The sequence below is a fragment of the Streptomyces liliifuscus genome (assembly GCF_016598615.1).
Classification (GTDB): Bacteria; Actinomycetota; Actinomycetes; order Streptomycetales; family Streptomycetaceae; genus Streptomyces; species Streptomyces liliifuscus.
The window spans coordinates 3,737,586-3,794,174 of the sequence record NZ_CP066831.1; the positions used below are offsets into that span (position 1 = coordinate 3,737,586).

Annotated in this window: 53 protein-coding genes, 1 tRNA gene and 2 pseudogenes (2 of these 56 running past the window's edge); 11 read left to right on the plus strand and 45 right to left on the minus strand. The window is 69.0% G+C overall.

Features of this window, described 5'->3' with window-relative positions; all coding sequences use genetic code 11:
* Positions 1-1,044 carry the 3' portion of a glycoside hydrolase family 18 chitinase gene (locus JEQ17_RS15670; protein WP_200395836.1) on the plus strand. 789 nt of this gene lie to the left of the window's left edge, so only the last 1,044 of its 1,833 coding nucleotides appear in the window; its start codon lies beyond the left edge, outside the window; it ends in the stop codon at positions 1,042-1,044.
* A gap of 24 nt (positions 1,045-1,068) precedes the next feature.
* Here JEQ17_RS15670 and JEQ17_RS15675 read toward each other — a convergent pair whose 3' ends face one another.
* The 25 genes from JEQ17_RS15675 to JEQ17_RS15795 form a co-directional block, all read right to left on the minus strand.
* Positions 1,069-1,515: a DUF2550 domain-containing protein gene (locus JEQ17_RS15675; RefSeq protein WP_055614422.1), complete on the minus strand. Its 447-nt coding sequence runs from the start codon at positions 1,513-1,515 to the stop codon at positions 1,069-1,071.
* A 127-nt stretch (positions 1,516-1,642) separates the two neighbouring features.
* Entirely contained in the window at positions 1,643-2,017 is a 375-nt protein-coding gene (locus JEQ17_RS15680) for a F0F1 ATP synthase subunit epsilon (protein WP_200395837.1), read from the minus strand.
* Positions 2,018-2,146: 129 nt separating this feature from the next.
* Positions 2,147-3,583 (minus strand): F0F1 ATP synthase subunit beta, encoded by a 1,437-nt coding sequence (gene atpD / locus JEQ17_RS15685; protein WP_200395838.1) that lies wholly within the window; start codon positions 3,581-3,583, stop codon positions 2,147-2,149.
* Positions 3,584-4,501, minus strand: coding sequence for a F0F1 ATP synthase subunit gamma (locus JEQ17_RS15690; RefSeq protein ID WP_200395839.1), 918 nt, complete (start codon positions 4,499-4,501; stop codon positions 3,584-3,586). It abuts the gene before it with no gap.
* A 20-nt stretch (positions 4,502-4,521) separates the two neighbouring features.
* Positions 4,522-6,114: a F0F1 ATP synthase subunit alpha gene (gene atpA, locus JEQ17_RS15695; protein ID WP_200395840.1), complete on the minus strand. Its 1,593-nt coding sequence runs from the start codon at positions 6,112-6,114 to the stop codon at positions 4,522-4,524.
* Between the two features lie 139 nt (positions 6,115-6,253).
* Complete coding sequence (locus JEQ17_RS15700) at positions 6,254-7,069, minus strand: F0F1 ATP synthase subunit delta (RefSeq protein WP_200395841.1); 816 nt, start codon at positions 7,067-7,069, stop codon at positions 6,254-6,256.
* Entirely contained in the window at positions 7,066-7,623 is a 558-nt protein-coding gene (locus JEQ17_RS15705; RefSeq protein WP_200395842.1) for a F0F1 ATP synthase subunit B, read from the minus strand. Before JEQ17_RS15705 ends, JEQ17_RS15700 begins: the two co-directional genes overlap by 4 nt.
* 40 nt (positions 7,624-7,663) lie before the next feature.
* Positions 7,664-7,897 (minus strand): ATP synthase F0 subunit C, encoded by a 234-nt coding sequence (gene atpE, locus JEQ17_RS15710; protein WP_143636214.1) that lies wholly within the window; start codon positions 7,895-7,897, stop codon positions 7,664-7,666.
* A gap of 77 nt (positions 7,898-7,974) precedes the next feature.
* Positions 7,975-8,745, minus strand: coding sequence for a F0F1 ATP synthase subunit A (gene atpB, locus JEQ17_RS15715; protein ID WP_200401506.1), 771 nt, complete (start codon positions 8,743-8,745; stop codon positions 7,975-7,977).
* A 273-nt stretch (positions 8,746-9,018) separates the two neighbouring features.
* Positions 9,019-9,456, minus strand: a complete 438-nt coding sequence (locus JEQ17_RS15720) for a hypothetical protein (RefSeq protein ID WP_200395843.1) — start codon at positions 9,454-9,456, stop codon at positions 9,019-9,021.
* A 296-nt stretch (positions 9,457-9,752) separates the two neighbouring features.
* Positions 9,753-11,186 (minus strand): MraY family glycosyltransferase, encoded by a 1,434-nt coding sequence (locus tag JEQ17_RS15725; protein WP_200395844.1) that lies wholly within the window; start codon positions 11,184-11,186, stop codon positions 9,753-9,755.
* Positions 11,187-11,312: 126 nt separating this feature from the next.
* Complete coding sequence (locus JEQ17_RS15730) at positions 11,313-12,566, minus strand: serine hydroxymethyltransferase (protein ID WP_200395845.1); 1,254 nt, start codon at positions 12,564-12,566, stop codon at positions 11,313-11,315.
* Positions 12,567-12,636: 70 nt separating this feature from the next.
* Positions 12,637-13,317 carry an arsenate reductase/protein-tyrosine-phosphatase family protein gene (locus JEQ17_RS15735; protein WP_373466174.1) on the minus strand — a complete coding sequence of 227 codons (681 nt, stop codon included), beginning with the start codon at positions 13,315-13,317 and terminating at the stop codon, positions 12,637-12,639.
* Positions 13,314-13,961, minus strand: coding sequence for an L-threonylcarbamoyladenylate synthase (locus tag JEQ17_RS15740; RefSeq protein WP_200395846.1), 648 nt, complete (start codon positions 13,959-13,961; stop codon positions 13,314-13,316). The genes JEQ17_RS15735 and JEQ17_RS15740 overlap by 4 nt, the downstream gene beginning before the upstream one ends.
* A gap of 84 nt (positions 13,962-14,045) precedes the next feature.
* Entirely contained in the window at positions 14,046-14,891 is an 846-nt protein-coding gene (gene prmC, locus JEQ17_RS15745) for a peptide chain release factor N(5)-glutamine methyltransferase (RefSeq protein ID WP_200395847.1), read from the minus strand.
* Positions 14,892-14,961: 70 nt separating this feature from the next.
* Positions 14,962-16,038, minus strand: a complete 1,077-nt coding sequence (gene prfA / locus JEQ17_RS15750) for a peptide chain release factor 1 (protein ID WP_143636225.1) — start codon at positions 16,036-16,038, stop codon at positions 14,962-14,964.
* Between the two features lie 135 nt (positions 16,039-16,173).
* Positions 16,174-16,401, minus strand: coding sequence for a 50S ribosomal protein L31 (gene rpmE, locus JEQ17_RS15755; RefSeq protein WP_055614408.1), 228 nt, complete (start codon positions 16,399-16,401; stop codon positions 16,174-16,176).
* 256 nt (positions 16,402-16,657) lie between these two features.
* Entirely contained in the window at positions 16,658-17,809 is a 1,152-nt protein-coding gene (locus JEQ17_RS15760; RefSeq protein WP_200395848.1) for an LCP family protein, read from the minus strand.
* A 367-nt stretch (positions 17,810-18,176) separates the two neighbouring features.
* Positions 18,177-20,210: a transcription termination factor Rho gene (rho, locus tag JEQ17_RS15765; protein ID WP_200395849.1), complete on the minus strand. Its 2,034-nt coding sequence runs from the start codon at positions 20,208-20,210 to the stop codon at positions 18,177-18,179.
* Between the two features lie 385 nt (positions 20,211-20,595).
* Complete coding sequence (gene thrB, locus JEQ17_RS15770) at positions 20,596-21,513, minus strand: homoserine kinase (RefSeq protein ID WP_200395850.1); 918 nt, start codon at positions 21,511-21,513, stop codon at positions 20,596-20,598.
* A gap of 398 nt (positions 21,514-21,911) precedes the next feature.
* Positions 21,912-22,970, minus strand: a complete 1,059-nt coding sequence (gene thrC, locus JEQ17_RS15775) for a threonine synthase (protein ID WP_190232153.1) — start codon at positions 22,968-22,970, stop codon at positions 21,912-21,914.
* A 6-nt stretch (positions 22,971-22,976) separates the two neighbouring features.
* Positions 22,977-24,275: a homoserine dehydrogenase gene (locus tag JEQ17_RS15780; protein WP_200401507.1), complete on the minus strand. Its 1,299-nt coding sequence runs from the start codon at positions 24,273-24,275 to the stop codon at positions 22,977-22,979.
* A gap of 160 nt (positions 24,276-24,435) precedes the next feature.
* Entirely contained in the window at positions 24,436-25,827 is a 1,392-nt protein-coding gene (gene lysA, locus JEQ17_RS15785) for a diaminopimelate decarboxylase (protein ID WP_200395851.1), read from the minus strand.
* Positions 25,828-25,862: 35 nt separating this feature from the next.
* Positions 25,863-26,912 carry an ArgS-related anticodon-binding protein NrtL gene (nrtL, locus tag JEQ17_RS15790; RefSeq protein WP_200395852.1) on the minus strand — a complete coding sequence of 350 codons (1,050 nt, stop codon included), beginning with the start codon at positions 26,910-26,912 and terminating at the stop codon, positions 25,863-25,865.
* Between the two features lie 516 nt (positions 26,913-27,428).
* Positions 27,429-27,950 carry a response regulator gene (locus JEQ17_RS15795; protein WP_234048214.1) on the minus strand — a complete coding sequence of 174 codons (522 nt, stop codon included), beginning with the start codon at positions 27,948-27,950 and terminating at the stop codon, positions 27,429-27,431.
* Positions 27,951-28,106: 156 nt separating this feature from the next.
* On the opposite strand from JEQ17_RS15795, the gene JEQ17_RS15800 reads away from it, so the two are divergent.
* A tRNA-Arg gene (locus JEQ17_RS15800) sits at positions 28,107-28,178 on the plus strand.
* A gap of 246 nt (positions 28,179-28,424) precedes the next feature.
* Here JEQ17_RS15800 and JEQ17_RS50030 read toward each other — a convergent pair.
* A pseudogene (locus JEQ17_RS50030) lies at positions 28,425-28,652 on the minus strand (tyrosine-type recombinase/integrase); the annotation flags it as partial.
* 106 nt (positions 28,653-28,758) lie between these two features.
* Here JEQ17_RS50030 and JEQ17_RS15805 point away from each other — a divergent pair.
* Positions 28,759-29,232, plus strand: coding sequence for a hypothetical protein (locus tag JEQ17_RS15805; protein ID WP_200395854.1), 474 nt, complete (start codon positions 28,759-28,761; stop codon positions 29,230-29,232).
* 22 nt (positions 29,233-29,254) lie between these two features.
* Here the strand turns inward: JEQ17_RS15805 and JEQ17_RS15810 are convergent, their stop codons facing one another.
* The 3 genes from JEQ17_RS15810 to JEQ17_RS15820 are packed head-to-tail and all read right to left on the minus strand — an operon-like array spanning position 29,255 to position 32,207.
* The gene (locus JEQ17_RS15810) at positions 29,255-30,382 is read right to left on the minus strand and encodes a hypothetical protein (RefSeq protein WP_200395855.1); all 1,128 of its coding nucleotides are present in this window, start codon (positions 30,380-30,382) and stop codon (positions 29,255-29,257) included.
* The gene (locus JEQ17_RS15815) at positions 30,379-31,575 is read right to left on the minus strand and encodes a phosphoribosyltransferase-like protein (protein ID WP_200395856.1); all 1,197 of its coding nucleotides are present in this window, start codon (positions 31,573-31,575) and stop codon (positions 30,379-30,381) included. The genes JEQ17_RS15810 and JEQ17_RS15815 overlap by 4 nt, the downstream gene beginning before the upstream one ends.
* Before the next feature lie 5 nt (positions 31,576-31,580).
* The gene (locus JEQ17_RS15820) at positions 31,581-32,207 is read right to left on the minus strand and encodes a phosphoribosylanthranilate isomerase (RefSeq protein ID WP_200395857.1); all 627 of its coding nucleotides are present in this window, start codon (positions 32,205-32,207) and stop codon (positions 31,581-31,583) included.
* A gap of 218 nt (positions 32,208-32,425) precedes the next feature.
* On the opposite strand from JEQ17_RS15820, the gene JEQ17_RS15825 reads away from it, so the two are divergent.
* Positions 32,426-32,728 carry a hypothetical protein gene (locus JEQ17_RS15825; RefSeq protein WP_200395858.1) on the plus strand — a complete coding sequence of 101 codons (303 nt, stop codon included), beginning with the start codon at positions 32,426-32,428 and terminating at the stop codon, positions 32,726-32,728.
* 196 nt (positions 32,729-32,924) lie between these two features.
* On the opposite strand, the pseudogene JEQ17_RS15830 reads toward JEQ17_RS15825, so the two are convergent.
* Positions 32,925-33,466, minus strand: a pseudogene (locus tag JEQ17_RS15830) (helix-turn-helix domain-containing protein); the annotation flags it as partial.
* A 331-nt stretch (positions 33,467-33,797) separates the two neighbouring features.
* Between JEQ17_RS15830 and JEQ17_RS15835 the strand changes: the two are divergent.
* A complete protein-coding gene (locus JEQ17_RS15835) occupies positions 33,798-34,091 on the plus strand; it encodes an SDR family NAD(P)-dependent oxidoreductase (RefSeq protein ID WP_234048215.1) in 294 nt (97 codons plus the stop codon).
* Positions 34,088-34,477 carry a hypothetical protein gene (locus tag JEQ17_RS15840; protein ID WP_200395859.1) on the plus strand — a complete coding sequence of 130 codons (390 nt, stop codon included), beginning with the start codon at positions 34,088-34,090 and terminating at the stop codon, positions 34,475-34,477. The genes JEQ17_RS15835 and JEQ17_RS15840 overlap by 4 nt, the downstream gene beginning before the upstream one ends.
* On the opposite strand, the gene JEQ17_RS15845 is transcribed toward JEQ17_RS15840, so the two are convergent.
* Positions 34,384-35,163: a DUF1963 domain-containing protein gene (locus JEQ17_RS15845; RefSeq protein WP_200395860.1), complete on the minus strand. Its 780-nt coding sequence runs from the start codon at positions 35,161-35,163 to the stop codon at positions 34,384-34,386. The two genes, JEQ17_RS15840 and JEQ17_RS15845, sit on opposite strands and share 94 nt — an antisense overlap.
* 66 nt (positions 35,164-35,229) lie before the next feature.
* Positions 35,230-35,907 carry a hypothetical protein gene (locus tag JEQ17_RS15850; RefSeq protein WP_200395861.1) on the minus strand — a complete coding sequence of 226 codons (678 nt, stop codon included), beginning with the start codon at positions 35,905-35,907 and terminating at the stop codon, positions 35,230-35,232.
* A gap of 261 nt (positions 35,908-36,168) precedes the next feature.
* On the opposite strand from JEQ17_RS15850, the gene JEQ17_RS15855 reads away from it, so the two are divergent.
* Entirely contained in the window at positions 36,169-36,915 is a 747-nt protein-coding gene (locus JEQ17_RS15855) for a DUF4142 domain-containing protein (RefSeq protein ID WP_200395862.1), read from the plus strand.
* 33 nt (positions 36,916-36,948) lie between these two features.
* Here the strand turns inward: JEQ17_RS15855 and JEQ17_RS15860 are convergent, their stop codons facing one another.
* The 6 genes from JEQ17_RS15860 to JEQ17_RS15885 all read right to left on the minus strand — a co-directional run bounded on the left by JEQ17_RS15860 (position 36,949) and on the right by JEQ17_RS15885 (position 45,053).
* Positions 36,949-37,482 (minus strand): MarR family winged helix-turn-helix transcriptional regulator, encoded by a 534-nt coding sequence (locus tag JEQ17_RS15860; protein WP_200395863.1) that lies wholly within the window; start codon positions 37,480-37,482, stop codon positions 36,949-36,951.
* A gap of 128 nt (positions 37,483-37,610) precedes the next feature.
* A complete protein-coding gene (locus tag JEQ17_RS15865) occupies positions 37,611-38,699 on the minus strand; it encodes a LacI family DNA-binding transcriptional regulator (protein WP_200395864.1) in 1,089 nt (362 codons plus the stop codon).
* 131 nt (positions 38,700-38,830) lie between these two features.
* Positions 38,831-41,359, minus strand: a complete 2,529-nt coding sequence (locus JEQ17_RS15870; RefSeq protein WP_200395865.1) for a beta-galactosidase — start codon at positions 41,357-41,359, stop codon at positions 38,831-38,833.
* Positions 41,359-43,125 (minus strand): glycoside hydrolase family 35 protein, encoded by a 1,767-nt coding sequence (locus JEQ17_RS15875; RefSeq protein WP_200395866.1) that lies wholly within the window; start codon positions 43,123-43,125, stop codon positions 41,359-41,361. Before JEQ17_RS15875 ends, JEQ17_RS15870 begins: the two co-directional genes overlap by 1 nt.
* Positions 43,126-43,199: 74 nt before the next feature.
* Positions 43,200-44,426, minus strand: coding sequence for an MFS transporter (locus JEQ17_RS15880; RefSeq protein ID WP_234048216.1), 1,227 nt, complete (start codon positions 44,424-44,426; stop codon positions 43,200-43,202).
* Between the two features lie 243 nt (positions 44,427-44,669).
* On the minus strand, positions 44,670-45,053 hold the full coding sequence (locus JEQ17_RS15885) for a hypothetical protein (protein WP_200395867.1): 384 nt from the start codon (positions 45,051-45,053) through the stop codon (positions 44,670-44,672).
* A 198-nt stretch (positions 45,054-45,251) separates the two neighbouring features.
* On the opposite strand from JEQ17_RS15885, the gene JEQ17_RS15890 reads away from it, so the two are divergent.
* The gene (locus JEQ17_RS15890; protein WP_200395868.1) at positions 45,252-46,502 is read left to right on the plus strand and encodes a cytochrome P450 family protein; all 1,251 of its coding nucleotides are present in this window, start codon (positions 45,252-45,254) and stop codon (positions 46,500-46,502) included.
* 418 nt (positions 46,503-46,920) lie between these two features.
* On the opposite strand, the gene JEQ17_RS15895 is transcribed toward JEQ17_RS15890, so the two are convergent.
* The 5 genes from JEQ17_RS15895 to JEQ17_RS15915 form a co-directional block, all read right to left on the minus strand.
* Positions 46,921-48,231 carry a cytochrome P450 gene (locus tag JEQ17_RS15895; protein WP_200401509.1) on the minus strand — a complete coding sequence of 437 codons (1,311 nt, stop codon included), beginning with the start codon at positions 48,229-48,231 and terminating at the stop codon, positions 46,921-46,923.
* 62 nt (positions 48,232-48,293) lie between these two features.
* Positions 48,294-48,971 (minus strand): GTP-binding protein, encoded by a 678-nt coding sequence (locus JEQ17_RS15900; protein WP_200395869.1) that lies wholly within the window; start codon positions 48,969-48,971, stop codon positions 48,294-48,296.
* Positions 48,949-49,308, minus strand: coding sequence for a DUF742 domain-containing protein (locus JEQ17_RS15905; protein ID WP_151478137.1), 360 nt, complete (start codon positions 49,306-49,308; stop codon positions 48,949-48,951). Before JEQ17_RS15905 ends, JEQ17_RS15900 begins: the two co-directional genes overlap by 23 nt.
* Positions 49,305-49,721 carry a roadblock/LC7 domain-containing protein gene (locus JEQ17_RS15910; RefSeq protein ID WP_055616679.1) on the minus strand — a complete coding sequence of 139 codons (417 nt, stop codon included), beginning with the start codon at positions 49,719-49,721 and terminating at the stop codon, positions 49,305-49,307. The genes JEQ17_RS15905 and JEQ17_RS15910 overlap by 4 nt, the downstream gene beginning before the upstream one ends.
* Positions 49,718-51,238, minus strand: a complete 1,521-nt coding sequence (locus JEQ17_RS15915; protein ID WP_200395870.1) for an ATP-binding protein — start codon at positions 51,236-51,238, stop codon at positions 49,718-49,720. Before JEQ17_RS15915 ends, JEQ17_RS15910 begins: the two co-directional genes overlap by 4 nt.
* Before the next feature lie 424 nt (positions 51,239-51,662).
* Here JEQ17_RS15915 and JEQ17_RS15920 point away from each other — a divergent pair, with 424 nt between their 5' ends.
* Positions 51,663-52,619, plus strand: coding sequence for an AraC family transcriptional regulator (locus tag JEQ17_RS15920; protein ID WP_234048217.1), 957 nt, complete (start codon positions 51,663-51,665; stop codon positions 52,617-52,619).
* Positions 52,620-53,130: 511 nt separating this feature from the next.
* Here the strand turns inward: JEQ17_RS15920 and ku are convergent.
* The gene (gene ku / locus JEQ17_RS15925; RefSeq protein WP_456115125.1) at positions 53,131-54,135 is read right to left on the minus strand and encodes a non-homologous end joining protein Ku; all 1,005 of its coding nucleotides are present in this window, start codon (positions 54,133-54,135) and stop codon (positions 53,131-53,133) included.
* A 71-nt stretch (positions 54,136-54,206) separates the two neighbouring features.
* Here ku and ligD point away from each other — a divergent pair, with 71 nt between their 5' ends.
* Both ligD and JEQ17_RS15935 read left to right on the plus strand, forming a co-directional pair.
* On the plus strand, positions 54,207-55,088 hold the full coding sequence (ligD, locus tag JEQ17_RS15930; RefSeq protein ID WP_200395873.1) for a non-homologous end-joining DNA ligase: 882 nt from the start codon (positions 54,207-54,209) through the stop codon (positions 55,086-55,088).
* Between the two features lie 65 nt (positions 55,089-55,153).
* Positions 55,154-56,455, plus strand: a complete 1,302-nt coding sequence (locus tag JEQ17_RS15935; protein ID WP_200395874.1) for a vanadium-dependent haloperoxidase — start codon at positions 55,154-55,156, stop codon at positions 56,453-56,455.
* Positions 56,456-56,484: 29 nt separating this feature from the next.
* On the opposite strand, the gene JEQ17_RS15940 is transcribed toward JEQ17_RS15935, so the two are convergent.
* Positions 56,485-56,589, minus strand: partial view of a nuclease-related domain-containing protein gene (locus tag JEQ17_RS15940; RefSeq protein WP_200395875.1) — the end only. The gene runs 699 nt beyond the window's last position; the window shows 105 of its 804 coding nt (coding positions 700-804); its start codon lies off the right edge, out of view — the gene reads right to left on this strand; the stop codon is at positions 56,485-56,487.

Sequence of the window (56,589 nt, forward strand, 5' to 3'; positions counted from 1 at the left end):
GTGACCTCCGGCTCCGCGTCGAAGATCACGCACATCAACTACGCGTTCGGCAACGTCAAGGACGGCAAGTGCGTCGTCGACGACACCTACGCCGCCTACGACAAGGCGTACACCGCCGACCAGTCCGTCAGCGGCACCGCCGACACCTGGGACCAGCCGCTGCGCGGCAACTTCAACCAGCTCCGCCAGCTGAAGGCCAAGTACCCGCACATCAAGGTGCTGTACTCCTTCGGCGGCTGGACCTACTCCGGCGGCTTCGCCCAGGCCGCCGCCAACCCGGCCGCCTTCGCCGCCTCCTGCAAGTCCGTTGTCGAGGACCCGCGCTGGGCCGACGTCTTCGACGGCATCGACATCGACTGGGAATACCCGAACGCCTGCGGCCTGACCTGCGACACATCCGGCTTCAGCTCGTTCAAGACGCTGAGCCAGGCGCTGCGCACCGAGTTCGGCTCCAACTACCTGGTCACCGCGGCCATCACCGCCGACGGCTCCTCCGGCGGCAAGATCGACGCGGCCGACTACGGCGGCGCCTCCGCGTCGCTCGACTGGTACAACGTGATGACGTACGACTACTTCGGCGCCTTCGACGCGGACGGTCCGACCGCTCCGCACTCCCCGCTGACCTCGTACCCGGGCATCCCGGCGGCCGGCTTCAACTCGGCCGACGCGATCGCCAAGCTCAAGGCCAAGGGCGTACCCGCGAAGAAGCTGCTGCTCGGCATCGGGTTCTACGGGCGCGGCTGGACGGGCGTCACCCAGTCCACCCCCGGCGGTTCGGCGACCGGCGCGGCGCCCGGCACGTACGAGGCGGGCATCGAGGACTACAAGGTCCTCAAGAACTCCTGCCCCGCCACCGGCACCATCGCCGGTACGGCCTACGCCTACTGCGGCAACAACTGGTGGAGCTACGACACCCCGGCCACCATCGGCTCGAAGATGACCTGGGCCAAGAACCAGGGTCTGGGCGGCGCGTTCTTCTGGGAGTTCAGCGGTGACACCACCAACGGCGAACTGGTGACCGCGATCAACAGCGGCCTGAACTAAGGACCGTCAGCACTAACAGATAGCTCAGGCAACATTGACGCGCTGGCCGGGCGGGGCTGCTTCAAGCCACGCGAGAAACCCGGTCAGCGCGTCCTCGCTCATGGCCAGCTCAAGGCGCGTACCGCGATGGACGCAGGCGAGGATGATCTGGTCGGCCAGCAGCGCGAGCTCCTCCTCGCCGTCCGGGGTGCGGCGGCCTGCCACCTCGATCGCCGAACGCTCAAGGACACGGCGCGGGCGGGGAGCGTACGAGAAGATGCGGAACCACTCGATGCGGTCACCGTTGTAGCGGGCGATGCCGTAGCCCCAGCCTTTTCCGCTGGTGTCGCTCTTCTCCGGGGCGTCCCAGCGGAGGCTGCAGTCGAACGTACCGCCGGAGCGCTGGATCAGCCGGCGGCGCAGATGGAACACGAAGAGTGCCACCGCCACCAGCACGACTACCAACCCGCACACAGTCAGAGCGAGGACCATCGACACCGACCTCCTCGTCTCCTAGGTAACGGAAAGGAAAAAAGCACCCGCATCGCCTCAGCCGCGACCCGGTCCGGAAAGCTCCGGTCCTGGCCGCGGCTGAGTCACTCCCTGTGGTGCGCTGTGTTCAGCGCACCGCCACCGCACGCAGACGGACGTCCGCGCGACGCTCGGCGGAGGCATCGCCCTCCGCCTTCGCGCGCTCGAGCTCCCGCTCCGCGCGCTGGACATCGATCTCGTCCGACAGCTCGGCGATCTCGGCCAGCAGCGACAGCTTGTTGTCCGCGAACGAGATGAAACCGCCGTGCACCGCGGCGACGACAGTTCCACCATCACTCGTACGGATGGTCACCGGGCCCGACTCCAGCACACCGAGCAGCGGCTGGTGGCCGGGCATGACGCCGATGTCGCCGGACGCGGTACGCGCGACGACCAGGGTGGCCTCGCCGGACCAGACACTGCGGTCCGCGGCGACGAGCTCGACGTGCAGCTCAGCAGCCAAGGTGGGCTCCTCGGGTCACCACCCGGCTTTCGCTGCCGGGTGTTGGGTCAAAGTCTAGTGGGCGTAGTGAAGGGGACGGGACGCACCCCGCGAGGCGCGACCCCGCCCCCCTCACCGAGAACACGAGGTTCAGGAGACGCCGAGCTCCTTGGCCTTGGCCTTGAGGTCCTCCAGGCCACCGCACATGAAGAACGCCTGCTCCGGGAAGTGGTCGTACTCGCCGTCGCAGATCGAGTTGAAGGCCGCGATCGACTCCTCCAGCGGAACGTCCGAACCGTCCACGCCGGTGAACTGCTTGGCGGCGTGGGTGTTCTGGGACAGGAAGCGCTCCACGCGACGGGCACGGTGGACGACGAGCTTGTCCTCTTCACCCAGCTCGTCGATACCGAGGATCGCGATGATGTCCTGGAGGTCCTTGTTCTTCTGCAGGATCGTCTTGACGCGCATGGCGGCGTCGTAGTGGTCCTGCGCGATGTACCGCGGGTCCAGGATGCGGGACGTGGAGTCCAGCGGGTCCACGGCCGGGTAGATGCCCTTCTCGGAGATCGGACGGGAGAGCACCGTCGTCGCGTCGAGGTGGGCGAACGTGGTGGCCGGGGCCGGGTCGGTCAGGTCGTCCGCGGGGACGTAGATCGCCTGCATCGAGGTGATCGAGTGACCACGGGTCGAGGTGATGCGCTCCTGGAGGAGACCCATCTCGTCGGCCAGGGTCGGCTGGTAACCCACCGCGGAGGGCATACGGCCGAGCAGGGTCGAGACCTCGGAACCGGCCTGGGTGAAGCGGAAGATGTTGTCGATGAAGAACAGCACGTCCTGCTTCTGCACATCGCGGAAGTACTCCGCCATGGTCAGACCGGCAAGGGCCACGCGCAGACGGGTGCCCGGGGGCTCGTCCATCTGACCGAAGACAAGGGCGGTCTTGTCGAGAACGCCGCTCTCTTCCATCTCCGCGATGAGGTCGTTGCCCTCACGGGTGCGCTCACCGACGCCCGCGAAGACGGAGACGCCCTCGTGGAGGTTGGCGACACGCATGATCATTTCCTGGATCAGCACGGTCTTGCCGACACCGGCACCACCGAACAGACCGATCTTGCCGCCCTTGACGTACGGGGTGAGAAGGTCGACGACCTTCAGGCCCGTCTCGAACATCTCGGTCTTCGACTCGAGCTGGTCGAACGAGGGGGCCTTGCGGTGGATGGTCCAGCGCTCGCCCTCGTACTGCTCGTCGGTGTTCAGTACCTCGCCGAGGGTGTTGAAGACCTTGCCCTTGGTGAAGTCACCGACCGGGACGCTGATGCCCGAGCCCGTGTCGGTCACCGCGGCCTGGCGGACCAGACCGTCGGTGGGCTGCATCGAGATGGTGCGGACCAGGCCGTCACCCAGGTGCTGGGCGACCTCCAGGGTCAGAATCTTCTTCTCGCCGGCGTTGGCCGGGTCGGCCACCTCGACGTGAAGGGCGTTGTAGATCTCCGGCATGGCGTCGACGGGGAATTCCACGTCGACGACCGGGCCGATGACCCGGGCGACGCGGCCCGTGGCAACGGCCGTCTCAACTGTCGTCGTCATTTACCTGTCACTCCCCGCGGTCGCGTCGGCCAGGGCTGCGGTGCCACCGACGATCTCGCTGATTTCCTGGGTGATTTCGGCCTGGCGGGCCGCGTTGGCAAGTCGGGAGAGTGAAGTGATCAGGTCTCCCGCGTTGTCGGTCGCCGACTTCATCGCGCGGCGGGTGGCCGCGTGCTTGGAGGCGGCCGACTGGAGCAGCGCGTTGTAGATACGGCTCTCGACGTACCGGGGCAGAAGGGCGTCGAGGACGTCCTCCGCCGACGGCTCGAAGTCGTACAGCGGAAGGATCTCGCCCTTGGACGTGGACTCCTCCGCGACCTCTTCGAGGCTGAGCGGCAGCAGTCGGCTGTCGACCGCCGTCTGCGTCATCATCGAGACGAACTCGGTGTAGACGATGTGGAGTTCGTCCACGCCGCCGTCCGCCGTCTCCTTCTCGATGGCCTCGATCAGCGGAACGGCCACCTTCTTGGCGTCCGCGTACGTGGGCTCGTCGGTGAAGCCCGACCACGACTCCGAGACCTTGCGCTCACGGAAGTTGTAGTGGGCCAGACCGCGGCGGCCGACGATGTACGTGTCGACCTCCTTGCCCTCGGCCTCGAGACGCGCGGTCAGCTGCTCCGCCGCCTTGATGGCGTTGGAGTTGAACGCGCCGGCGAGGCCGCGGTCGCTCGACAGGAGCAGCACGGCGGAACGCGTCGGCGCCTCGGCCTCGGTGGTCAGCGGGTGCTGGGTGTTAGAGCCCGTGCCGACCGCCGTGACCGCCCGGGTGAGCTCGGTCGCGTACGGCGTGGAGGCCGCCACCTTGCGCTGCGCCTTGACGACACGCGAGGCGGCGATCATCTCCATCGCCTTGGTGATCTTCTTGGTCGCGGTGACGGATTTGATGCGACGCTTGTAGACCCGGAGCTGGGCTCCCATGAGTCAGGTCCCTTCCGTCGTCACTTGCCCGCAGCGGCAGGGGTGTCCTCGCCGAGCAGCTTGCCGTCCGACGTCTCGAACTGCTTCTTGAAGTCCGCGATCGCGTCGGCGATGGCCCCCAGGGTGTCGTCCGACATCTTGCCGCCCTCCTTGATGGAGGTCATGAGGCCCTGCTCCTTGCGGTGCAGGTACTCCAGGAGCTCCTTCTCGAAGCGGCGGACGTCGTTCACCGGCACCTCGTCCATCTTGCCGGTGGTACCGGCCCAGATGGAGACGACCTGGTCCTCGGTGGCCATCGGCTGGTACTGAGCCTGCTTGAGCAGCTCGACCATCCGCTGACCGCGCTCCAGCTGCGACTTCGACGCGGCGTCCAGGTCGGAACCGAAGGCGGCGAACGCCTCCAGCTCACGGAACTGGGCGAGGTCGACGCGCAGTCGGCCGGACACCTGGCGCATGGCCTTGTGCTGTGCGGAACCACCGACTCGGGAGACGGAGATACCGACGTTCAGCGCGGGGCGCTGACCGGCGTTGAACAGGTCCGACTCCAGGAAGCACTGGCCGTCGGTGATGGAGATGACGTTGGTCGGGATGAACGCCGAGACGTCGTTGGCCTTCGTCTCGACGATCGGCAGACCGGTCATCGAGCCCGCGCCCATCTCGTCGGAGAGCTTCGCGCAGCGCTCCAGCAGACGGGAGTGCAGGTAGAAGACGTCACCGGGGTAGGCCTCGCGCCCCGGCGGACGGCGGAGCAGCAGGGACACGGCGCGGTAGGCGTCGGCCTGCTTCGAGAGGTCGTCGAAGATGATGAGGACGTGCTTGCCCTCGTACATCCACTGCTGGCCGATGGCCGAACCGGTGTACGGCGCAAGGTACTTGAAGCCGGCCGGGTCGGACGCCGGGGCGGCGACGATGGTCGTGTACTCCAGCGCGCCGGCCTCTTCGAGGGCGCCACGCACGGAGGCGATGGTCGAGCCCTTCTGGCCGATGGCGACGTACACGCAGCGGACCTGCTTGTTCGGGTCGCCGGTGCGCCAGTTGTCGCGCTGGTTGATGATCGTGTCGACGGCCAGGGCGGTCTTGCCGGTCTGGCGGTCACCGATGATCAGCTGACGCTGGCCACGGCCGATCGGGGTCATCGCGTCGACGGCCTTGTAGCCGGTCTCCATCGGCTCGTGCACCGACTTACGGGCCATGACGCCCGGGGCCTGCAGCTCGAGGGCGCGGCGGCCGGACGTCTCGATCTCGCCGAGACCGTCGATCGGGGTGCCGAGCGGGTCGACAACGCGGCCGAGGTAGCCCTCGCCGACGGCCACGGAGAGGACCTCGCCGGTACGGGTGACCGGCTGCCCCTCCTCGATGCCGCTGAACTCACCGAGGACGATGGCGCCGATCTCGCGCTCTTCCAGGTTGAGCGCGAGGCCGAGGGTGCCGTCCTCGAACTTCAGCAGTTCGTTGGCCATGGCCGAGGGCAGGCCCTCGACCTTCGCGATGCCGTCGCCGGCAAGGGTGACCGTACCGACCTCCTCGCGCGAGGCCGCGTCCGGCTTGTACGACTGGACAAAGTTCTCCAGCGCATCCCGGATCTCCTCCGGCCGGATCGTGAGCTCCGCCATCTGGGTTCCCTGCTCTCCTTGTTGGGCCCGAAGTTTTCTTGGGGGGTCTGGGGTCAGCCCCCAGGAATCCTCTGCACGGCCCAACCAGGGCCGTATTACTGCGTATAACTGTTTATGTACGTGTATTGAGTTGCTGTCGCTAGCTCGCCATGCGGCGGCCGACGTCCTCCAGCCGGTCCGCGATGGAACCGTTGATGACCTCGTCACCGACCTGCACCCGGATCCCGCCGAGGACCTCGGGGTCCACGTCGAGGTTGAGGTGCATCTGGCGGCCGTAGAGCTTCGCGAGGGCTGCACCCAGGCGCTGCTTCTGCGGGTCGCTCAGCGGAACCGCCGAGGTGACGACGGCGACCATGCGGCTACGACGCTCGGCGGCGAGCTTGGACAGGGACTCGAGTCCCGACTCCAGGCTACGTCCCCGGGGCGCGGTCACAAGGCGCGTGACCAGACGCTCGGTCGTCGCCTTGGCCCGGCCGCCGAGCAGGCTGCGCAGCAGCTCGCTCTTGGCCGCGGTCGTGGCGCCGCGGTCGGTCAGTGCGGCGCGCAGCCCGGTGTTCGAAGAGACGATCCGGCCGAACCGGAACAGCTCGTCCTCGACCTCGTCGAGCGTGCCCGCCCGCTGCGCCGCCGTGAGGTCGGCGGTGTCGGCCAGCTCCTCGATGGAGTCGACCAGGTCACGCGACCGCGACCAGCGGGAGCGCACCAGACCGGCCACCAGATCGGCGGTCGTGCCGCCGACCTGGCCGCCGAACAGACGCCCGGCCAGTTCGGCCTTCGCCTCTCCGGCCTGCGCCGGGTCGGTGAGGACCCGACGCAGTGACACCTCGCGGTCGAGCAGCGCGGTGACGGCGGCCAGCTCGTCGGCGAGCAGCGTCGCGTCCACGGACGTGTTGTCCGTCAGCGCGTCGAGACGCTCTCGTGCGGCGGCCAGGGCCTCGCGGCTCGCTCCGTTCATCGCGACGCCTCGGCCTTCGAAGCGGACTCGTCGAGACCGTCGAGGAAGCGGTCGATCGTGCGGCTCTGCCGGGCGTGGTCCTCGAGGGACTCCCCGACGAGCTTGCCGGCCAGTTCGGTGGCCAGCTGGCCCACGTCCTGGCGCAGCGCCGACGACGCGGCCTTGCGGTCGGCCGCGATCTGCGAGTGACCGGCGGCGATGATTTCCTCGCGCTGCCGCTGGCCTTCCGCACGCATCTCGGCGATGAGCGTGGCGCCCTGCTCCTGCGCCTCCTGGCGCAGACGCGCGGCCTCGTGCCGAGCCTCGGCGAGCTGAGCCTTGTACTGCTCCAGCACGCTCTGGGCCTCGACCTTCATGGCGTCGGCCTCTTCGATACCGCCCTCGATCGCCGCGCGGCGCTCTTCCAGAACCTTGTTGATGTTCGGGAGGAGCTTCTTCCAGAAGAAGAAGAACACGATGGCGAAGGCGATGGTGCCGACGAGCAGCTCGGGGCCCGGCGGGATGAGCGGGTTCTGCTCCTCCTCGGCCGCCAGCTGTACCAGGTTGGCGATCACATCAGTGCCTTCCGTTGAAAGGTTCGCTCGTCAGGGTTCGTCAGTTGTAGACGAACGGCATGACGATGCCGATGAGGGCGAGGGCCTCACAGAAGGCGAAGCCGAGGATCTGGTTGGCGCGGATCAGGCCGGCCGCCTCGGGCTGACGGGCGAGGGCCTGGGTGCCGTTACCGAAGATGATGCCGACGCCGACGCCGGGGCCGATGGCGGCGAGGCCGTAGCCGATGGAACCGATGTTGCCTTCGACAGCGGCGAGGGTCTCAAGGGCAGCCATGCTGATTCTTCCTTCTCTTTCATGGACCGGCGGGGGTTGGCCACCGGACGTTCTGGGGGTTTGCGGAGCGTCGCGGCTCAGTGGTTCTCGGCCAGGGCGCCCTGGATGTACGAGCAGGCGAGGAGCACGAACACGTACGCCTGGACGGCCTGCACGAAGAGCTCGAAGAGGATCATGACGACGGTCATGACGAAGGAGATGCCGGCGGCCGGGATCATCCAGCTGTTCAGCAGGTACCAGGAGGCGACGGTGAACATCACCAGCATCAGGTGACCGGCGAACATGTTGGCGAACAGTCGCACCGCGTGCGTGAACGGCCGGACCAGCAGGTTCGAGAAGAACTCGATCACCATGACGAGCGGCAGCACCGGGCCGAGCGACTTGTCGTAACCGGTGACGTTCTTGAAGAAGCCGACGAAGCCGTGCTTCTTGAACGTCAGCGAGACCCAGACGATGTAGACGATGCCGGCGAGCACCATCGGGAAGGCGATGATCGACGAGACCGGGAACTGGGCCAGCGGGATCACGGACCAGATGTTCATGATCCAGATGAAGAAGAAGAGCGAGACCATCAGGGGGACGTACTTCTCGCCCTCCCGCTTGCCGAGGGTCTCGTAGACGATGCCGCGGCGAACGAAGTCGTAACCGGCCTCGCCGACCATCTGCAGCTTGCCCGGGACCACCTTCGCCTTGCCGAAGGCAAGCGTGAAGAAGGTGACGACCAGGAGCGTGGTGATGAGCGCGAGCAGCATCACCTTGTTGAACTCGAACCCACCGACCGTGACGATCGGCTTGAACAGGAACGAGTGCAGGCCCGGTGCCGGGAAGCCGCAGCCGTTGTCGGACATGATCCGACAGTTCCACTCAAAGGCGAGCTGGGTCTGGTCAGCACTCACCACGGGCTCCTTCGGCGTGACGCATGGGTACGGCAACCTCGTTGTGTCGGCGCGGCGCGCAGCCGCGGTTCGGCACTGGACTGGTGTTACGGATGTGGGGGCGGCTGGAGGGCATCGAGCCTCGCGCTGGGGCAGGCGTCAGCTCACATGCCCGCGCCCGCGATGCCGCAGTTGGCACCGGACGATAGCAGGATCTCCCACCCGCGCTTATCCCGGCCCTACCCCTCACGACGAGTGCCCCGTCTTTTCGGGCTTGTCGCCCTTCGAGGAGTCGGGTTCGACATAGAGGATCTTGGCCTTCATGTGGGCACGCGCCTGGGCGCCGATCCACGCGAGCGTGGCGGCGACCAGCGTGATCGCGAAAGCCTTGGGATTGAACAGCGTCGTGTTCTTGAAGGCGGCGACGAAGATGAACAGCAGCAGAATCTGTGCCGTATAGAGCATCAGACCCATCGCCTGGAAAAGGTGCGGAAGCGATTTGGCGGTGCGCTGCAGGACGTACAGCCCGATGCCCATGAAGAGGATCACGACCAGCGTCGCGAAGCCCGCCCCGATCGCTCCCTTGCCACCGGCGACCACACCACTGACGACGGCGGCGATCGCGCCGACGGCAGCTGTGGGCACAGCGGCCTGGAGAAGGATCCGGACGTCATTGGACGGCATGGCGGCAACTCCGCTTGCTCAAGGGGGCAGGTGTCGTCATGGACGAGCGTAGTCCCGGACAGAGAGAGAACCTCACCGCCAATGGACCGTCGCACTGCGGTCCTTCGGCTCTGTCCCGGGTTCTCGTGAACCGTATCACAAACTATTTGATGAGGTCTTTACCTGGTTGGTGTGCTCGGCGTCACACATGAGAGTGAAGCTGCACGTCTGTGCACTCGGGCGACCAACTTGTCTGGTATTGGGGCGGTTTACCGGCGCCGTCATCTCGGTGGTTCTTGCACGATTCTTACCTGGCGTCAGCGCGACGTTCCGGCCTTGCGCTCGTCCAGGAGGCGCGAACGGGGGCCAACAGCCGTCGCCCCGTTGACTCCTGAGACACCGGCGACAACCGGAGTGCGGCGTTCCTCACGCTCGCCGTCGACGCCGGCTCCGACACCGGTGCCGTCGCCGCCGGTTCCCACGGGCACCCCGTCGTGCGTGCCCTCGTGCGTCCCGTCACCCTCGGCGTACGCGACCGCGGTCGAGGTCTTTGACGACGCCTCGGCGGACACCTGCGCCGCCCTGCGTCGGCGGTAGCGCGGCGGAACGAAGTGCTCGGCCCAGCGCGGGGTGCGCGGTGTGAAGCGCGGCAGCAGGAGCAGGACCAGGCCCACCGCGCTGAGCGCCATGATGCCGAGCACGATCCACATGGCCCCGGAGTTCACCGAGTAGGCCAGGGCTCCGAAGGCGATCAGCGCCGACCAGAAGTACATGATGAGCACGGCCCGGCTGTGCGAGTGCCCGATCTCAAGGAGACGGTGGTGCAGGTGGCCGCGGTCGGCGGCGAACGGGGACTGGCCGCGCCAGGTGCGCCGCACGATGGCGAGCACCAGGTCGGCCGCAGGGACGGCGATGATCGTCAGCGGCAGCAGGAGCGGGATGTAGACCGGCACCGTCTGGTGCACGGCCTCCTTCTCGGACCCGGCGAAGAGGTTCATCGCGTCCGGGTCGACCTGCCCGGTGATGGAGATGGCACCGGCCGCCAGCACCAGGCCGATGAGCATCGAGCCCGAGTCGCCCATGAAGATCCGCGCCGGGTGCATGTTGTGCGGCAGGAAGCCGAGGCACATGCCCATGAGGAGCGCGGAGAAGAGGGTGGCGGGGGCGGCGGACTCAAGGCCGTAGCCGTACCAGATGCGGTAGCCGTACATGAAGAACGCGGCGGACGCGATGCACACCATGCCGGCGGCGAGGCCGTCGAGGCCGTCGGCGAAGTTCACGGCGTTGATGGTGATCACGACGAGCGCGACGGTCAGCAGCGTGCCCTGCCACTGGGTCAGGGAGACCGAGCCGACGCCGGGGATCGGCAGCCACAGGATCGTCAGACCCTGCATGACCATGACGCCCGCGGCGATCATCTGGCCGCCGAGCTTGATGAGGGCGTCGATCTCGAACTTGTCGTCCAGGACGCCGATCAGCCAGATCAGGGCCGCGCCGGAGAGCAGGGCCCGCGGCTCGTTGGAGTTCTCGAAGACCTCGCTGAGATTCGTCAGGTGGTCGGCGACCAGCAGGCCGGCGCACAGCCCGAAGAACATCGCGATGCCGCCCAGGCGCGGTGTGGGTTCCCGGTGCACGTCACGTGCCCGGATCTCCGGCATCGCTCCGGCCACGATCGCGAACTTCCGCACCGGCCCGGTCAGCAGGTACGTCACCGCGGCCGTGATGCAGAGCGTCAGGAGGTATTCACGCACAGGCTTCCCCACAGATCTCGCTGGCCATCTCAGCCCCACACCCTAGCTTCGTGCGCATACGGTTGGGGACTTCCGGGTAGAGCCGATGGTTGCACGAGTGGCTGTGCACGATTGATCGTCCACCCCTCAGTGGGCGGGATAGGGCGGAAATCTGCCGGTCAGATCCCGCACTTCTTCACGCACTCCACGCCCGGCGGACTCGTCCCGCAGGGCCGTCGCGAACAGCACCGCGATGCGTGCGGTCTCGGCCTCGCCCATCCCCTGGGTGGTGAGCGCGGCCGTGCCCAGACGCAGTCCTCGCACGTCGGGATGGGGCAGGGCACAGGTGTCGAGGACCATTCCGGCGGCGGCCAGACGCCCGCGGGCCGTGCGGCCGTCCACCCCGAGCGGGGCCGGGTCCACGGTGAGCAGGTGGGTGTCGGTGCCGCCGGTGGTGACCGCGAGCCCCTCGGCGGCCAGGCCTTCCGCGAGCACCCGCGCATTCGCCACCACCTGATGGGCGTACGCGGTGAACGCCGGTGTTGCCGCCTCGCCGAAGGCGACGGCCTTGGCGGCGATGGTGTGCATCTGCGCGCCGCCCTGTGTGAAGGGGAACACCGCCCGGTCCACCCGCTCGGCCAGTTCGCTCCCGCACAGCAGCATGCCGCCGCGCGGGCCCCGCAGCACCTTGTGCGTGGTGGCGCACACCACATCGGCGTACGGGACCGGGCTGGGCGCCGCTCCCCCGGCGACGAGCCCGATGGGATGGGCGGCGTCCGCGATGAGATAGGCGCCGACCTCGTCCGCGACCTCGCGGAAGGCGGCGTAGTCGATGTGCCGTGGATACGAGATCGACCCGCACACGATGGCCTTCGGCCGGTGCGTACGGGCCAGGGTGCGCACCTGCTCGTAGTCGATGAGCCCGCTCTCGGGGTCGACGCCGTACCCGACGAAGTCGAACCACCGGCCCGAGAAGTTCGCGGGCGACCCGTGCGTGAGGTGGCCGCCGTGCGGCAGACCCATCGCGAGGACGGTGTCCCCCGGGCGCAGCAGGGCGGCGTACGCGGCCAGCACGGCCGAACTCCCGGAGTGGGACTGCACGTTGGCGTGATCGGCGCCGAACAGGGCCTTGGCGCGCTCCACGGCCATGCGCTCGGCCACGTCGACGATCTCGCAGCCGCCGTGGTGCCGGGCGCCGGGATATCCCTCGGCGTACTTGTTCGCCAGCGGCGAGCCCAGCGCCGCCAGCACGGCCGGCGAGGTGAAGTTCTCGGCGGCGATGAGCTGCAGCGTCGTCGACTGCCGCTCCAGCTCCCCGAGCAGGATCTCGGCCAGCTCCGGATCCTGCCGGCCGAGCACGTCGACCGACAGCGGACCTTCAAGCGTGTGTGCGACCGGCATGGCTGACTCCGGACCTCGACAGGGGAACGCTAAGTCCAATGTAGAACCGTGACCCCACCTGCGCCCGGTGTTACGCCCGAGCGGGCACGCCCGTGAGGGCGGTCACCACCGGATCCAGCGCCTGATTGATCTCGTCGCCCACCGAGCGGAAGAACGGCAGGGGGGCGCCGTACGGGTCGTACACCTCGTCCGCCTCCGCTGTGGGGGCCAGGAGCCACCCGCGTAGAGCCGCCGCGGCGCGGACCAGGGCTCGGGCGCGTTCGACCATGCCGTCGTCCAGGGGAGGGAGGGTGGCGGGGTCTATGGCGCGGACCAGGCGGGTGAACTCCTTCAGCGTGAAGGTGCGCAGGCCCGCCGAGTGGCCCATGGAGATGACCTGGGCGCGGTGGTCGCGGGTGGCCGTGAGGACGAGGTCCGCCCGGATGACGTGCTCGTCCAGCAGCTCACGGCCGACGAAGCCGGAGGCGTCCGCGCCGAAGTCCGCGAGGACCGCCTCCGCGTTGGCCTCCATGGGCGCACCCTCATGACCCCACGTACCGGCGCTCTCCACGATCAGACCGCCCCACAGGGGGTCGCCGAGCCGGTCCGCCAGGGCATGACGGGTCAGCCGCTCGGTGATCGGCGAGCGGCACACATTGCCGGTGCTGACGTGGAGGATGCGAAAAGAGGAGTCCCCCGAGGCCCCGTCGCCGTAAGCCCCCGTGTACCCCGTCCCCGTACCTATGCCACGCCCCGCGTCAGGGGCTGTCAATTCGCCACCTCGAGGTCGGGGACGACCTTTCGCAGCTCCTCCGCGGACAGGGCTCCCGCCCGCAGGAGCACCGGCACCTTGCCCGTGACGTCGACGATCGACGACGGGACGTTGCCGGGGGTCGGCCCGCCGTCCAGGTACACGGAGACGGAGTCGCCGAGCATCTCCTGCGCGGCGTCACAGTCCTCGGGGGACGGGTGGCCGGTCAGGTTCGCGGAGGAGACCGCCATCGGACCGACCTCGGTCAGCAGCTCGATGGCGACCGGGTGCAGCGGCATACGCACGGCGACGGTCCCGCGGGTGTCCCCCAGGTCCCACTGGAGGGACGGCTGGTGCTTGGCGACGAGCGTGAGCGCGCCCGGCCAGAACGCGTCGACGAGCTCCCACGCCATCTCGGAGAAGTCGGTGACCAGGCCGTGCAGCGTGTTCGGGGAGCCGATGAGGACGGGCGTGGGCATGTTCCGGCCGCGGCCCTTGGCCTCCAGCAGGTCGGTCACGGCCTCCGAGCTGAACGCGTCGGCGCCGACCCCGTACACGGTGTCGGTCGGCAGCACCACGAGCTCGCCGCGGCGGACGGCGGACGCGGCCTCGCGCAGACCCGTCGAGCGGTCGGTCGCGTCGTTGGTGTCGTATCGCCGTGCCATATCAGCAAGCCTCCTCGAACACGCGGGCCCCGTTGGCCGCGCATCTAACGTTTTCCACGACGTCCACACAAGAAGTCGCCGCTGTCATGGCGTCGCCCTGCGGGCGGTCGCGAACCGCGGCCGGTTGTTGAGGTCGGGATGGTCCGCGGCATCGGCCCAGCCCCGCTCCTCGGTGAAGATCCACGGCACCTGTCCGCCCTGGGTGTCGGCGTGCTCGATGACGACGACACCGCCGGGCCGCAGCAGCCGGTGCGCGGTGCGCTCCAGACCGCGGATGAGGTCGAGGCCGTCCTCCCCGGAGAACAGGGCGAGTTCGGGATCGTAGTCCCGGGCCTCCGGAGCGACGTACTCCCATTCGGTCAGCGGGATGTACGGCGGGTTGGAGATGACGAGGTCGACCTGGCCGTCGAGGTCGAGGAACGCGTCCAGGGCGTTGCCCTGCCGCAGGTCGACCCTGGATCCCTCGACGTTCTTACGGGTCCACCGCAGGGCGTCCTCGGACAGTTCGACGGCGTGGACGCGCGAGCGCGGGACCTCCTGCGCGAGGGCGAGCGCGATCGCGCCCGAGCCGGTGCACAGGTCGACGATCAGCGGCTCGACGACGTCCATCGCGCGTACGGCGTCTATGGCCCAGCCGACCACGGACTCCGTCTCGGGCCGGGGCACGAACACGCCCGGCCCGACCTGGAGTTCCAGATAGCGGAAGTAGGCCCGCCCGGTGATGTGCTGGAGCGGCTCGCGGGCCTCACGGCGCGCGATCACCTCCCAGTACCGGGCGTCGAAGTCCGCGTCCTTGACGGTGTGCAGCTCGCCCCGCTTCACGCCGTGCACGAACGCGGCGAGTTCCTCGGCGTCGTTGCGCGGCGAGGGCACGCCGGCGTCGGCCAGCCGCTGGGTGGCCTGGGCCACTTCCGCGAGCAGCAGGTTCACGCTGGTCCTCCGGGAGCTGTGCTGTTGTCCGTCGAGCGGATGTGTACTGCGCTGTGTACTTGTACGTGCCCTACGCCGCGGCGAGCTTGGCGGCCGAGTCGGCGTCGACGCACGCCTGGATCACCGCGTCGAGGTCGCCGTCGAGCACCTGGTCCAAGTTGTACGCCTTGAAGCCGACCCGGTGGTCCGAGATGCGGTTCTCCGGGAAGTTGTACGTACGGATCTTCTCGGAGCGGTCGACGGTACGGACCTGGCTGCGGCGGGCGTCCGCGGCCTTGCTCTCCGCCTCCTCCTGCGCCGCGGCGAGCAGCCTGGAGCGCAGGATACGCATCGCCTGCTCCTTGTTCTGCAGCTGGCTCTTCTCGTTCTGGCAGGAGGCGACGACTCCGGTGGGAATGTGCGTGATGCGCACGGCGGAGTCGGTCGTGTTGACGGACTGGCCGCCGGGACCGGAGGAGCGGTAGACGTCGATCCGCAGGTCGTTCGCGAGGATCTCGACGTCGACCTCCTCGGCCTCGGGCGTGACGAGGACACCGGCGGCGGAGGTGTGGATACGGCCCTGCGACTCGGTGGAGGGCACCCGCTGCACGCGGTGCACCCCGCCCTCGTACTTCATCCGGGCCCAGACGCCCTGACCGGGCTCGGTGGCGCCCTGGCCGCCCTTGGTCTTCACGGCGACCTGGACGTCCTTGTAGCCGCCCAGCTCGGACTCGGTGGAGTCGATGATCTCGGTCTTCCAGCCGACACGCTCGGCGTACCGGAGATACATGCGCAGCAGGTCACCGGCGAACAGGGCCGACTCGTCGCCGCCCGCGCCCGCCTTGATCTCCAGGATGACGTCCTTGTCGTCGCTGGGGTCGCGCGGAACGAGGAGCAGCCGCAGCTTCTCCGTCAGTTCCTCGCGCTGCTTCTCCAGCTCCTTGACCTCGGCCGCGAAGTCCGGGTCGTCGGCGACGAACTCCTTCGCCGTCTCGATGTCGTCCCCGGTCTGCTTCCAGGAGCGGTACGTCGCGACGATCGGGGTGAGCTCGGCGTAGCGCTTGTTGAGCTTGCGCGCGTTGGCCTGGTCGGCGTGGACCGACGGGTCAGCGAGCTTCTTCTCCAGATCGGCGTGCTCACCGATCAGTTCCTCGACCGCCTCGAACATCTCCGGCTCCAATGGGCTGTCCCCCGCTCCATTTCGGGCGCGAGGACGTAGGTACGACGAATAGGGGCTGCACCGCAAAGCGCCGGTCCCAGCGCCCCCTGGACGGAGGCACCGAAGACCGGCGCTGTGGGCTCGCTACTTGTTGTCAGCGGCAGCCTTGGCCTTGCCGAAGCGGGCCTCGAAGCGGGCCACGCGGCCACCGGTGTCGAGGATCTTCTGCTTGCCCGTGTAGAACGGGTGGCACTCGGAGCAGACCTCGGCGCGGACGGTGCCGCTGGAGATCGTGCTGCGGGTGGTGAACGACGCGCCACAGGTGCAGCTGACCTGCGTCTCGACGTACTCGGGGTGGATGTCGCGCTTCAAGGTGTCTCCTAGTTTCGGGAGGGCGCCGGGTCGCTGCCGCGGGATGCGGAGCGTGAACCGGGGCCGACGTACCAGTCTGCCAGGACTGGGGCCATCCCCCAAAACCGGGGGTTCGCGTTGTGTATTCCCGGCGGGCCCGGTGGGGGTTGTTCGCGCAGTTCCCCGCGCCCCTGCCTTTCGTCTTTCAGGGGCGCGGGGAACTGCGCGACAAGCCCCCACCGGGCCCGCAGCCAAACAACCGCCCCCAGCGGAACGCCTAGCTCACAACACCCTTCGCCGCCCCCGTCGCCGCCCCCTTGGTCGCCGACTTCGGGATCGGGCGGTCGTTCTTGAGCGCGTCCCAGACCTGCTGGGACTTGGCCTTGAGGACGAGCACACGGTTCCCGTCGGCAGGGTCGTACTGCACCGGCATCGTCACCATGTTCATGTTGGCCGGGCTGATGCCCTTGAGCCCGTTGGCGAACGAGGCCAGATCCTTGACCGTGTCGAGGTCGGTATCGGTGGTGACGGTCTTCGTCGCGGTGTCCGCGAGGTCGAACAGCTTCTTCGGGCTGGTCAGTACGCCGATGTTCTTGACCTGTTCGACCAGGGCCTTGATGAACGCCTGCTGGAGCTGGATCCGGCCCAGGTCGGAGCCGTCGCCGACGCCGTGCCGGGTGCGGACCAGACCGAGTGCCTGCTTGCCGGTGAGCTGGTGCGTGCCGGCCTTCAGATCGAGGTGGCTCTCCTCGTCCCGGATGCTCTTGGTCGTGGTGACCTTGACGCCGCCCAGTTCGTCGATGAGCTTCTGGAAACCGCTGAAGTCGACCTCGATGTAGTGGTCCATGCGGATGCCGGTCATCGACTCGACGGTCTTCACGGCACAGGCGGCGCCGCCCGTCGAGTACGCGGAGTTGAACATCACCTGGGACCCGGCATCGTGCTCGACGCCCTTGCTGTCGGTGCACTCGGGCCGGTCCACGAGGGTGTCGCGGGGTATGGAGACCACGCTGGCCTTCTTGTGGCCCTCGTAGACGTGCACGATCATCGCGGTGTCCGAGCGGGCACTGCCGTCGTCGACACCGCCGCCGAGCTTCTTGTTGCCGCCGGAGCGGGTGTCGGAGCCGAGTACGAGGATGTCCTGCGAGCCGTTGTCGACGTCCAGGGGCCGGTCGGTGCCGAGTGCCTGGTTGATGTCGACGCTCTTGATGTTGTCGTTGAGCTTGAAGTACATGAACCCGAGGCCCGTACCGCCCAGCACGACGACACCCGCGGCGGCCCAGGCCGTGATGACAAGCCCCTTGCGGCGCGTGCTCCGCGGCTTGCGGCGGCGGCCCTTGGCGCGGTTGCGCGGGGCGCTGGAACCGGAATCCTCCGGTGTACCGGGGCCTTCCGGTGTACCGGGTTCCGGCATGCTCTCGGCAGACATGTGCTCCTCTAGTCCTCGTACGTTCGGTTACCCCCTGCAGTCAGGGTCAGGCGTGGTCATCTGCCGCGACGTCTCTGTCAGGACCCGTCCGGTCAGACGTTGAAACCGAAAAAAGGGTTGCACGACGTGCTGTGACCGCGCTGTGGATCAACGAACACGCTGAGTGAGGTGCGGGGCGGACCGTCCAGCGCTCACCTGGGCTTTCGACGGCGGACGGCGTGCTTCCGCGAGGACGTGGCGCTCTTCACATCTGTGGCGAAGGTCTCTCCACCGCCCATTTCACCGGGGCTCCGACAACGCGAAGGGCCACCCCCGTTGCGTACAGAGGTGGCCCTTCGCGTAACCGGCCGGGCCGGCTGTGGATCCGTCAGTCGTTGCCGTTGCCGGGCATCGGCGTCGTCTTCTGGATCTGCAGCAGGAACTCGGCGTTCGACTTCGTCTGCTTCATCTTGTCCAGGAGCAGCTCGATCGCCTGCTGCTGGTCGAGCGCGTGCAGCACGCGACGCAGCTTCCAGGTGATGGCGAGCTCGTCGCTGCCGAGCAGGATCTCTTCCTTACGGGTACCGGACGCGTCGACGTCCACCGCGGGGAAGATGCGCTTGTCGGCGAGCTTGCGGTCGAGCTTGAGCTCGGCGTTGCCGGTGCCCTTGAACTCCTCGAAGATGACCTCGTCCATGCGCGAGCCGGTGTCGACCAGCGCGGTGGCCAGGATCGTCAGCGAGCCGCCGTCCTCGATGTTGCGCGCGGCACCGAAGAAGCGCTTCGGCGGGTACAGCGCGGTCGAGTCGACACCACCGGACAGGATGCGGCCGGAGGCCGGGGCGGCGAGGTTGTACGCACGGCCCAGACGCGTGATCGAGTCGAGCAGTACGACGACGTCGTGACCCAGCTCCACCAGACGCTTGGCACGCTCGATGGCGAGCTCGGCGACCGTGGTGTGGTCCTCGGCCGGACGGTCGAAGGTCGAGGAGATGACCTCGCCCTTCACCGACCGCTGCATGTCGGTGACCTCTTCCGGACGCTCGTCGACCAGGACGACCATCAGGTGGCACTCGGGGTTGTTGTGCGTGATCGCGTTGGCGATCGCCTGCATGATCATGGTCTTGCCGGTCTTCGGCGGGGCCACGATCAGACCGCGCTGGCCCTTACCGATCGGCGCGACGAGGTCGATGATGCGGGTGGTCAGCACGCCCGGGTCGGTCTCCAGACGGAGCCGGTCCTGCGGGTAAAGGGGCGTCAGCTTGTTGAACTCCGGGCGGCCACGGCCGGATTCGGCGGCCATGCCGTTCGCGGAGTCGAGGCGGACCAGCGCGTTGAACTTCTCGCGGCGCTCGCCGTCCTTGGGCTGACGGACCGCGCCGGTGACGTGGTCACCCTTGCGCAGACCGTTCTTGCGGACCTGGGCGAGGGAGACGTACACGTCGTTCGGGCCGGGCAGGTAGCCCGACGTACGAATGAACGCGTAGTTGTCGAGGATGTCCAGGATGCCCGCGACGGGGATCAGGACGTCGTCGTCGGCGAGCTGCGGCTCGTTGGCGCCGAACTCGTCGCGGCCACGACGGCCACGGCGGTCCCGGTAACGACCGCGGCGGCCGCGGCGGCCACCCTCGAAGTCGTCGTCGTCCTGGGGTCCGTTGTCACGCTGGCGGTCCTGGCGGTCCTGACGACCGCCGCCCTGCTGCTGACCGCCCTGACGGTCCTGGCGGTCCTGACGCTGCTGGTTGCCGCCACCCTGGCCGCCGCCGCCCTGCTGCTGCTCGTCGCCCTTGCCACGGCGGTCGCGGTCGCGGCCACCACGGTCACGGTCGCCGCGGTCACGGCGGTCGCGGCGGCCCTGACGGCCCTCGCCGCCGTCACCGGCGTCGCCCTTGGCCTCGCCCTGGGACTGGGCGGGCGTCTCGGCCTTCGGCTCGCTCTTCGCCTCGGCGGTGACCGTCTCGGGGCTGCCGGCCTCGGAGGTCGCGCGGCGCCGGCGGCGCTCGGCCGGGGCGTCGTCACTCGCGGGCTGGCCGGGGATCTCGATCTGCTGCTGTGCCACGGCCTTCTCGGCCTTGACCTCCGCCTTCTTGTCGGCGGGAGCGGCGTCGTCGCCCGTACGAGCCTTGGAGGTGGCCCGGCGCTTCGGCTTGGTCTCGGTGGCGGTCTCGGCCTTGGCCGGAGCACCCCCGCCCGCCTGCGCCTCCTTGATGACCTCGATCAGCTGGCTCTTGCGCATCCGCGCGGTGCCCCTGATGCCGAGGCCGGATGCGACCTGCTGCAGCTCGGCCAGCACCATGCCCTCGAGGCCGGTACCGCGGCGCCGACGGGAGCCGGCACCGGTGGCAGGCGCGGAGGCGTCCGTGGCGGGCGCAGCAGCGGTCTCCTCGACACGTGCGCCCATCAGATCGGTGGTGTCGCTCACGAAGGGTCCTTCCCTGGAGCGGACGTCGGCCTGTCTGGCTCGGCGACCGGTTGTGCTGTCCGACAGTGGTCCTTGCTGTGTGGACCGTGCCGGGGCGGTGGTCCGCCAAAAGGCGGAGGGAATTTCTGGGATGGCGATTCCCGGGGCCGGGGCACTGAGGTTCCGTGTCCATCGGCTCGGTCACGCCGGTTCCGGAGCGTGCTCAGCACCGCTCAGCGCGTAGCACCCAATGCATGGCACAAAGCGATTTGGGGGGCTCCCGGAAGAATGGTTGTCCCGGACGGGGACGTGAAGCACCTCGCCATGGTGGGGTCGGGTGCAGACTTGAGGTTAACACTACCGGATCCAACAAACATTCCCCCTCTCGAAATCCGGCGACCGTGTGTCACGGAGCAAGCGGCAGCACGCTCGCCCCCGTGGCGTCGAGGCCCAGCCGGTTGGCCGCCCAGCCCTCGCCCGCCAGTCGTGCGACTTTGTCGGCCGCGGTGTCGGCGGCGAGCGCGAGCACGGTGGGCCCGGCGCCGGAGATCACCGCGGGAATTCCGTCGGCCCGCAGCCGCTCCACCAGCGCCGCGCTCTCCGGCATGGCCGGGGCGCGGTACTCCTGGTGCAGTCGGTCCTCGGTGGCGGGCAGCAGCAGCTCGGGGCGCCTGGTCAGGGCCTCGACAAGCAGTGCGGCGCGGCCCGCGTTGGCTGCCGCGTCGACGTGCGGAACGGAGCGCGGAAGCAGTCCTCGCGCGGTCTCCGTCAGGACCGGCTTGGCCGGTACGAAAACCACCGGAACGATGGAATCGGCGGGTTCCATCCTGATGGCGCGCGCCGATCCGCCCTCCATCCAGGACAGCGTGAAGCCGCCCAGCAGACACGCCGCGACGTTGTCGGGGTGGCCCTCGATCTCCGTCGCGAGCTCCAGCAGCGCCTCGTCGTCGAGCTTGCTGTCCCCGCCTATGGTCACAGCGCGTGCGGCGACGATGCCCGCGCAGATGGCCGCCGACGAGGAGCCGAGGCCCCGGCCGTGCGGGATGCGGTTGGCGCAGACGATCTCGAGACCGCGCGGCTGTCCGCCGAGCAGATCGAAGGCGGTGCGCAGGGAGCGTACGAGCAGGTGGTTCTCGTCGCGTGGGAGCGTCTCGCTGCCCTCGCCTGCGATGTCGATGTTCAGTCCGGAGTCGGCCACCCGGACGACCACGTCGTCGTACAGCCCCAGTGACAGACCGAAGGCGTCGAAGCCCGGGCCGAGGTTGGCACTGGTGGCGGGGACGCGCACCCGGACGGCGGCGGCGCGGAACGCTGGACCGGCCATCGCTCGATGACTCTCCTTGAGCTTGAGCTGCGAGATTGTCGAAATCCTGCGAGACATACGGAAAATGCGGAAGACCCGGAGGCCGCAGGGACGGCGCGGCACCGCGGCATATGCGGCGGGCGGGTTCGGTACAGCCTATCGAAGGAAGGTTCTGTGGCGACATAGGGCGCACAGGAGGCGCACGATGCGTGTCGTAAGCCCCTCGTGCACCCCCCCTTTTTTTGGAGCTCGGTTCGCCTCCGGGGCGCAAAAGCCTGTGTCGAGACGGCGATCGTGCTCGACCCTCCTTCGTCGGGCGCTCCGCGCGTTCGCCGTCTCGACACAGGCGCGCCCCTTCGGCTCACTCGCTGTTGGTGGGCCGGTGTTGGTGTCGGGCTTTGCCAGGCCGAGGTCCCGTGTTACGCGAGGCCTAGGCGTTCTGCGGCCGTTGCCGCGTCTACCGGGACCGTGACCGGCTGCGGTGCGCCCGCGACGGCCCAGTCGGGGTCCTTGAGGCCGTTTCCGGTCACCGTGCAGACGATGCGCTGGCCCGGGTCGACCTTGCCCTGCTCGGCGGCCTTGAGCAGACCTGCGACCGAGGCCGCGGAGGCGGGCTCGACGAAGACACCCTCCTGAGCGGCCAACAGGCGGTAGGCGCGCAGGATCTCACGGTCCGTCACCTCGTCGATGAAGCCGCCCGACTCGTCCCGCGCGGCCAGTGCGAACTTCCACGAGGCCGGGTTGCCGATGCGGATCGCGGTGGCGATCGTCGAGGGGTCCTTGACGACCTCGCCGCGCACGATGGGCGCGGAACCGGACGCCTGGAAGCCCCACATGCGCGGGGTCTGCCTGGCGATGCCGTCGGCGGCGTACTCGGTGTACCCCTTCCAGTACGCGGTGATGTTGCCCGCGTTGCCCACCGGGAGGACGTGGATGTCGGGGGCGTCGCCCAGCATGTCCACGATCTCGAAGGCGGCGGTCTTCTGCCCCTCGATACGCACCGGGTTCACCGAATTGACCAGCGCCACCGGGTAGTTGTCGGAGAGGCTGCGCGCCAGCGTGAGGCAGTCGTCGAAGTTGCCGTCGACCTGGAGGATCTTCGCGCCGTGCACGAGCGCCTGGCCCATCTTGCCGAGGGCGATCTTGCCCTGCGGGACGAGAACGGCACAGACCATTCCGGCGCGTACGGCATACGCGGCGGCGGAGGCCGACGTGTTGCCCGTCGAGGCGCAGATGACGGCCTTCGCGCCCTCCTCCTTGGCCCGTGTGATGGCCATGGTCATGCCGCGGTCCTTGAAGGACCCGGTGGGGTTGGCACCCTCGACCTTGAGGTGGACCTCGCAGCCCGTGCGCTCGGAGAGCACCTGCGCCGGCACGAGCGGCGTGCCGCCCTCGCGCAGCGTCACGACCGGCGTGGTGTCGGATACCGGCAGCCGGTCCCGGTACTCCTCGATGATTCCGCGCCACTGGTGGGTCATTGCTCGTTACTCTCCTTCAACCCGCATGATGCTGGCGACACCCCGCACGGTGTCGAGGTTGCGCAACGCCTCGACGGTCCCGTTGAGGGACGCGTCGGACGCGCGGTGCGTGACGACGACGAGAGAGGCCTCGCCGCCCCCGTCCTGTCGGCCTTGCTGCCGAACGGTATCGATCGAGACACCGTGCTCGGCGAAAACGGTCGCAACCTGGGCGAGAACACCCGGTTTGTCCGCCACATCGAGGCTGATGTGATAGCGGGTCACGACCTCGCCCATGGAGCTCACGGGCAGCTGGGTGTACGCCGAGTCGCCGGGACCGGTAGCACCGCTGAGCTTGTTGCGGCAGACCGCGACCAGGTCGCCGAGAACGGCGGAGGCGGTCGGCGCACCGCCGGCGCCCGGCCCGTAGAACATGAGCTGCCCGGCGGCGTCCGACTCGACGAACACGGCGTTGTACGCGCCGCGCACGGAGGCGAGGGGGTGGCTCAGCGGAATCATGGCGGGGTGCACGCGCGCGGTGACCGATCCCCCGTCGGCGGCCCGCTCGCAGATGGCGAGCAGCTTGATGGTGCAGCCCATCCGCTTCGCCGAGGCGAAGTCGGCGGCGGTGACCTCGGTCATGCCCTCGCGGTAGACGTCGTCGAGACGCACGCGTGTATGGAAGGCGATGCCGGCGAGGATGGCGGCCTTGGCGGCGGCGTCGAACCCCTCGACGTCGGCGGTCGGGTCGGCTTCGGCGTACCCGAGCGCGGTGGCCTCGTCGAGAGCCTCCTGGTAGCCGGCCCCCGTCGAGTCCATCTTGTCGAGGATGAAGTTGGTGGTGCCGTTGACGATGCCCAGCACCCGGTTGACCTTGTCGCCGGCGAGGGACTCGCGCAGCGGGCGGATCAGCGGGATGGCACCGGCGACGGCGGCCTCGTAATAGAGGTCCCTGCCCTGCTCCTCGGCGAGTGCGTGCAGCGCGGCACCGTCCTGGGCGAGGAGCGCCTTGTTCGCGGAGACGACGGACGCGCCGTGCTCGAAGGCGGTGGTGATGAGCGTACGGGCGGGCTCGATACCGCCGATGACCTCGACGACGACGTCGATGTCCCCGCCCTTGACGAGCGCGGTGGCGTCGGTGGTGACGAGGGCGGGGTCGATGCCTTCACGCACCTTGGAGGGCCGGCGTACCGCCACACCCGCCAGTTCGACGGGGGCGCCGATGCGCGCGGCGAGATCGTCGGCGTGCGTCGTCATGATGCGCGCCACCTCTGAGCCGACAACCCCACAGCCCAGCAGCGCCACCTTCAGCGGACGCGTACGCATCATCCGACCTCGTTTCCTCATACCGTCACGGTGGGACCAGTCTCACTCACCGGACGGGGGTTTCTATCCCTCGTCCGGATCGTGAGATGTCTATTTCATTTGCACGAGGGCGGCAGACAGGAGATCTTCCGCCCCGCTCAGCATTGTGCCGTCGTTCCTGTCAGCCGACGTCGAGACGCAGGAGGTCCTCCTCCGTCTCGCGGCGGACGATCACGCGCGCCTCGCCGTCGCGGACCGCGACGACCGGCGGGCGCAGGGCGTGGTTGTAGTTGCTCGCCATCGAGCGGCAGTACGCACCGGTGGCCGGCACCGCGATGAGGTCGCCGGGCGCCAGGTCGGAGGGCAGGAAGGCGTCCTTCACGACGATGTCGCCGCTCTCGCAGTGCTTGCCGACGACGCGTACGAGCATGGGTTCGGCGTCGCTCGTACGGGAGACGAGCGCGACGCTGTACTCGGCGTCGTACAGCGCGGTGCGGATGTTGTCGGACATGCCGCCGTCGACGGAGACGTACGTACGCAGTCCTTCGAGGGGCTTGATGGTGCCGACCTCGTAGAGGGTGAAGGCGGTGGGTCCGACGATGGCGCGCCCGGGCTCGACGGAGATCCGGGGCGTGCGCAGCTTGGCGGCCTCGCACTCGCGCGTGACGATCTCGCCGAGCGCCTTGGCGATCTCGTGCGGCTCGCGCGGGTCGTCGTCGCTGGTGTAGGCGATACCGAGGCCACCGCCGAGGTCGATCTCGGGCAGCTCGACACCGTGCTCGTCACGGACGGCGGCGAGGAGGGCCACGACACGGCGCGCGGCGACCTCGAAGCCCGCCATGTCGAAGATCTGCGACCCGATGTGGGAGTGGATGCCGATCAGTTCGAGCCCGTCGAGGGTCAGCGCCCGCCGTACGGCCTCGGCGGCCTGTCCGTCCGCGAGCGCGATGCCGAACTTCTGGTCCTCGTGCGCGGTCGCGATGAACTCGTGCGTGTGGGCCTCGACGCCGACGGTGACACGGATCTGCACGCGCTGCCGCTTGCCGAGCGACTGGGCGATGTGCGCGACGCGCACGATCTCCTGGAACGAGTCGAGGACGATCCGCCCGACACCGCTCTCGATGGCCTGGGTGATCTCGTCCGTCGACTTGTTGTTGCCGTGGAAGGCGATGCGGTCGGCGGGCATCCCGGCGGACAGGGCGGTGGTGAGCTCACCGCCGGAGCACACGTCGAGGTTGAGCCCCTCCTCGTGCAGCCAGCGCACGATGGCGCGGGAGAGGAACGCCTTGCCTGCGTAGAACACGTCGGCGTCGTTCCCGAAGGCGGTACGCCAGGCACGCGCCCGCGCCCGGAAGTCGGTCTCGTCGACGAAGTAGGCGGGCGTACCGAACTCCTCGGCGAGCGCGGCGACGCCGATCCCCCCGACGCTGACCTCACCGGCGTCCGTACGCGTGACGGTCTGCGCCCAGACCTTCGGGTCGAGGGCGTTCAGGTCGGCGGGCGGGGCGGAGTAGTGGCCCTCGGGCCAGACATCGGCGTGACGGGGCCCGGCGGGGTGTGCGGAACGGCTCATGACTGTATGGGCTTTCTCGGAGTTTCTGGAGACATCTAGAGATGTTCTGGGGCGTCGATGCCGAGCAGGGACAGGCCGCCGGCCAGCACCGTCCCGGCGGCTTCGGCGAGCGCGAGCCGGGCACGGTGGGCGGCCGAGGGTTTCTCGTCACCCAGCGGAAGCACGGTGTGCTGGATGCCGAGAATCGCGTCGGCGGTGGTGACGAGATGCCGGGCGAGACGGTCGGGAGCACGGTGGCGGGCGGCGGTGGCGAGGGTGCGGGGGTAAGCGGCGAGGGCGTCGACGAGGTGCGTCATGTCGCCCTGTACGTCGCCGGGGGCGCTGGTGAAGCCGAGGTCGGCGGCGTTGCGGCTGAGGGCCCGGGTGCGGGCGTGGGCGTACCGGACCCTGAAGAGGGGGTTGGTCTCGCGCTGGACGAGGTGCTCCGCGGTGATGCGGGGGTGGTCGTGCGAGGCGGGGTGCAGCAGCGCCCAGCGGGCGGCGTCGCGGCCGAGGGGGATGGGGTCCTGGACGGCCGGCACGGGCCGGACGTTGACCTTGAGGGGCGCCGGCGCGCCGGGCCTGCCGTGGGCGTCGACGCTGACACCGAGGACGGCTTCCCAGGTCGGGTCGGGTTCGTCCTCACAGGACGTACGGACGAGGGCGCCCTGGGAGCGAAGGATCCGGGCGACGGCCTGAGCGGTGACGGCGGCGCGCACTTCACGGGGATGGTGAAGCTGTACGAGGTCTCCGGTGGGCTCGTCGACGAACCCGTACCGCGCGCCGCGCCGCAGTACCTCGGCGACGAGGGCCTGCTCCCCGCCGCCGTCGAGGGTGATGTTGAGGAAGCCGGGCCCGGTGATGTCGACACCGGCCACGCCTTCCGCGCCCGCGAGGTGCGGCCGCAGGATCTCGGCGACCTCCTGCGGCGGGCGGCCGGCGGGGCGGGCCAGCTGCAGGGCGACGTTCGTGGCGTAGTCCCCGCGGCCGCCGGGACCCGGGGGCGCGACCTGGGCCCACTCCGGCACCGGCGCGGCAAGCTCACCCGCGTCCACCGCACAGCGCACTGCACGCAGGACGGTACGGGAGAGCTCGACGGGGGTCACGGGACAAGCGTAGGGGAGGAGGGGGGTGGGTAGGCGAACTGGTTTGGGGGAGGGTCCGGGATGTGGACGGTGGGGGAGGTTGGGCGGGCGCGGGCGCGGGGGCGGGGGCGGGGCGCGTGGGTGGGACGGGGCGGGGCAGTGGACTGGTGGGGGCCGGTGGGGGTTGCTGCGGCGGGTCGCCGAGTCGCTGGAGGTGGGTCGGGGCTGCGGTGTGGGTGGGGTCGGGGCTGCGTCGACATGTCCGTCCTCGATCAGCCGACGGCGCGATGAAGTGGGATCGCGTGGGATGGCATTGCGGGGAACCTGGCGGGGACGCGTCATCCGCTGCGGGCGGACACGTCGCCACGACCCCTGCGGCCGTCGGGCGGCGGCTGGCGCGGCCGTCGGGCGGCTGGCGGCTGGCGGCTGGCGGCTGGCGGCTGGCGGCTGGCGGCTGGCGGCTGGCGGCTGGCGGCTGGCGGCTGGCGGCGAAAGGGTCTCGACCGTCGAGCTTGGCCGTCAAGTTCGGCCGTCGGCTCAGCTGCCGGTGCGGCCGGCGCGCTCGGTCTCGCCGGAGCCGCCGTAGACGGTCTCGGCACTGTCAAAAGACGGGCTGGTGGCCGGAGCCTCCCGCCGCTCCAACAACTGGCGTACGAGCCTGACCAGTTCGGCGGGCTCGAAGGGCTTGGCGAGGAAGGCGTCGACGCCGACGTCGAGGCCGTTCTCGACCTCGTACTGGTTGCAGGCGCTGACGATGGCGAGGGGAAGGTTACGGGTCCGCGGATCGGCGCGGAGCCGGGCGGCGGTACGCAATCCGTCGAGCCGGGGCATGACCACATCGAGGGTGACCACATCGGGCCGGACCTGGTGGATGACGTCCAGACACTCGACACCGTCGGCCGCGGTCACGACCTCGAGACCCTCCAGCTCGAGATTGACCCTGATCAGTTGCCGGATGACCTTGTTGTCGTCCACAACAAGCACCCGACCCGACGCGCCTGGCACAACTCGAGAGTAGGTCGGCACGTGGGGCCGCGTCCGGCTTTTCCCCACTTCCACCCCGCGCGGGCGATCCCGAACCCGCCCGCAACCCGCCCGTCACTCAAGATCGGAACGACCCCCGACACCCCCTCCCCGACCCCCAAAACCCGTTCATGACGACCCCGAAAGAGCTGGTAGGGTTCTACCCGTCGCCGCAACCACAGCGCCCGACACGCCCCCGTAGCTCAGGGGATAGAGCAACGGCCTCCGGAGCCGTGTGCGCAGGTTCGAATCCTGCCGGGGGCACCCTGTATGAGGTGCCCAGAGACCCCGCCATCAGCGCGTAGCTGAGGACGGGGTCTTGGCGTATGTGCAGGCGGATGCCGCCGAAAGCAGCCGTTTGCCAGCGATCACGTTGTAATAGCGTGTTGATCTTGCGGGGCTTCGCGGCAGGTCAGTGACCGTTTCCGGCCTCTTGAGCGTAGCTTCCGACACACCTCCGATACGGCGAAAGCCCCGGATCTCAGAGGCTTTCGTGTGAGTGCCGTGTGAGTCGTTCATCTCGTGCTCCTGGCCGTCGATGCACTTCGCGTGGATCTTGAGCAGCACGTCGACCGAGTGACCCGCGCGAGCGGCCACGTCCGGTGCCGGTACTCCGGAGTTGAGCCACTACGAGACGTCCGCCGACCGTAGGTCGTTCGGCCGGAAAGCGAGCACGGACGAGACCTGTTCCGGCAGGAGCGCCGGCTCTCGCGTCTGCTTCCACATTCGCGAGAACGACGGCATACGGAAAGGCAATTCGAGAGGAGCACCATAGCCGGACTCTTCCTGCACGCGTACCCCAGCCATGCGCGCTGTGAGGGATGATTCGGCAATGGAACCAGCCGTGGTGACAGGCATCGCCGTACTCGGAACACTGCTCGGTTCGGCGCTCACCTACTACTTCCAGAAGCGTCAGGCGGTCTACATCCATGCGATGACCGCCCGCGAACGGCTTCGCGCGGAGAGGATCGGCGCTTACGGTGCGCTCGTCGAGAGCGTGGCAGATCTCCGCGGAGGTCAACTCATCAGGTGGACGACCCGCCGTGAGAGCCCTGCCGACAGTGACGAGTACGCACGAGCGAGGTCCGATTCATGGCGGCTAAGGGCAGCCGCCCGCAGCACCATGTACCGGGTACAGCTGGTCACGGACGATGAGGATTTCGCCCGGCGTGCGCGCGAGTTGGTGGAACTGACCATCCAGATCCTCGACGCCACCGATGCCGAGGATCTCGCCACCCGGGCTCAGCGTTCGGCCGACGAAACGGATGCCTTCATCATTGAGGCGAGGCAGAGGCTGGGCAGGGGCGGTGCGGGCTAGGATGGACGGCCACCCCTCGACGTTACTCCAGGAAAGACGTCGAGTTCCCTCTCGGTTGATACTCGAATACTCCGATTTTGCTTGATCCAAGGGAGTAGGGTGAGAGATATTGCGACCCTCTGCTGTTGAGAACGTCAGCCCGCGCATCGCCGACCGAGCTACATTTTCGCAAGAATTCCTGGACCACGAACTGAGCGGCAACGGCGATTGGCTTCGGCCCGAATGAGCCAATCGCCAGAAGTGACCGCGAACCCTCCTCAGTAGCCTGCACACAAATCCGCGCCACATCGCGCATGTATGCCAGCGCATGGCGCACGGTAAAGACGTAGCGAACCTGCACACCGTGCAATGGCGCGTCCCGGAGTATCGTGTAGTGGTTACGCAGCTTTAGGCGCGATTCCAGCAAGTTGTCCGTATGAACGAAGTTGACCAGATGAATTCCGATCTGGTTCCCCATTCCGTTGTCTCGGACTGATTCAAGCAGGGAAAACGTGTCATGCGTAGTACCTGCCGCGAAGATTACGACTTCAGCGTGGTTGCGCCCGTCAAGCAGGCTACGAAGAGGCAAGCGGCTGAAGTGGCCGACCACTTCGCCCAGAAGCTCTGGACCCGCCGCCTTCGGATAGCTCTCCGACCATGCATAAAGCAACGTGACGTTCTCTACCAGAGGAAACTTGCTGCTCGAATCTCCAGACTTTTCGACTTCTTCTATCAACGCCGAGAGGAGGTTTCGAGGAAAAGCGGAGTAGTCAACGATCAGCTCATCGATTCTCGATATTCCACGCATCAACAGCGCCAATTCGCTGACGAACCTGCCCTGGTCAATCGGATACTCTAGAATCTTGTGCACCACTCTGTCCCGCTGCTCCGATAAATGCAGCGATCGAATCACCTTGCGAACATTCACTGCCTTGATTGCATCCAGGAACGTGGGGCTGTGTCTGCCCTGAAGGGTAAAAATGATCCAGTTAATACGCACGGCACCCGGGTGGGCGTGATACTCGGCTCGAATCATGTCGAGCAGCTCTTCACAACACAGGGTGGACCGCTCCTCAAAATTCGGCGCCAGGATCACCACCAATTGTTTACGAGAGCATTCTCGGATGATGGACCGAACTACACTCAGGTCGCCGACGCGGAGATTTGTCATGAGGCTCCACCTTGGGCCGAGTCGCGTAAAGCGTCCACAATATCTTGGTTGGATTCCAAGTCGATCCACTTGTTCGACGAGGGCTCAGCACTCTGATTCCCAATTCTGGAGTGCACTCGCACGTAGGGGCCCACATATATGTCCTCGGCGGTCGGCTCCGTCGCATACCAGAAGATCGGCAATGAGTCAGTCGGGCAATTGGAGTAGTCAACGAGGGTAAGCCCGCAGGCGCGGTAACCAAACTCCAGGTCATCGCCACTTCGATCACGCATTCGCGCTAGTCTGCTATCCGACTTGATGAAGCGCGCCGAAAACCAGTGACACAGCTCGAGCGCGCTTTCTCTTATCGCAACATCAGCTATCAGAGTTGAGTCGGGGTGGGTAATACTGTGTCGGTCATCGAACAGTACCGCGCAATACCACGCTAGCGCGCCGGCCGGAAGATCCTGGACAATCGCCTGGATCGCATCGACAGCCTTGCTGGTGAGAACCTGGCACAGCACCACTACCTTCGGCGGTTTGAATCCCACTTTTTCGGCAATGCTCCGCGCGATGGCCAACCGCCGCAGATCCGTTTCCAGGGAATGGCCACTCAATGACTTATCAACCAGAATAACCCAATACGGTTTGGCGAACAACGGAACCAGCATGGCTCTCGCCCGGTCTCGTTTAGCCGGATTGAGTAGATCGAGGAGCACATCGGCCAACTTGTCGACGCCCTCGACCCGCTGCAGCCGCTGATTGTCCAACCGCCCCTCGAGCCCATTGACGTGGCAGAACGTTCCAGTCATGGCGCTGGGGTCATTCTCGAAGATATGAATGCTGTCAAGTATTCGTTGACGGGCTCCGACCGAGTCGCAGCCGAGTTCCCTTTCGCAGAGTTCTAGATACAACGCCCTCCAGGCGTCGTTCAGCAAAACCTGTGGAAGGTATACCGTGTTAGCGAAAAGAAAAAGTGCCGCGTGCTTCCATTCCTGAGGTACGTCGCTGAAGTGATCCAGGCAATCAAGGGACTTCCAGATGCGACGCCATACAGGAACGGAAGTTCCTCGATAGGGGGACGAAACCTCCAAGTTGTCCAGCAGGTGCAGTTTCGAGACCACATGCTCGTCAGAAATGGCAGATACGTCAATACTCTCCCAAAAAGGGGCCGAGTAGTCCGAGAACGGGCCATACGAATCGCCATATCGCACCGACTTTACCGCTTTTCCGGTAGAAGCTCGCCCGCTGAAGCACCGCGAACTGCGCGGATGAACGCTGCCAACTTTTCGGGGTCTTGCTTTCCGGTTGAATTCAATAGTCCACTCTGCGTGTCGACTGCGTACGGATTGTATCGACGCACAATCTCGGCAACATTGCCCGCGTCGAGCCCTCCGGCCATGAACACCCGACCCGGGTCGATCACCTCCAGAGCCCGCCGGACGGAATCGGACGAAAGTAGTCGCCCGGTGCCGCCCGCACTGTGGTCAAGGATCACGAAGTCCACCAGGTGCAGGAGTTCGTCGACAAGCCGCCGGTCCAGAGCTGTCGTTGGGTCGACCAGCAGGATGATCCCGGCCGGGGATCCATGCCTGCGTAACTCGTTGTGCAGCTCCACCAGGCCGCTCATCGACCACTGGTGATGCAGCTGCAGCCAATTGATCCTGGTATACGCGAGCGCCCGAGTGATCTGTGCGACGTCCACGACCTTGGTGAGGAGCACCGGACTGATCGCCAAACCGTGCTCCGCCGTCAGCTCCGCGAGCCGCCGGGCTTGCGCCAAGTCCGGGATCTCCAGCGACGTGATCGCATGTAGACCGACGAACTCATACCCCAGTTCGGCCATCAGCTGGATTGAGTCAAATTCCCTCACTCGACACCCCTTGACGAACGTGCCGCGCGTGCTCTCGCTGATGGCGACCTCCGTAGGGCTCGGGGCGACGGGGTTGCATCGGGCGTCGTTTCGAGTACTACGCACCGATACCTAACCCATCCAGGTGTCCGCCAACCCTTCTGTTTCCCTGAAACTCTGCGAGAAAAGCACTGCCGGCAACGGTCCGCTTCTTGGCACACCTGCTGGACGGCTTGGATCTGAAGAACTCGGTGGTGACCACCGACCCTCTGCACACCAAGCATGATCACGGGGCCTGTCCGATCGGCCGCGGCGCTCACTACGTGACTGTCGTGAATAAGAACCGTCACGGCCTGTACGCCCAGGTCAGGAAGCTGCCGTGGCGGGACGTCCCGCTCGGGCACCGCACCCGCGACCACTCCCACCACCGCGAAGAGATCTACCGGCTCAAAGTCGCCGCGTTCAGCCACCTGGACCACGCCAGTGCCCGGCAAGCGATCCAAGTGGTGCGGTAGCAGCGCGACTTGAGCACCGGGAAGCTGGCCATCCAGCACGTCTGCCTGACTACCAGCCTGAGCTTCACAAGGACTCAGCGGATTGCGGATCAAGAGAGTGCCGTCGATTTCAGGGCGGGGTGTCACTCGGCCTCGGCCGCGAAGCGGTCCGTGCCCAGGACTTCAAGGTGCGTTTTTCGTGGCTTTCTGTGTTGGTGCGGCTGTTGTTGTCGTGTTCCTCGGGGGCGTAGCGCTCACGGGCGGCCGGATCGGTGAACCAACGGCAGGTCGCGATGCGGGCGTTGCCCGTGTATTGGGTCTGCTCGCCGAGCAGTGCCATCGCGGACGGGGTCTGCAGCAGCGTCTCGCCCAGCGGGCCTATGACCTGCGCGGTGGTGTCGGTGTCGGACAGGCCGTCCATGACCCGCATCAGGCCGGGGCTCACATGCTGAACGCGTAGGTCGCGGCGGGCCGTTCGGTAACCCGCGAGCAGGAACAGGTGGTCTCGTTCGTCGGGGGTCAGGCGTAGGCTGCGGGCGATCGCCGCGATCATCTGCTCCGACGGTTGCGGGCCGTCGCCGCGTTCCAGGCGGACGAAGTAGTCGGCGGGCATGGTGCACAGTTCCGCCACCTCCTCGCGGCGCAGCCCGGAGCGCGTCGGCGTTGTCCGCGGCGCAGTCCGACGTCCTCCGGTTGCAGTGCCGTCCGACGGGTGCTCAGGAAGGCGCCTAGGGACGAGCGATCGAACGTATGGCCCATGGTCCTCATCGTTGGCCATCCCGCGCGGCTTGGCCACGACCTGCCATTCAGTGGTTCCGCATGTCCTTCCAGTGCCCGTGGTGCGGCGAGTTCACTGGCGATGCGATCACCGGTCGCCTCGTACCCATAACCGCCAGCCCATGGCGGCCAACACCCATTGCGGCCAACCCACGACAGCCAGACCACAACCGCTGAACCGCAACCGCCGAACCACGGGTCACGGGTCACGGGTCACGGGTCACGGAGCCAAGACCCAGTCGAAGCTCGCAGTCGTCCTGTCTCACTGGAGCTGCAGCGCCAGTTGACCGTCGCAGGCAGCCCCGTTCGTTCGGTGCTTGCCAGCCCCGGTATCGCCCGCACCTCGCCGACAGCCCAGTCCCGGTCGAACGTCATCAACCGGTTTGCGTTCCTCACCAATGACCCGGAGCGTGGCGCGCTGTCGCTGCCGTACGCCGCCACCGAAGACGTCCCCGGCAACTCCTACGTCGGGCCCGACGACGGCCTGGGCGGCTTCCGGGGGTCCCCGGCCATCCGTCGGCCGGGCAAGGCCGGCCTCGATCACGCCCTGGCCGGTCGGTTGCGGGACGCCACCGCCGAGCTCGTCGGCGCGGCGGTCACCCGATGAACCACCCCGAGACGTACCCGAAGGCTCACCCGGCGGCCCACCTGAAGACCTGCCTGGAGGCCGCCCACCACGCCGAGATCTACGTCCCGCACGGCCACCCGGAACAGACCGTCGACCTCTGCGAGGTCCGGATGAACTACGCCGGCGCCCGTGATCCCGAACTCCCGGCCATGCTGCTCGTCCCGGCGCAGACCGAGTCCTGGTGGGGCTATGAGGACGCACCCGCCCGAGCGACCGCACCCGGCGAGGACGAAAAGAACAACAAGACCGACGAGGCCGACCAAGGCCCGGATCAGGTCTGCTGGTCGTACACGAGGTCGGTATACCGTCCGGACGCGATGGCCTCCCGTGTGCCCACGATCAGGTTCATGGTGCATACGTCGTAGTCGATCGCCTGGCCGGCCAGCTGTGCGAAGAGTACGAGATCGCCCTCGTCCGGTGCCATGTCCCACGGGTCGGAGAACCCGCCCAGCTGCACGCAGACGCCGGGACGGCTTCCGCCATAGGCCAGGTCGAGGACGGCTTCCTCGAAACTCTCCAACACCTCTTCGGCTCCGTCGCCGTCCAGGAACGCGCTGGTCTGCGGGCCCCCTTCCCAGTCACCGTCCAGGGTCAGTCCGGGCACGGGATACAGGGTGCGTGGTTCGTAGACCGTGGTCTCCATGGCCTCACCCATGCATTCGTGTGTCGCCGCGCGCTCCGTGGTGCGTGCTCCTGCCGGGACATGGAGTACCGCGGACGACTCGGGCGGGTACGAGATGTGCGTGAAGAACAACAGCTGACCGTCGGCGGGCAGTTCGACGTCCAGGACGCCCTGGGGCAGGGCCGCGCAGTCGACGCTCAGTACGAGCGGCTCTCTGCCCTCGGGCCAGTCCACCCCTTCCGGCAGTGCGGGGAGCCCGCCCGTTCGTGCGGCGGGGCGGGCGCTTCCCCGCTGGGATTCGGGCAGTTCCCTGTCCAGCACCAGATAGAGGCACGGCCGGGTCCGGGCCATCAACTCCTGTGCGACGGGGCCGGGAACGCCGTACTCGGCGGCCGTCTTGAGCAGGAGCGGTTCGTCGATCGAAGTCATGTCCGCGATCGTGCCACGGGCCACTGACATGCCGCGGATCGTCCGGTCGCCGCGGCCCGAAGGTCCTCAACGGTGGTTCTTGCGGACCACGTTGATGACGGGAGCCCACACGTGCGGCTCGCTTCCGCCGACGAAGGTCGCTTCCGACCGGAGGACGTGCCGGCCCGGCGCGAGGTCCGTCAGCCATGCCACCCACCCGCAGGCGGTGAAGGTCGCGGGCTGGGCGGGTATGCCCAGGAAGTTGTCCGGCCGCAGCTGAACCGCCTGCTGCGGTGCGCATATCGCGAAGCGTCGCTTCTGGAGATCGATGGCCTTGCCGCCGTCGACGGTGAGCCGCACCGACTCGGTGGTGGCACGGAGGTCGGCCCGGGCGCACTTGCGTTGGGCGGCTTCGCCGACCGCGTAGTACGGAGGCTCCTCGACGTCGTCGCAGACAGTCGTGATCCCGTGGACGAACACCGCTGTTCCTTCTTTCACGGTGCAGTTCTGCGGGGGACCGTTTCCGATGGCCAGGAGGACCTTGCCGGTGCGTCCGAGCTTCACGCACCGCTCGCCCTTCTCGAACCACGGGTTCTCCGCCGCGGGCAGGGTGAACGTCCGGTACCAGCCCTCCCCCATGGCATCGCGTCCGGTCACTCCGTCCATCTTCTTGCGCGGCTCGACGACGCGGCCTTCACCGCCGTGGTCACCGTGACCGGAAGCACTGGGTATCGACCCCAGTTGGATCGCGGCGACCAACGTCATGATCAAGAAGATCGACCACCTGGCATGGCGCGGACGTGGCATGGCGCCCTCCCCCGAACAGAGATGGTGTGGGCCGTTCCCATGCCCGACCACCCTAGGGGCGTACTGGAAGGTACGACCCGTCGGCGGGAGGACGGGACGAGCCGAGGGAGCTGAGGGAGCCGCACGAGCGGCAGAGTGCAAAATTTACCCTGCGCAATGATTGCATTGTGCTTCTCATCCGTACCCCCTGTGGACCGAGCCGTTCACCCAGGAGGCACCATGCGCGTAACGCAACGCACGGCAGGAACCGTATTCGTGATCGGTGGGCTGGCCGTGACGCTCACCGCGCTGGCCTACCCCGCCCTCGTCGGGATCGAGAAGACGACGACCGACCAGGCACGGATCATCGCCAACACCCGGTACGGGCCGTTGACGGAGGCCGACCGGGACTTCGTCATCAAGGTTCGGGCGGCGGGGTTGTGGGAGCACCCGCTGGGGCTGATGGCGATGGAGCGGGGGACGACCCCGGAGATGAAGGAGGCCGGGGAGCATCTGGTCGCGGGGCACTCCGGGCTCGACGAGATGTGCCGGAACATCGCTCCCGAGCTGGGCATCACCCTGCCCAACCAGGCCAGCCCGCAACAGCAGCAGTTCGTGGCGACGGTGGACGGCAGCAACGGCAAACAGTTCGACACGACCGCGGTGAACATCATGCGGGTGACGCACGGGCAGATCTTCCCGACCATCGCCAAGATCCGGGCCAGCACCCAGAACACCATGATCCGGCAGCTGGCCGACCTGGCCAACGACACCGTTCTCGACCACATCACCGTGTTGGAGAAGACCGAACTCGTCAACTACGACCAGGTCAACTTCCAGCAGACCACCCCGCCGAAGCTCCCCAAGGACGAGATGACACCGCCGGCGCCGCAGCCGGGCTCACCCGTTCTCGTACTCAACGAGCCTCCGGGGCTGGATGTGAACACGAGTTCCCCGACGCCGGCTCCCAGCCCGAGCGCCGGGTGACCCGAGCGGCATCAGCCACAGAAAAAAGAGGGCTCAGGCCTCGTGCGTTGCGGGCACGTCCACCCAGCCCAAGGGGTACGGGTCCGCGTCGTCCAGCGCCGGGGCCAGGGGTTCACCGCCCGCCTCGTTGAACGCCGTCAGCGCGTCGACGAGTGCCTCGCGCTGTTTCGGGGTGAGCCGTTCGACGATCGCGGAGATCTCGGCGCGCCGACGGGCGGTCACGTTCGCGACCGTGTTCCGCCCCTCCTCCGTGAGCTGCAGCAGGGTCTCGCGGCGGTTGGTGGGGTTGGTCTGGCGGTCGGCCAGCCCGGCGGCGATGAGCCGGTCGATCATGCGCATGGCGGTGGACGGCGCGACCTGGAGGAGATCGGCGAGCGTGACGAGTTTCGTGGCGCCGCGGGTGGCGAGCACCATCAGCATCCGCACCTGCGGCAGCGTCACGCGCTCCTCGACCTCGGCGAGCGAGCGCGCCGAGACCGCGACGAGAAGGCGGGAGGCGGTCAGCACCGCATGGGTCACCGCGTCGACATCGTCCATGGCCCCGGCGGGGGTTTCGTGCTCCGGCATGTGTCCTTTCTATCCCGCCGAGGTGCCCGACCACGCACCTGATCCGCCCAGATTTTCCTTGTCCATGACCCGCGTACGAGGTCGACGGCCCTGCCGTGCCCGGGTCGCCCGGGTCGCCCGGGTACGGGTCAGCGGCCCGGCGCCGGTCCCGTACTCCTGCGCACGATCAGTTCGACCGGTACGACGCGGCCGACGGCCGGCTCGGGCGGGCCGTCCAGCTGGGACAGGAGCAGGCGCAGGGAACGGGTGCCGATCTCGGGGAAGTCGGTGCGGACCGTGGTCAGCGGGGGCAGCAGGTGTGCGGCCTCGGGGATGTCGTCGTAGCCGACGACGCTGACGTCGCCCGGGACATGGCGCCCCGCCTCGTACAGGGCCCGCAACAGGCCCAGTGCCATCTGGTCGTTGGAGGCGAAGATCGCGGTGACGTCGGTCCTGGCGGCCAGTTGGCGGCCCAGTTCGTAACCCGAGTCGGCGCTCCAGTCGCCGATGAGGGGCTCGGGGATCTCGGCCCCCGCCGCCTCCAGCGCGGCCCGCCAGGCCTCCACCCTCCGGTCCGCGGACAGCCAGCCCGTGGGGCCCGCGATGTGCCAGACCGTCGCGTGACCCAGCGCCAGCAGATGTTCCGTGGCCTTGCGCGCGCCCGCGCGGTTGTCCGCCGTGACGAAGGACGCGTCCTTGCCCAGGTCGTTCTCCAGCACCATCAGCGGGGTGTCCAGCTGGGCCTCCGCCAGCGCCCTGCCCACCCAGCGCTGCGGGGCGATGGCGATCACACCGTCAGCGCCCTCGGCCGACAGCGTGTCCACGGCCCGTACGACGGTGGCCCGGTCCGCCGTGTCCAGCGCGATGGAACTCACCAGGTAACCGGCCTCCTGGGCCGCCGTGTTGATCGCGGTCAGGATCGAGGCGGGGCCGAAGCGCGCCGCGTCGAAGGAGATCACACCCAGCATGCGCGTTCTGCCGCTCGCCAGGGAGCGCGCGCTGCGGCTCGGGCGGTAACCGAGCGTGCGCATCGCCGTCAGGACCGACTCGCGGGTCTCCGGGCGGACGGACGGGTTGTCGTTCAGTACGCGGGAGACGGTCTGCTTGGAGACGCCGGCCAGGCGCGCCACGTCGTCCATCACCGGCCGCGCGCCCGCGAAGTTGCGGCGGCTGCGGCCCTTGGGGAGGTCCTTGGGAGGGCCTTGGGGCGGCGCGCCGTCACCGGCACTTCGGGTCATGACGGGTGATGTCCTTCGGGTTCGTCCCGGCGGTCGTGCCCCGCCCGGCTGGCCCACAGGATAGGCCGCCGGGAGGGAAAGGGCCCCGGCGGCCGGGCCTCGGGGCTCACCCGACGGCCGGGCCCCGGCGCTCAGCCCGCCCGCATCACCCATGTGCGGCCCGTCACCCACTCGACGCGCCCGATCCTCGCCTCCACCGCTCCCCCGTCTCCGCTCGTCGGCCTCTCCACCGCTCCTGCCCCTTCTCCGCTCGTCCGCGCCGCCACCTCTCCTCCTCCGTCTCCGCCCGCCTCCGCCGCCACGTACACCCGGGCGTCGGCGTGCCGGGGCAGCACCCGCAGCCGCAGGCCCTTCTCGCGGAGGGCGTCCGCGGGGAGGCGGTCCAGGGCGATGTCCCAGACGCGCCCGGAGGCGAACTGGTCCGCCACGAGCGTGTCCCCCACGTACGCCCGCGCCACGTCTCCGGTCCAGTGGACGCGCAGGAGGGTGTCCGGGCGCGGAAGGCCGTCCGGTACGGCGATGTCGTACTCGGCCGCCGCCGCGGTGTCGAAGTGCTTGTCCACCGGGGCGCTCGCCCGGCCCTGCACACCCGTCACCGGCTCGGGCGCGGGTCCCGTGGAGGCCCGGACCAGCGTGGCCGACGCCTCCACGACGGCGTGACGGCCGGCGCCCAGCACGGTGTAGCGCGTGAACACACCGTCCGCCGTCTCCTGAACTACCGCCCCGGTGCCGCCGGTTGCCGCTGACCCCCCGCTCGGCCCCGCCACCACCGGCGCCCGCTCCGGCGCCGGCAGCACGGCGAACGACGGCTCCCCGGCCCGTCGGCTGTGCACCCGCACCTCACCCTGCCCACCCCGACCGTCCCCGGCGTGCTCGTCGAAGACGACACCGTCGGAGCAGAGCACCAGCCGCTCCGCTCCCCACGCGACACCCCGGTAGAGGGTCCGCGCGGTCGCCGCGTCCAGCACCAGCAGGCCGACCTGGTTGCCGTCCGTCGTGGTGACCTCGACAAAGGCGTCGGTGCCGGGCCGCAGCCCGGTGATCAGGACGCGGCCGCCGACGGAGGAGACCTGCCGCGTCGGCGCGTGGACCGACTTCAACGTGCTGGTGTCCAGGGCGAGTTCGGGGGCGATCCCGTCGACCGCGGCCAGCACCAGGACCGTACGGCCGTCGGCGTCGACCGTGCAGACGGGCTGGGCGGTGGCCCAGTCGAGCCGCAGCCCGCCCACGTCGAGCCGCAACGGCCAGCAGAAATAGGCTCCTTGAGGGACCGTCACCGGAGTGCTGGGAAACGTCAGTTCACCGGCGTCCGGGAACTCCACCGTGAACGACGTGTCCGGATGGTCCGGCAGCGGCTCGTGCGGCTGATGGTTGTTGACGAACAGGAACCCGGACTGCCCGTCCGCGCGGACCGCCCACCTGAGCGTCTCCCGGTCGTACTGCCCGGCAGGCCGCCGCTCGGGAAGCACGGACTGCATGGGCGCGATCAGCTGACCGAAGTCGGCCAACAGCAGGTGCTGGAGCCGCAGTTCGTCGTACGTGGGCCGGTACTGGCCGTACTCGCCGAGCGGCGCCTGGAAGTCGTACGTCAGGACGGGGAGGTCGTTCGGATATCCGGTGGCGTGGGACTCCTGGAGGGTCGTCAGCTCGCCCCGCGGGTTGGTGCCGCCGTGGAACATGTAGTAGCCCTGCCACACCGAGCCGCAACCGATCTTGGTGAGGCCGAGAGCGCCGACGTCCGCCGCGTCGACGCGCGGGCGGCGGTGATAGGCGACCGCCATTCCGCCGCCCAACTCGCAGGTGGCCCAAGGGAATCGGCCCTCCAGGGCCGCCGGGTCGCCACCGCGTACCGTCGTCGGCCGCAGATCGGCGCCGATGCCCTCGTCGTCGCGCCGGTGGGTGAAGAAGAAATGCTTGCGGCAGGTGTCGGGCCAGCCGCCGTCCGCCTCCGTCCAGAAGGTCTCGGGGTAGCCGCCGTACAGCGGAAGCAGTTCGTCGGGCGGGAGCCGGACCCCGCCCCACGCCGTCGCCGTCCAGAGCGGGGCGCTCAGCCCGGCCTCCTGGGCCATGCGCTTCAGCGTCAGCAGATGGCCCGGTCGGTCGTAGAGCTCGTTCTCGATCTGGATCGCGACGATCGGGCCGCCGTGCGCGCGGTCGAGCCCGCGCAACTGCCCGGCGATCGCCTCGAACCAGGTGCGTACGGGGGTCAGATAGGCCGGATCGTCCGTGCGCGGGGTGCAGGCGCGGGCGAGCAGCCAGTCGGGGAGGCCGCCGTTGCGCACCTCCGCATGGGACCAGGGACCGATCCGCGGTATGAAGTCCAGGCCGTGGCGGCCACAGAGTTCGGCGAAGCGCCGCAGGTCCCTGTCGCCGTCGAAGCGGATGCGGCCCTCGGCCTCCTCGTGGTGGATCCAGATGACATAGCCGGCGACGGCGGTCACACCGCCCGCCTTCATCTTCAGGAGTTCCTCCTCCCAGTGCCGGGCCGGGTGGCGGGTGTGGTGGAACTCGCCGGAGACCGGGAACCAGGGGCGGCCGCCGCGGGTGAGGTACCGGCTGGTGACCTCGATCGGGTCGGGGACGCCGGGGGCGTCGACGAAGGGGAGATGGCCCGCTAACGGCGGTGGGACGGACGCGGGAACCCGCAAGTGGTGGGGCATCAGGGCTTCACCGGGCCGAGGTCGGGCGTGTCGGTGAGCAGCGCGCGGGGGCCGGTCGTGGCCTGGAGCTCCAGCAGGACCAGTTCGTTGGTGCCGCGGCGCAGTACGGGCGCCGGGACGTACAGCGTGCGCTGCGGGCCGCGGTTCCAGTAGCGGCCGAGGTGGAAGCCGTTGACCCAGGCCTGGCCCTTGGTCCAGCCGGGCAGGGAGAGGAACGTGTCGGCGGGCGCGCGGACCTCGAAGGTGCCGTGGTGGAAGGCGGGACCGGCGTCCTCGGGCGCTTCGGACGCCGGGGCGAAGGGCACGGAGCCCAGGTTGTCGAAAGTCAGCGGATGGCAGTCCCAGCCCCGCAGAGCCGTGCCCTTGAAGGTGACCGGGCCGAGCAGCCCCTTCGGCGCGCCGATGCGCGGGCCGTAGTTGACGCCGCCCATGTTCTCCACGAGCACGTCGAGCGAGGCACCGGCCCGCGGAACGCGCACCGGCAGCGCCTCCTCATGGCGTTCACGTTCGAGTACGCCGACGGGGGCGCCGTCCACGAAGACCTGGGCACGGTCGCCGACACCGCCCGAGAAGTGCAGGAGTCCGTCACCGTGGTCCGGGACCGTGGTGCGGTACAGGACGTAACCCGACCGCAGGCCCAGCTCCTCCGCGGTCACCGGGTCGGCGTCGACGCGTACGGGCTTGGCCAGGGCGGTCGCGTGCGGGAGCAGTGCCGCCCGGCGGTCCAACTCCACCGAGGTGAGCGGGAGTTTGCGAGAAGGCGCCGGGACCGGCTCGTCGGGGACGGGGGCGTGGCGGGCGATCACCTCGCGGAAGGCGTGGTACTTGGGGCCCGGGTCGCCGGACTCGGTGAGGGCGGCGTCGTAGTCGTACGACGTCACGATCGGCTCGTACGCGTGGTCGTGGTTCGCGCCGTTGGTGAAGGCGAAGTTGGTGCCGCCGTGGAACATGTAGATGTTCACGGAGGCGCCCGCCGAGAGCAGCCGGTCGAGATCGGCGGCGGCGTCATCGGCATCCCGCACGTGGTGCGGCTCGCCCCAGTGGTCGAACCAGCCGATCCAGAACTCCGCGCACATCAGGGGCCCTTCGGGCTGGTGGGCGCGCAACTGCTCGAGTGAGGACGCGATTCTGCTGCCGAAGGTGCCGGTGGCGAGGACTCCGGGCAGGCTGCCGGCCGCCAGGTGCTCGGGGTTGGCCTGGTCGCAGGTGAAGAGGAGTTCGTCGATGCCGCGCGAGCGCAGGGACTGGGCGAGGTGTTCGAGGTACGCGGTGTCGGTGCCGTACGCCCCGTACTCGTTCTCCACCTGTACGGCGATCACCGGGCCGCCGTTCGCGGCCAGTTGGGGCACGATCGGGGGAAGCAGCAGGTCGAGGTAGCGGTCGAGCGCGTCCGTGAAGCGGGGGTCGCTGGAGCGCAGCCGGATGTCGGGGTCGGTGGTCAGCCAGGAGGGCAGGCCACCGCCGTCCCACTCGGCGCAGATGTACGGTCCCGGGCGCAGCAGGACGTGCAGTCCCTCGGAGCGGGCGAGGCGCAGAAAGCGCGGCAGGTCGAGGAAGCCGTCGAGGACGAGGGTGCCGGGCTCCGGCTGGTGGAGGTTCCACGGCACGTACGTCTCCACCGTGTTGAGGCCCATCAGACGGGCCTTGCGGAGCCGGTCGGTCCACTGGTCCGGGTGGATGCGGAAGTAGTGCATCGCGCCGGAGATGATGCGGAACGGCTCGCCGTGGAGGAGGAAACCGTCGGACGAAGTCGTCAGAGCGGACATGGTGGGGAACTTCCTTTCGGTTCAACCAGGTTCAGCGGGGCCCGGCCGTGCCGGACCGGGGACGGGAGTGCTCTTCAGCGGACACCGGCGTCGACACCGACACCGGCCTCGGCTTCGGCATCGGCATCGGCCACGGCATCGGCGGTTCGCGTCGCACGGATCAGCCACACCGTGGCCGCCAGGCACACCGCCGAGACCGCGCACAGCAGGAGGGGCACCGCACGGACGCCGGACCATTCGATGGCCTTGCCGAGCGCGGGTCCGGCCGCGACTCCGCCGACCATGGACGCGGCGATGACCACCGCTCCGGCTCTACGGGCCCGCGGGGCGGCCCTGTTGAGCCAGGGCAGCCCGGTGGGGAAGATCGGTGCGATGAACAGCCCGACACCTGCGTACGCGTAGGGGGCGAGCCCCGGTACGGCGGCCAGCAGCAGGCAGACCGTCATGCCGGCGCACGAGACGGTGATGATGGCCTGGGCGGAGTAGCGCAGTGCGATCGGTGCCACGAGAAAGCGGCCCACGGTCATCATCAGCCAGTACACGGAGGTGGCGGTGGCGGCGACCCCGGCGCCGTAGCCGACCGTCTCCAGATGGGTGGGCTCCCAGCCGCCGACGCCCGCCTCGATACCGACGTGCAGGACGTAGAGGGTGACGAAGACGGCGAGTACGGACCCGAGGCTGCGGCCGAGCACCTGCCGTCCGCCCCGCTCCTGCGCCGGCTCGCCGGTGGCGGGATGTGGCACATGGTCGCGTACGCCCTTGAGGCAGAGCAGCAGCGGCAGGTTGGCGGCGGCGAAGACGAGGAAGACCGCCGGATAGTGCTCGGAGCCGACGAGGCCGATCAGGGCCGGGCCGAGGATCGCGCCGATGCCGAAGTGCGCGTTGAGGATGTTGAGCATGGCGGTCGAGCGATGGCCGAAGCCGACGGCGAACAGCTGGTTGAGCCCGTAGTCGATGCCGCCGAAGCCCAGCCCGGCGAGCAGGGCCGCGGCCAGCGCGAGGGGCCAGTTCGGCGCCAGCGCGAAGCCCGCCGCGCCGACGGCCATCAGCAGATACGACGCTCCGAGGATCTGCCGGTTGCCGAGCCGCCCGTACAGCCGGTCGAAGAGGAGGACCCCCGCGACCCCGCCGACGAAGTGGGCGCTCAGCCCCAGCCCGGCCGCCGAGGGCGAGAGCCCGAACTCCTCGCGGAAGGCGGGGATCGCGGGACCGTACAGGGCCTGGAGCGCACCGATGAGGACGAAGCCGACGCAGGAGGCGACGACGGCCGCCCGGCTGAACACGGCTTTTTCCGGGGCCACTTGGGCATGATTCGGGACGCTCGCGACCGGTTGCGCGGTCGTCGGGCCTGTCACGTGGTCACTCACGCGGGACTCCAGTGGACGGCCCACGCTCCCGTGGGCGACTAGCCGGCCCGGACGCCGGCGGCAGCGCTACGAGAACCATGATGTTACCGGTAACTCAAGCCGTCAAGATCTCCGCGGCAGACAGTGCGGGAGAGGTCCGGACCCGGGCGGGAGTCCGGCTCGGACGCCCGGCGGCGGTCAGGACAGGGTGGCGCGCAGGGCGGCGTGGAGGCCGGCCGGGTCCGTCCAGTGCCGGGTCCTGGTCGGCGGCACCCGCCAGTGCAGACCGGGGGCGTACGTACGGTGGCGCGGCGGGATGGCCACATGGGAGCCGGAGCCGAGGATCTGGGCCGGAGGGAGGTCCCAGTCGGCGGCCTCGCCGGGCGGGACGAGCCAGTAGAGGATGCCGCTGCCGCCGTAGCCGTCCTCGATGACGGCTCCCGTGCGCGGGCCGAGGTGTTCGAGGATGCCCAGGCCCGTGACGAGGGGAACACGCACCGCGTCCCACCACTCGCCGGCCGGGAGTGTCCGCACCTCCGGGCCGAGGGGCCGCAGCCACCTGGGGGCATCACTGCTCGGCATGGTCCGGCTCACCGCCTCTCGCCCGGGGAAGACGACCCTAGGGCGGAGCCGAATCACCGACTTGCCAGTACGCGTAGGGAACTTGTCGACATGCGCAGCACGTCCGACGCGCTCTCGTTCGCGAACCCTACGGCCGCGTAACGTCACTCGCCGTATTGGTGTTCGCGCGGTTCGCGTTTCAGATACCGGGAGGCTCCCATGTCAGAGCAGGGCTCCATCGTCATCGACCCGTCCGGCCGCGACATCCACGGCGAGGCGACACGGATACGCGAGCGCGGTCCGGTGACACGCGTTGAACTCCCCGACGGTGTGGAGGCCTGGGCGGTCAGCAGCACGGACCTGCTCAAGAAGCTGCTCACCGACCCACGGGTGTCGAAGGACCCGCGGCAGCACTGGCCGGTGTGGATCAACGGGGAGATCTCCCCGGAGTGGCCGCTGTTCACCTGGGTCGCCGTGCAGAACATGTTCACGGCGTACGGCGGGGAGCACAAACGCCTGCGGACCCTGGTGGCGAAGGCGTTCACCGCCCGCCGGACGGCCGCGCTCCAGCCGCGTATCGAGGAGATCACCAAGACTCTGCTCGACCGGATCGACGAGGCCGGGCGGCGGAGCGAGGTCGTCGATCTGCGCGAGGAGTTCTGCTATCCGCTGCCGATCCAGGTGATCAGCGAGCTGTTCGGGCTGCCCGAGGAGAAGGGCGCGGAGCTGCGGGCCGTCGTGGACGGCATCTTCAACACCGCCGCGACCCCGGAGGAGGTCACGGACATCTATACGAGGCTGTACGCGGCCCTCGGTGAACTCGTCGCCGCCAAGCGGGAGTCGCCCGGGGACGACCTCACCTCCGCGCTGATCGCCGCGCGCGACGACGAGGGCGACACGCGGCTGAGCGAGCAGGAGCTGCTCGACACGCTGGTGTTGATGATCAGCGCGGGGCACGAGACCACGGTCAACCTCATCGACAACGCGATCCACGCTCTGCTGACCCACCCCGACCAACTGGCGCACGTCCGGGCGGGGCGTGCCACCTGGGACGACGTGATCGAGGAGACCCTGCGGGTGCAGGCGCCGGTGGCCAGTCTGCCGTTGCGGTACGCGGTGGAGGACCTGGCGATCGGTGAACTGGGCGGGCCCGAGGGTGTGGTGATCGGCAAGGGTGAGGCGATTCTCGCGGCGTACGCGGCCGCGGGGCGCGACCCCTTGGACCACGGGGCGGATGCCGACCGGTTCGACGTCACGCGCCTCGGCAAGGAGCATCTGGCCTTCGGGCACGGGGTCCACTTCTGCCTCGGCGCTCCGCTGGGCCGTATGGAGGCCCGCATCGCGCTGCCCGCGCTCTTCGAGCGCTTCCCCGACCTCGAACTCGCCGTTCCCGACCAGGAGTTGAGCCCGGTGGCCTCATTCATCTCCAACGGCCACCGGCGCCTGCCGGCGAGGCTCACGAAGAGCTGACGGCTCCGGCCGGGGGACACGCTGCGGGCCGGTGGGGGCCGGTCGCGCAGTTCCCCGCGCCCCTGGGTGAGCGGGGGCTGAGCTCGTTCGTCGACCGCGGGCCGGTGGGGGCTTGTCGCGCAGTTCCCCGCGCCCCTGAAAGGGGCGGTGCCCGGCGTCACCCTCTCCCCCCCCTCGCTGGGGCCGGATGGTCCGTCGGGCGGAGGGGACGTGGCGGGATGTGTGGCCGCAGCTTACGAGGACAACAGTGGGCGGTCAGCGGGCGGCAACTGCGCATTACGTCAGCGGCTGCGGACGCACATTCCGACGCGGCCCCGCACCCCAGCGACGAGCCGAAACCCCCACCCACCCAGGGGCGCGGGGAACTGCGCGACCAGCCACAACGCACCCGCAGCCGACAACGAACCGAACCCGCCGCCTACTCCCCGCGCCACCACGCCCGCAGTCGCGCCCACGTCCCCGTGGCGCGAGCCGTCTCGGCGGCCGGGGCCTCCGGAGGAGATCCGGCGGGCGCGGGCAGGGCGGGCCGCCGCACACCCTCCCGGCCGGCCACAGCCTCCCCACTGACCGGCGCCACCGGAAACCGCACAGGCAACGAGGCCAACGCCCGGTGGAACGGCCCCGGCCGCCACTCCAGTTCACCCACAGGCACCGCGAGCTCGACATCAGGCAACCGGTCGAGCAGCTTCTCGACCGCCACGGCGGCGATCAACCGCGCCGGGCTCTGCGCCGGACAGTTGTGCGGACCCGCGCTCCACGCCAAGTGGGCGCGATTACCCGCACGCTGATCATTCGTCAGCGCCGGATCCGTGTTCGCGGCGGCAAGGCTGATGACGACGGGATCCCCCGCCCGCAACAGCGTCCCCTCGTACACGACGTCCCGAATCGGATAGTGCACCGCGTAGTTGGCCATCGGCGGATCGGTCCACAGGACCTCGTCGAGCGCGTCCTCGACCGGCAGGCTGCCACCGCCCAGGCTGCCCGCGAACCGGTCGTCGGAGAGCAGCAGCCGCAGCCCGTTGGAGATCAGGTTCTGCTGGGGCTCGGTGCCCGCACCCATGAGGACGACGAGCTCGTGGATCATCTCCTCGTCGGTGAGGGCGGCCGGATGGGCCATCATCCAGGACGTCATGTCCTGCCCCGGCCGCGCGCGCTTGAGCGCGATCAGGTCGAGCAGGGTCACGGTGAGCAGCTCGTTGGCCTTCTCCGCGTCCACGCCGTCGAAGATCCCGGACATGCCCTCGACGAGCCGCTCACCGAGGTCGGGCGGGCATCCGAAGAGCCGGTTGAAGACGAGCAGCGGCAGGACCTGGGCGTACTCACCGAGCAGGTCCGCCTCGCCGCGCGGCGCGATCAGGTCGATCAGTGTGTCGGCGCTGCGCTCGACGTATCCGCGCAGGGTGTTGGGCTCGACGCGCGCCAGGCTGTCGGTGATGGCGCCGCGGAGCCTGCGGTGCTCCTCGCCGTCGGTGAACAGCGCGTTCGGCCGGTACATCATCATCGGCACGACCGGGCTGTCCGGCGCGACGGTGCCGTCGGCCAGGTCGCGCCAGCGGCGGGGGTCCTTGGAGAACGTCTCCGGGCTGCGCAGAACGTGCAGCGCGGCCTCGTACCCGGTGACGAGGGTGGCGCGGACGCCGGGCGCGAGTTCGACGGGCGCGGTGTTGCCGTGCGCCCGCAGCTTCCCGTAGAGGGCACCAGGGTCGGCGGCGAACTCTGGGCCGTACATGGGGTGGTGGAAGGGGCAGCCCTCAGGTGGCGCGGAGACGGGGCCGGGGGCTTCGGGGGAGGTCACGCGTGCTCCAGTTCACTGTCGCCGGGACTGCCGGCAGGGCCGGCAGCGCCGGCACTGTCGTCGGCTCTGCCGGCATTGCGGGTGAGGAGGTATTCGACGAGGGCGATCAGCGCGTGCGTGGAGGAGATCCGGTCGCGGGCGTCGCACCGTACGAGGGGTGTTTCGGGGAGCAGGTCGAGCGCCTCGCGGACCTCTTCCAGGTCGTGCTCGGCGGAGGCGTCGTCGAAGTCGTTGAGGGCGACGGCGTACGGCAGGCCCAGTTCCTCCAGGACGCCCATGACGTCGAAGGACTGGCCGAGGCGGCGCGTGTCGGCGAGGACGAGCGCGCCGAGCGCGCCGCGGGTCATGTCCTGCCACAGCTCGGTGAAGCGCTGCTGTCCCGGGGTGCCGAAGAGGTACAGCACGAGGGAGTCGTTGAGGGTGAGGCGGCCGAAGTCGAGGGCGACGGTGGTGGTCGTCTTGTCCTTCGTGCCCGCGAGGTCGTCGACGAGCGCGCCGGCCTGGGTCATGACCTCCTCCGTGCGCAGCGGCCGGATCTCGGACAGCGCGCCGACGAAGGTGGTCTTGCCGACCGCGAAGTGCCCCACGATCAGGACCTTGACGGCGGTCTGCACACCGCTCGGCAGGTAGACGCCCCCGGCGGGGCTGTCTTCAGAGGCGGGCGCGGAGCCCATCGAGGACCTCCTGGAGGATGCGGGTCTCGGACGGCCGGGCGGACGGGATGGGGGCGCGGGTGACGATGTGGCCGCTGTCCATGAGGTCGGCGATCAGCACCTTGGTGACGCTGACCGGCAGCGCCAGGTGTCCGGCCACCTCGGCGACCGACAGCGCGCCGGGCCTGCACAGCTCCATCAACGCCCGCTTCTCCGGGCTCAGTCCGGTCAGCGGCAGATCGTCGGCGGCGATCAGCAGCGTGACCAGGTCCAGGGTGTTGCGGGTCGGGTGTGAGCGGCCGTCCGTGACGACGTACGGCCGCACCAGCTTCCCTCCGGGACGCCTGGGCGGTGTCATGCCGGGCTGCCGGCGTCCCGACGCGCCGGGCTGGTCAGTTCCTTGCCGAGCCGGTCGACGAGCTTGTGCATCCGGTACGTGACGGCTTCCATGTCCACGTGCTCGGTGGTGGACACCGCGAGGTAGGCGCCCTCGCCGGCGGCCACGAGGAAGACATATCCGTGGGCGAACTCGATCAGGGTCTGCCGCCAGGGGGTGTGCGGGCTGCCGCAGAACTCTGCGGTGCTGCGGCTGATCGACTGGACGCCGGAGAGCCCCGCGGCGAGCCGTTCGGCGTCGTCCCTGCCGATGTCCGCGGAGTGGGCCCGGAGCATGCCGTCGGCCGAGAGCAGGATCGCGTGACGCGCCTCGGGGACCTTCAGGACCTCATCGAGCATCCAGCCCAACTCGTTGTTCGTGGTGGGCTCGATCATCCTTGGATGTTCCCTTCGTCTTCGTGGGGGGTGGTGTCCTGGGCGGCACGGCCGTGGAGCGTGCCGCGGGCGAACGCACCCATGCGGCGGGCGGTCTCCTCGGCCGAGCGGTCGCCGGGATCGTCGAGGGGCGCGGGCGGCTCCTGCGCTCCGGCGGCGGGCTCCGCCTGCGCCTGGGCCCGCCTGCGCCGCTTGGGCAGTCCACCGGCCGTGGTCGCCGTGGCGGCCGCGGCAGCCGTCTCGGCGGGCAGCGGCAGCCCGGCGGACCGGCCGGGCACCGAGTCGTCGACGGAGGCGGATGCGGCGGATGCCGATGCGGCGGACGTGGATGCGGCGGATGTGGATGCGACGGAGGACGGCGCGAGCGCCGCTTCGGATGTATCGGCGGACGCGGGCGTACGACCGGCGGGCTCGGTGGTGCGGGCGGCCTCGGTCGTACGGGCCGACGCGGCCGGCGTACGGGAGGCGGAGGCGCGGGCGGGCGGTGCGGTCACGGGCGGCAGCTCCTCCGCGGTGTCCCGGTGCGTGAGCAGGGCGGACGGCAGGAACACGACGGCACGGACGCCTCCGTACGGGGAGCGGGTGTCGGCGGAGACGCTGAACCCGTAACGCGCGGCGAGCACGCCGATGACGGCGAACCCGAACTGGGGCGGGTCGTCGAGCCGGGTGACGTCCACCGCGTGCCGTCCGGACAGCAGGGCGGCGGCCCGCTCGGTGGCGTGGGCGTCCATGCCGACACCCGCGTCGTCGATGATCACGCAGGCGCCGTTGTGCACGGACTGGACGTTGACCTCGACCTTGGTGTTGGGCTGCGAGTGGCGGGCCGCGTTGTCGAGCAGCTCGGCGATGGTGAGCACGACCGGCTCGACGGCCCGGCTCTCGACGGCGATGTCGGCCTGGCCGTGGATCTGTACGCGCCGGTAGTCGCGGATGCGGGACGTGGCACCGCGGACGACCTCGATCAGCGCGGACGTGGAACGCTGACGGCCCGGCCAGGATCCGCACAGTACGGCGATGGCCTGGGCGCGGCGGCCGAACTGGGCGTTGGCGTGGTCGATCTCGAGCAGGTCGCGCAGCACGTCGGGCCGGTCGTGGCGGTCCTGCATGTCGGAGATGGCGACCTGCTGCTCGTTGGCCAGCGCCTGGATCGAGCGCATCGACGACTTCAGGGCGGCCTTCGCGGACTGGTCGGCGCGGGACTGGGCGTGCTCCACGGCGGTGGCGAACCGCTCCAGCACATGGTCGAGGGACTTCGCGAAGCCACTGCCGGAGAGTCTGGCGTCGAGCAGGCCCACGCCGGCGAGCGGCTGCTGGGGGCCGTGGTCCTCCAGCGCGGGGAGGCGTACGGCGACCAGGTGCCGTACCTCGTCCTCCCGGGCGCGCACGTCGTCGGCCAACTCGGTGGTGCGTCGGCGCAGCCGCGCGGTGATCCCGCGCTGGCGCACCAGCAGCACGGTGACGGCGAGCAGGCCGACGGCCACGCACCAGAACACCGCCTCCGGTATCTGTTCCTTCATGGAGTCCTCGAAGTTCTCAAAGGCGGGGAGGGTGGTGATTGAGGGGTGGGTGTGTTGGGTGTGCGGGATGAGGGGCGTGGGGAGATGGGGGACGCGGCGCCCGACGGTAGTCGCGAGCGGGCGCGCGCACTTTTCCGCGCGCGCAAGGAAGTTGCCGTGAGGCGCACCGTCGGGCGCGTCGTCGTTTGCGGGGCGCGCGAGTGGCTCCGAGCGCCGGTTGGCGTGCGTGCGCGGGTGTGTCGTGTGCGCGTGTGTCGTGTGCGCGTGTGTTGGGTGTGTGCCGTCGGCCACTCGTTTGTCGCGCTCGGACCACGTAAACGGAATGTGTGCACTACGCTTACGAGCCGTAACTGCCGTGGCCAGAACTCCAGTTGATCAGGCGATGTCGGCTGCGGCCGGGCTCACTCTGGGCGGAGGAAGCGCATTGCCCGCGGGAACCTACATCGTGGAGTCGCAGACGACCGGTGAGGTGGATCCGCGTGAGCGGACCGACTTCTGGAGCGAGCATGTCGGGTCCTACCAGACGCGGATGGACTTCAGATACGCGAGCCCCGAGACGTTCCGCGGCGAGATGATCCGGCAGGGCACCGACACGTACCAGATCGTCGACTGGAGTTGCGACAAGATCGAGTACGTCCGTACGCCGCGGCTCGTGCGGCAGGAGCCCGATCCCGACTACCGGTTTCTGCTTCCGCTCTCCGGGGAGCTGGTGCTGCGGCAGGACGACCAGGAGGCGCGGCTCGCGCCCGGTGCGGGGAGTCTGATGACGCTCGGGGCGCCGTTCCAGTTGCTCCACGACGCGTCGTTGCGGGGGATCATCTTCTCCATACCCGCCCGTGAGATCGACGGGCCGCTCAACCGGAAATCGCCGTTGGCGACCGGTATCGATCTGACGACCGGGCTGGGGAAGGTCGTCGGCTCCATGCTCGAGAGCCTGTCGGCGGAGCGGGAGAGTCTGACGACGACCGAGTTCAACGCCGTGTCCGACCGGATCGTCGAGCTGCTGTGCATGATCACTGTCGGGGACGACCGGCCCGACTCGTCCGGGCATCTGACGGAGGTCGAGGCGGTGGTCCGCCGTCACGTGCGGGAGCACGCGGCGGATCCCGGGCTCACCGGGACGTCGATGGCGCGGGCGCTGGGGTGGTCGTTGCGGCAGATTCAGCTGGCGTTGCAGCGGGTGGGGACCACGCCGCGGGAGTTGATCCGTGAGGAGCGGTTGCGGCTTGTGCGGGATCGGCTTCAGTGCGGGGAGTGTGAGCACATGACGATCACGGATCTGGCGTATGCGTCGGGGTTCTCGTCCGCGAGCGCGTTGAGTACGGCGTTCAGGCAGCGGTTCGGGGTGAGTCCGCGGGAGATGCGGCACGGGGTGCGTTGAGGGGGTTGGGTTCGTGTTTGGCTGCGGGTGCGTTGTGGCTGGTCGCGCAGTTCCCCGCGCCCCTTGGGTGGGTGGGGGTTTCGGCTCGTGGCCTGGGTGCGGGGCCGTGGCGGGATGTCCGTCCGCAGCCGCTGACGTAAAACGCAGTTGCCGCCCGGTGACCGCCCACTGATGTCCTCGTAAGCTGCGGCCACACATCCCACCACGTCCCCTCCGGCCGACGAACCATCCGGCCCCCGCGAGGGGGGAGAGGGGACGCCGGGCAGCGCCCCGTCAGAGGCGCGGGGAACGGCGCGAGCAACCCAAGACGGACGGCCCGTCAGGTGGCGAACAGGCCCCAGCCACCGTTGCTTTTAGGGGCGCGGGGAACTGCGCGATCAGCCCCCACCGGCCGGCACCCGGTAAACCGGCCTCACGCACCCGCTTTCAGGGGCGCGGGGAACTGCGCGGCCAGCCCCCACCGGCCCGCACGCAGCGCACCGTCCCGATCCCCCACCCACCCCACTGGCCGTTAGGCCGACGCCCGCTTGCGAGGGGGCGACTTCTTCGCCGGGGTTTTCTTCGCGGCTGACTTCTTCGTGGAGTCGGCTGTCGTCTTCTTGGCTGCCGCCGTTTTCTTCGCGGTCGTCTTCTTGGCTGTCGACTTCTTGCCCGAGGCCGGCTTGGGGGAGGTCTTGCGGGCCGGGGTCTTGCGGATGGGCTTGACGTCCGCGTCGGAGTCCGCCGACGTGGCCTCCCCGCGCGCGACCTTCGCCTGACGGACGCTGCTCTCCAGCGCGGCCATGAGGTCGATGACCTTGCCGCCGCCCTTCTCGGCGGAGGGCGCGGCCGGCATCTTCTCGCCGGAGGCCTTGGCCGCGATGAGCTCCTCGACGGCCTCGCGATAGTCGTCGTGGAGTTCGTTGAGGTCCACCTCACCCAGGGTGTCCATCAGCGCGTCAGCGAGATCGAGCTCCTTGTCCCGCACGGTGACGCTGGAGTCGGGCGCGACACTCTCGGGCGTACGGATCTCGTCCGGCCAGAGAAGCCCGTGCATCGCGATGACGTCGTCGACGACCCGCAGCATCCCGAGCCGCTCACGCCCCCGCAGGGCGAACTTCGCGATGGCGACCTTCTGGCTGCGCTTCAGCGCCTCCCGCAGCAACGTGTACGGCTTGGCCGCCGGCACCCCGTTCGCCGCCAGGTAGTACGCCGTGTCCATCTGGAGCGGATCGATCCGGTCGGCCGGCACGAAGGCCACGATCTCGATCGTCCGGGCGGTCGGGATGGGCAGGGACGCCAGGTCCTCGTCCGTGATCGGGATCATCGACCCGTCCGCGTCCTCATACGCCTTGCCGATCTCCGGCGCCGACACCTCGCGCTCCTCCAGCTCGCACACCTTGCGGTAGCGAATGCGGCCGCCGTCCTCCAGATGGATCTGGCGGAAGGAGATCGAGTGGCTCTCGGTGGCGTTCACGAGCTTGATCGGGATGCTGACCAGGCCGAAGGAGATGGCGCCGTTCCATATGGATCGCACGTGCAGCACCTTTCCGATCGGTTGAGGGTGAGATCTGATGTTTCAGGATGAAATCGTGGGATTGTCATCCTATGACGCCGATCACAGAGGTGGATGGGCGACGGCTTGCGCTGAGCAATCTGGAGAAGGTCCTCCATCCGGCGACCGGCTTCACCAAGGGCGAGCTGCTGCACTACTACGCGACGACCGCCGAGGTCCTGCTGCCCCACCTCCGCGACCGGCCGCTGTCCTTCCTGCGCTACCCGGACGGGCCCGACGGCCAGGTCTTCTTCGCCAAGAACGTGCCGCCGGGTACGCCCGAGTGGGTCACCACGGCCGAGGTGCCGCGGTCGGAGGGACCGGCCCGCATGGTGCTGGTCCAGGACCTCGCGAGCCTCGTGTGGGCGGCGAACCTCGTGACCGAGTTCCACACCCCTCAGTGGCTGATCGACGATCCGGGCGAGGCCGACCGGCTCGTCTTCGACCTCGACCCGGGGGCGCCCGCGACCGTCGTCGAGTGCTGCGAGGTCGCGCTGTGGCTGCGGGAGCGGCTCGCGGCGGACGGCATCGAGGCGTACGCCAAGACGTCGGGGTCGAAGGGGCTGCATCTGCTGGCGGCGCTGCGGCCGACGCCCTCCGGCCGGACGACGGAGTACGCCAAGGAGCTCGCGATGGAGGCGGAGAAGGCGCTCCCGCGGCTCGTCGTGCACCGGATGACGCGCAGCCTGCGGCCCCGCAAGGTCTTCGTCGACTGGAGCCAGAACGCGGCCCGGAAGACGACCGCGACCCCCTACACCCTGCGGGCCCGCGCGGAGCCGACGGTGTCGGCGCCGGTGACGTGGGCCGAGATCGAGGAGTGCCGGTCCGCCCGCGGGCTCACCTTCCTGGCCCCGGACATCGCGCCGCGACTGCGGGACCACGGCGACCTGCTGGCCCCGCTGCTCGACCCACGCCACGCGGGCCCACTGCCCTGAGCACGGCCGGCCGAAGGCGGGACTCACACCGAAGACGAGGGGGGACCTCACAACAAAGGAGCACCATGGAAGCACCACCGCCCTCCCGTACCGTCCGCCGCTCACTCGTCGTCGGACTGACGGCTCTCGCCCTCGGCGTCCTGCCCTGGGCACCCATGGCCGCCACGGCCTCCCCGGACCGGGCCTCGACGCGGGTCCCGGGCGCCGAGGTGATCACCGACTGGAGCGAGACCGCCGCCGCCGTGGTCAGCGTGGACGCCGGGCGCCCGACGGCCGAACCGTTCCTCTGGTACGGCTTCGTCTCGGCCGCCGTCTACAACGCGGTCGTCGGCATCGAGGGCCGCTACACCCCGTACAAGTGGCACGTACGCGGTCCTCGCGCCGCCTCCTCCGAGGCGGCCGCGGCGGCTGCCGCCCGCCGGGTCCTGCTGACGTACTTCCCCGCCTCGAAGGCCCGGATCGACACCGCCTACACCGCGTCGCTCGCGAGGATCCCCGACGGAAAGGCCGAGGACCGGGGCGTCCGCTTCGGGGAACGCGCCGCCGCGCGGATCGTCGAGCTGCGTGAGAACGACGGGCGCGACAACCCGGTGACGTACGACAAGAAGCCCGCTCCCGGCGTCTGGCGCCCGACCCCGCCCGGCTTCAGACCCTTCGCGAACCCGTGGCTCGGGAAGCTGCGGCCGATGCTCTTCGACTCTCCGGACCGGTTCATGCCCGGGCCGCCACCCGCGCTGACGTCGAAGAGGTACGCCCGGGACTTCGCCGAGGTGAAGTCGATGGGTGCGAAGAACAGCCCTGGGCGGACCGCCCGGCAGACGGAGACCGCGCGCTTCTTCTCCGACCCCCTGCCGCAGCAGCTCCAGGCCGCCTACCGCGACCACACGGCACGGCACGGACTGGACATCGTCGAGGCGGCCCGGTTGTTCGCCGCCGCCAACACGGCCAGTGCCGACGCGACGATCACCACGTGGAACTCCAAGTTCACCCACGCCCTGTGGCGTCCGATCACCGCGATCCGGCTGGCCGACACCGACGGCAACCCCGCCACCGCGGCCGACCCGTCCTGGGAGCCGCTGATCACCACCCCCCCGTACCCGGAGTACATCGGCGGCCACTGCGCCAACGACGGGGCCGTCATGGCCGTACTGGACCGGCTGACCGGTAGTGACATCGATCTCCGCGTCTCGTCGGCGGTGACGGGCACCACCCGTACGTACACGAGGTCCGCCGACTACAACCGTGACGTGATCAACGCCCGGATCTGGAGCGGGATCCACTTCCGCACCGCCGACGTCGTCGGCAACCGGATCGGGCGGCACATCGGCAACTGGGCACTCGACCGCCACTTCGCGCCGCTGCCCTGATCACGTGATGCGAACCGGCCGCGGGGCCCTCACACCCGCGTCCACGTGTGCCTGTCGCGGGCCATCGCGTGCAGGGCCTCGACGTCCGCCGGTTTGAGCGTTCCGCCGAGGCGGGTCAGCGTCGCGAGGTCCGT

Bases quoted from the DNA above. Each gene is read 5' to 3' on its own strand.
- JEQ17_RS15675 (WP_055614422.1), bottom strand. From the start codon at position 1,515: ATGGTCCTCGCTCTGACTGTGTGCGGGTTGGTAGTCGTGCTGGTGGCG.
- atpD (WP_200395838.1), bottom strand. From the start codon at position 3,583: ATGACGACGACAGTTGAGACGGCCGTTGCCACGGGCCGCGTCGCCCGG.
- JEQ17_RS15690 (WP_200395839.1), bottom strand. From the start codon at position 4,501: ATGGGAGCCCAGCTCCGGGTCTACAAGCGTCGCATCAAATCCGTCACC.
- atpA (WP_200395840.1), bottom strand. From the start codon at position 6,114: ATGGCGGAGCTCACGATCCGGCCGGAGGAGATCCGGGATGCGCTGGAG.
- JEQ17_RS15700 (WP_200395841.1), bottom strand. From the start codon at position 7,069: ATGAACGGAGCGAGCCGCGAGGCCCTGGCCGCCGCACGAGAGCGTCTC.
- atpE (WP_143636214.1), bottom strand. From the start codon at position 7,897: ATGGCTGCCCTTGAGACCCTCGCCGCTGTCGAAGGCAACATCGGTTCC.
- atpB (WP_200401506.1), bottom strand. From the start codon at position 8,745: ATGTCCGACAACGGCTGCGGCTTCCCGGCACCGGGCCTGCACTCGTTC.
- JEQ17_RS15720 (WP_200395843.1), bottom strand. From the start codon at position 9,456: ATGCCGTCCAATGACGTCCGGATCCTTCTCCAGGCCGCTGTGCCCACA.
- JEQ17_RS15730 (WP_200395845.1), bottom strand. From the start codon at position 12,566: ATGCCGGTCGCACACACGCTTGAAGGTCCGCTGTCGGTCGACGTGCTC.
- JEQ17_RS15740 (WP_200395846.1), bottom strand. From the start codon at position 13,961: ATGGCACGGCGATACGACACCAACGACGCGACCGACCGCTCGACGGGT.
- prfA (WP_143636225.1), bottom strand. From the start codon at position 16,038: ATGTTCGAGGCGGTCGAGGAACTGATCGGTGAGCACGCCGATCTGGAG.
- JEQ17_RS15760 (WP_200395848.1), bottom strand. From the start codon at position 17,809: ATGTCTGCCGAGAGCATGCCGGAACCCGGTACACCGGAAGGCCCCGGT.
- thrB (WP_200395850.1), bottom strand. From the start codon at position 21,513: ATGGCCGGTCCAGCGTTCCGCGCCGCCGCCGTCCGGGTGCGCGTCCCC.
- thrC (WP_190232153.1), bottom strand. From the start codon at position 22,970: ATGACCCACCAGTGGCGCGGAATCATCGAGGAGTACCGGGACCGGCTG.
- JEQ17_RS15780 (WP_200401507.1), bottom strand. From the start codon at position 24,275: ATGCGTACGCGTCCGCTGAAGGTGGCGCTGCTGGGCTGTGGGGTTGTC.
- lysA (WP_200395851.1), bottom strand. From the start codon at position 25,827: ATGAGCCGTTCCGCACACCCCGCCGGGCCCCGTCACGCCGATGTCTGG.
- JEQ17_RS15810 (WP_200395855.1), bottom strand. From the start codon at position 30,382: ATGACAAATCTCCGCGTCGGCGACCTGAGTGTAGTTCGGTCCATCATC.
- JEQ17_RS15820 (WP_200395857.1), bottom strand. From the start codon at position 32,207: ATGGCCGAACTGGGGTATGAGTTCGTCGGTCTACATGCGATCACGTCG.
- JEQ17_RS15840 (WP_200395859.1), top strand. From the start codon at position 34,088: ATGAACCACCCCGAGACGTACCCGAAGGCTCACCCGGCGGCCCACCTG.
- JEQ17_RS15845 (WP_200395860.1), bottom strand. From the start codon at position 35,163: ATGACTTCGATCGACGAACCGCTCCTGCTCAAGACGGCCGCCGAGTAC.
- JEQ17_RS15850 (WP_200395861.1), bottom strand. From the start codon at position 35,907: ATGACGTTGGTCGCCGCGATCCAACTGGGGTCGATACCCAGTGCTTCC.
- JEQ17_RS15855 (WP_200395862.1), top strand. From the start codon at position 36,169: ATGCGCGTAACGCAACGCACGGCAGGAACCGTATTCGTGATCGGTGGG.
- JEQ17_RS15860 (WP_200395863.1), bottom strand. From the start codon at position 37,482: ATGCCGGAGCACGAAACCCCCGCCGGGGCCATGGACGATGTCGACGCG.
- JEQ17_RS15865 (WP_200395864.1), bottom strand. From the start codon at position 38,699: ATGACCCGAAGTGCCGGTGACGGCGCGCCGCCCCAAGGCCCTCCCAAG.
- JEQ17_RS15870 (WP_200395865.1), bottom strand. From the start codon at position 41,359: ATGCCCCACCACTTGCGGGTTCCCGCGTCCGTCCCACCGCCGTTAGCG.
- JEQ17_RS15875 (WP_200395866.1), bottom strand. From the start codon at position 43,125: ATGTCCGCTCTGACGACTTCGTCCGACGGTTTCCTCCTCCACGGCGAG.
- JEQ17_RS15885 (WP_200395867.1), bottom strand. From the start codon at position 45,053: ATGCCGAGCAGTGATGCCCCCAGGTGGCTGCGGCCCCTCGGCCCGGAG.
- JEQ17_RS15890 (WP_200395868.1), top strand. From the start codon at position 45,252: ATGTCAGAGCAGGGCTCCATCGTCATCGACCCGTCCGGCCGCGACATC.
- JEQ17_RS15895 (WP_200401509.1), bottom strand. From the start codon at position 48,231: ATGTACGGCCCAGAGTTCGCCGCCGACCCTGGTGCCCTCTACGGGAAG.
- JEQ17_RS15900 (WP_200395869.1), bottom strand. From the start codon at position 48,971: ATGGGCTCCGCGCCCGCCTCTGAAGACAGCCCCGCCGGGGGCGTCTAC.
- JEQ17_RS15905 (WP_151478137.1), bottom strand. From the start codon at position 49,308: ATGACACCGCCCAGGCGTCCCGGAGGGAAGCTGGTGCGGCCGTACGTC.
- JEQ17_RS15910 (WP_055616679.1), bottom strand. From the start codon at position 49,721: ATGATCGAGCCCACCACGAACAACGAGTTGGGCTGGATGCTCGATGAG.
- JEQ17_RS15915 (WP_200395870.1), bottom strand. From the start codon at position 51,238: ATGAAGGAACAGATACCGGAGGCGGTGTTCTGGTGCGTGGCCGTCGGC.
- ligD (WP_200395873.1), top strand. From the start codon at position 54,207: ATGACGCCGATCACAGAGGTGGATGGGCGACGGCTTGCGCTGAGCAAT.
- JEQ17_RS15935 (WP_200395874.1), top strand. From the start codon at position 55,154: ATGGAAGCACCACCGCCCTCCCGTACCGTCCGCCGCTCACTCGTCGTC.